Source organism: Gordonia hongkongensis (genome assembly GCF_023078355.1).
Lineage (GTDB): Bacteria > Actinomycetota > Actinomycetes > Mycobacteriales > Mycobacteriaceae > Gordonia > Gordonia hongkongensis.
In genome coordinates, this window is record NZ_CP095552.1 from 519,044 (window position 1) to 576,119 (window position 57,076).

Below are 57,076 nucleotides of genomic sequence, written 5' to 3' on the forward strand. Positions count from 1 at the left end.
GTCGTCGGCCTGCGGATGATCGGCAGCCGCGGCTACTCCTCGCCGCCGCCCGCCGACCCGATCATCCCGCCCGGCGTCGCGGCTGCGGTGATCGCCGAGGGTGGGCTGCCGACCGGCGATGCGGGCGGCACCGCCAGTGAGGGCACACGACGGCCGGACATGGGTGGCGAGGAGTCCGGGCCGCGCGACTCGCGAGGCACGTCCGGGCATACTCCGCGTACTTCGGAAGACACCCCCGGGATGGCCGATGACCTGGTCGGAACCGATGGCGAACCCGTCACCGAGACACCCGATCAGGGGCCCGCTGCACCAGTGTGAGGCACACTCATCGACTGTCACGGGTCGCCGGTAGTCTCGACGCGTGGCTCTGTATCGCACCTATCGCCCGGCTACCTTCGCCGACGTCGTGGGGCAGGAGCACGTCACCGATCCGTTGAGCCGTGCCCTGGATTCCGGTCGCATCAATCACGCGTATCTCTTCTCCGGTCCTCGCGGTTGTGGCAAGACGTCGTCGGCGCGGATCCTGGCTCGTTCGCTGAACTGTGTGCAGGGCCCCACCTCCACACCGTGCGGAACGTGCGTCTCCTGTGTGGCGCTCGCGCCGGGCGGCCCGGGCAACCTCGACGTCATCGAGCTCGACGCCGCGAGTCACGGCGGTGTCGACGACACCCGCGAGCTGCGCGACCGCGCCTTCTATGCGCCCGCCGAGTCGCGCTACCGCGTGTTCATCGTCGACGAGGCGCACATGGTGACGAACGCGGGATTCAACGCGCTCCTGAAGATCGTCGAAGAGCCGCCGGAGCATCTGATCTTCGTGTTCGCGACCACCGAACCCGAGAAGGTGCTGCCGACCATCCGGTCGCGCACCCACCACTACCCGTTCCGGCTGCTCGCGCCGCCGGTCATGCGCGGTCTCCTGGAGACGATCTGTGAGCGCGAGGGCGTGACCGTCGCGTCCGAGGTGTACCCGCTCGTCATACGGGCGGGTGGCGGTTCGCCTCGTGACTCGCTGTCGATCCTCGATCAGCTGCTGGCCGGCGCCGACGACCAGGGTGTCGCCTACGAACGCGCACTGGCGCTGCTCGGCGTCACCGACGTGGCGCTGATCGACACCGCGGTCGACGCTCTCGCCGACGCCGACGGTTCGGCATTGTTCGGCACGGTGGAGAAGGTGGTCGACGCCGGGCACGATCCTCGACGGTTCGCCGTCGACCTGCTGGAACGTCTTCGCGATCTGATTCTGCTGCAGGCTGTTCCGGACGCCGCGGACCGCGGACTCGTCGAGGCGCCGGGTGACCAGCTCGCCCGCATGCGCGCCCAGATCGAGACCCTCGGGCCCGCGTCGCTGACCAGGTTCGCCGAGATCGTGCACAACGCGCTCGGGGAGATGCGCGGCACGACGTCGCCGCGACTCCTGCTCGAGGTGATGTGCGCGCGGATGCTGCTGCCCGCGGTCTCCGCCGACGACGCAGCTCTGTTGCAGCGACTCGAACGACTCGAGTCGGGTATCGGCACGACGTCGATCCCGGTACCCGCGAAACCGGCTGAGCCGGAACCGGAACCGAAGTTCGTGCGGCCCTCGCAGCGCAAGGCGATGGAAGAGGCCAAGGCTGCCGAGGCGTCCGAGCGCGCAGCCGCGGAAGCCGTCGAGGCCGACGCCGCGCAACCCGACGCCGGCCGGGTGCCGGAACCGGTGGTGTCTGAGCCGGTTGCGCCGGCGACGGTGGTGGAGACTCCTGCGCCGGAACCCGTCGTTGCTGAAGCGGTCACGGCAGACGCGGCGCCCGAGGCGGTTGAACACGACTCGACCGACGTCGCAACGGGTTCGGGGGTCGAGGCCGAGGCGGTGCTGCCCGCGGAGGAGCCCGCCGACGACGAGTCGATGCTCGACGAACTGATCGCCGACCAACCGAGTGCCGAGGCGGCAGAGGTCGAACCGGCGCCGGCCGCTGACGCCTCATCGGACGACGAGACGGCATCTCTGATCGAGGTGCCCGCCCCGCCGACGCCGCCGACTCAGCCGCCGGCACGGTCCGACCGGACCCCGTCCGCACCCGAACCGCCGTCGCGCCATCGGGACGCGTCCTCGCCCGAACCGGAACCGATTGCCGAACCGGCGTCGACCGCGGCGTACGACGACATCCCGCTGCCCGATGAGCCCGTCGACGAGGACGACGTCCCGCCACCCGACGCGATGCCGGTCCGTGCCCGTCGGCCCGAGCCCGAGCCGGTGCCCGAACCGGAGCCCGAGCCCGAGGCGACCGCCGGGCTCGACGCCGACTCGGTTCGCAAGCGGTATCAGGACATCCGGGCCGCGGTGCGGGAACGGTCGAAGAGTCTCGAGCCGATGCTGTCGGCGGCGGTCATCGCCGACGTCGACGGGACGACCGTCGTGCTCTCGCATCCGGTCGAGGTGCTGGTCGGGCGGTTGTCCGCGCCGCACGCCGTGACGATCATCCGCGAGGCGCTCACCGAGGTCTTCGGCACCGAACTCGACGTGCGTACCGTGCACCAGGCGCCGGGCGCCGCCGCGCCCTCCGCCACGTCGACCGCGCCGCCGTCGAAGCAAGCGGCCAAGGCTCGGCAGTCGTACTCACGTCCGAGCCGCGCGCGTGACCAGTCGGCGGCGCCGGCCCCCACACCGGACCCGGTCGCCGAACCGGAGGAGCCCGAGCCGCCACGTGCCGACGAGGACATCCCGCACGACGAACGCGCGGAGATGGTGGCCGATGCACGCACCGGCAGCCCCGAGCAGCGGCTCGACCCCGACCAGGTGGCGCTGGAACTGCTCAAGTCGGAGCTGGGGGCACGGCCGCTCGAGTGACCGGGTGCGCTCGGGAAGCTTTGTCTGAAAACCGCCCCGCGCAACAGGTTCGACGACGATACGCCGCGTGTCCGATTTCTGAGGGCGGTTTTCAGAGGCGGGTCGGGCTCAGGCGTCCCACCACGGCCGGAGTGGCACCTGGTGGCCGCCGTCCTCGTCGAGTTTGGTGGCGAGCACGTGGTGAAGCTGGATGATGTTGCGGTCGAATCCGATTCGGCAACCGGCCATGTAGAGGCCCCACAGCCGCGCGGTGCCCTCGCCGACCTCGGCCACCGCTTCGTCCCAGTGCTCGACGAGGTTGATGTTCCAGTCGCGCAGCGTCATCGCGTAGTGCTCGCGGAAGTTCTCCTCGTGGATGACCTCCATGCCGCCGATGTCCTGCAGCTTGGAGATGATCTTGCCGGAGCCGGTGAGCTCGCCGTCGGGGAAGACGTAGCGGTCGATGAACGATCCCGCCTTGCTGCGGCTCGCGTTGTCGGGGCGCGTGATGCAGTGGTTCAGCAGCATGCCGCCGGGACGGAGCTTGTCGCGCATGAACCCGAAGTAGGACGGGTAGTTGTGGACACCGATGTGCTCGGTGAGCCCGATGGACGACACCGCGTCGAAGCCGCTCTCGGCGACGTCGCGGTAGTCGCTGTGCCGGACCTCGGCGAACTCGCCGAGCCCTTCGTCGGCGATCGCCTTCTGGGCCCACTGCGCCTGCTCGGCGGACAGCGTCGCCCCGATCGCGTGGACACCCCGACGCGCGGCATAGCGGACCATTCCGCCCCAGCCGCAACCGATGTCGAGGAGGCGGTCGCCGGGCTTGAGGCGGAGCTTCTCGAAGATGAGGCGGTACTTGTTCTCCTGCGCGGCTTCCAGCGATGCGTCGCGTTCCGGGTAGACGGCGCAGGTGTACGTCATCGACGGTCCGAGCACCCACTCGTAGAACGTGTTCGAGACGTCGTAGTGGTAGTGGATGACCTCGGCATCACGAGACTTGCTGTGCCGCAGTCCTTCCGCAAATCGACGCCAGCGCGGCACGGCCTCCTGCGGCGGCGGTGCGATCGGCTTGAAGTGATCGATGCCCAGCGACCGCGCGATGTGGGCGAGCGACAGGGGGGAGGGGCGGTGGAACTGCAGGTTGCTGGCCAGTGCCTTCAGCGCGGGGTACGGATCACCGGGGTGCGCGCCGATGAGTTCGAGATCGCCTGCGATGTAGGCGCGCGCGAGTCCGAGATCGCCGGGTGCGGTCACCAGATACGTCGTACCGCGCGGGGTCTTCAGATCGAGGCCGTACTGGGCGTCGACGGGTCCGGCGCTGCTGCCGTCGTAGGCGGTGATCCGGATCGACAGGTTTCCGCCGAGGAGTGTTTCGAAGATCTCGGCGAGGGTCATCTTGCCGGCGTGCGAGTCCACACTCGACGCCGAACTCTCCTTGAACGTGGTCATTGGCGTTTCACCGCTTTCGAGTAGAGGTCCAGCAGACGACCCCGCGGGTCGTACCGCTTCTTGAGGAGCCGATAACTCTCTCCGCCGTAGAGTTCGTCGAACTCCTCCGGCGTGTAGAAACTCTCTGAATACAGCGACTTGTGGCCGTCGAGTTCGGCGACCTTGCGTTCGATGATCTTGTTGGTGTGCCCGGGATCGCCCGGGGTGACCGGCACGGCCGACCAGAAGCCGACGTTGACGTACGTGCGTTGCGGGGCAAGGGGATACAGCGGCCAGGGGCGTACCGGATCGGCGCCGGGGAGGGCGGGCTCGCGAAGCCGGAGGGGGCACAGCCAGATCGGTTCGATGGGAATCTCGGAGAGGAACCACTCGACGTAGTCGGCGGTCCGGTCAATGGGAACCTCGATGTCCTGCACGACGCGTTCACCCGCCGGTAGTCCCTTGCGGGCGTTCAGCCGGTCGCCGATGTCGAACCGCTGGTCGAGCCCGATCAGCTGCCAGTAGAAACTGCTGCGGAGGTACCGCTTCGGCCACCAGCGCCGGATTCGCGGGTTCTGTGCGCCGAAGGCGCGCGAGCACCAGAACCAGTCGGTGTCCCAGCGCCAGAGATAATCGTGGATCGTCAACCGGTCGGTCGTCTTCTGTTGGATGGACCGATAGAAGATGTCCATCCCGGTGTAATCGCTGACCGGTCCGTCCTCGTCGGTCTGCCGGCCCAGCGTCAGATAGGACTCGTTGGCGGAGAACACGACTCCGTCGAGGTAGTCGACCGGTTCGCCGTCGTGCGACTTCGTGGTGACGATCGTGTCCATCGCCGACTGGAGGTCGACGATGCTCGTGAACCGAATATGGCGCAGCGCGACATACGGCTTCACCGGCTCCAGTTCGATGCGTAACCGCACCGAATAGCCGAGCGTGCCATAGGAATTAGGGAAACCGAAGAAGAGGTCGGCGTGTTCGTTGGTCGGCGTCGCGGTCAGGATCTCGCCGTCGCCGGTGAGGATGTCGATCTCGAGAACAGACTCATGGGGCAGTCCGGAGCGGAAGGACGTGCTCTCGATGCCGAGTCCGGTGACCGCGCCGCCGAGGGTGATCGTCTTGAGCTGTGGGACGACCAGCGGTGCGAGACCGTACGGCAGAGTGGCCGCGACGAGGTTCTCGTAGGTGCACATGCCGGCGACGTCGGCGGTGCGCGCCTCGGGATTCACCGAGATGACCCGATCGAGTCCGGAGACGTCCAGTCCCGGATGCGGATTGGCGGCGCGCTTACGAAAGAGGTTGGACGTCTTCTTCGCAAGACGCACGGTTGCCTGCGGCGGGATGGCACGATAGCTGGCCAGGAGGTCGGCAACCCCCTGGTCGAATGCCGCTCCCCCCATCTCGAGCCCGTTGGTCACCCGGTTAGCCTAGGACTTGATCAGTTCGCCCGCCAATCGTTTCGTAACTGAGGAGTGTCCAATCGTGGGTCAGGTTTCCGCATCGCAGTCGCTCGACATCGCCGCCGCCCCGGACGCCGTGGTCGGAGCTCTCGCCGACTATGAGGTCGTGCGGCCGGCCATCCTCCCGGAGCAGTACCGCGACTACAAGGTGATCAGCGGCGGCAAGGGCGACGGCACCGTCGTGCACTGGATTCTGCAGGCGACGTCGAAGCGGCAGCGCGACGTGCAGGCGACCGTCAGCGTCACCCCGGACACCGTCACCGAGCGCGACGCCAACTCGACGATGGTGACCACCTACTCCGTCGCGGCATCGGGCAGCGGTTCGCGCGTCACGACCACTACCACGTGGCAGGGGGCCGGCGGCATCGGTGGGTTCTTCGAGAAGACATTTGCGCCGAAGGGTCTCAACCGGATTCAGGCCGAGGTCCTCGGCAACCTGAAGAAGCGCCTCGAGAGCTGACGGCTCGGCATCTCCGACCGCGGCGCTCGATGACCTGCTCACCCGACAGCGTGCGATGACCGGCGCGGGATCGACCGATCCCGTCCGGCGCCGCCGTGGCCGGGCAAGGCCGTCGCCCTTGCCCATGCGCGACGGCGTCGACGCCACGCGCGTGGTGTTGCGTTCGGGGCCGGAGCTGACCGTCGGTCAGGCGCTGCTGGCCGCGCCCGTGCTGGCGGGGCTGACCGCCGACGATCTGGGTCGACGCGCCGCCGCGGGCGAGATCGTCGATGCCGACGGCCGACCCGCGGATCTGGCCGCGCCGTCGAGCCGCAATGTCTCGCTGTACCTCTACCGCGACCTCGACGACGAGATCGCGGTACCGTTCGACCTGCCGGTGATCCACCGTGACGAGAACATCGTCGTGGTGGACAAACCGCACTTCCTCGCCACGATGCCGCGGGGCCGTCACGTGACCGAGACCGCGCTGGTGCGGCTGCGTCGAGAACTGGGCTCCGACACCGTCTCGCCGGCGCACCGTCTGGACCGCCTCACCGCCGGGGTGCTGCTGTTCACGCTGCGGCCCGAGGTGCGCGCGGCCTACCAGGATCTGTTCGCGTCCCGGACCGCCCGCAAGGAGTACCTCGCGCTCGCCCCGGCCGACGAGGCGCTGGCGTCGACCGTGACCGTGCGGGACCGGATCGAGAAGACGGCGGGCGACCTGCGCGCCCTCGTGGTGGACGGGCCGGTCAACGCCGTCAGCGACATCACGCTGACCGAGGTCCTCGGCGGCCTCGGCGTCTACCGACTGGTGCCGCACACCGGCCGCACTCATCAGCTCCGGTTGCACATGGCGTCGCTCGGGGTGCCCATCGTCGACGACCCGCTCTACCCCGATGTGCGGCCGGGGCTCGCCGCTCTTCCCGATCACGGGGACTTCACCCGTCCGCTGCGGCTGGTGGCCCGGGCGCTGGAGTTCACCGACCCGCTGACCGGCGAGGAGCGCCGCTTCGAGAGTCGGCGACCGGTATCGGGGTAGGGGTCCACGATCTACCCTGGCGCCATGACCATCCGCGCGTCCTACGAACGGCATCCCGACCTGGGCTGCGAGGCCGTGGTCTTCATCGACGACGAGTCGCTGGCCTGTTTCCAGATCCAGCGCGATCTGGTCGGCGGGCCGCGCGCCGACGAATACTGCGTCACCACGGGAGCCAGTGCGCCCGTCTACGGCGGGATCACGCAGTGGCGTCGCATCGACGACCGATTCGAGTTCGCGCTCACCGCGCGCGCCGGTCGGCTGTTCGGCGACGAGGTCCTGTCCTTCGAGGTGGCCGCCGTCGAGGAGTCGACCGTCGACGACATCGCCGCGCATGTCGATCGGTTGCTGCGCTGACGCTGCGACTACCCTGGGCCGGGTGACGCAACCATTCGATCCCAGCGCGTTGTTCGGCGGCGGTCAGGGCGGGGAGAACCCGATGGCCGGACTGCTGGCCCAGGCGCAGCAGATGCAGGAGAAGCTCCTGTCGGCGCAGAACGAGATCGCGGCGGCGGAGGTGGTCGGCAGTGCGGGCAACGGGCTCGTCACCGTGACCGGCAACGGCACCGGTGAGGTGACCGCCGTGTCGATCGACCCTAAGGTCGTCGATCCTGACGACGTGGAGACCCTGCAGGACCTGTTGCTCGGTGCGTTGGCCGACCTGTCGGAGAAGCGCGAACAGCTCGCCAGCGAGAAGATGGGCCCGCTCGCCGGTGGTCTCGGCGGCGGCCTCCCCGGATTGGGCGGCTGAGTACGCCCACCCCGCGTACGACGCCGAACGACGAGTAGGAATCCCGGACACCGTGGACGCAGATCAGCATGTATGAGGGACCGATCCAGGACCTGATCGACGAGCTGGCCAAACAGCCGGGCCTCGGTCCGAAGGGCGCCCAGCGCATCGCGTTCCACCTGCTGGCCGGGGAGAAGTCCGACATCGATCGCCTCGTCGCCGCGCTGGGACGGGTCCGCGACGACGTCGTCTTCTGCGCGGAGTGCGGGAACGTCTCGGCCAATCGGCTGTGCCGGATCTGTTCGGACGCCCGCCGCGACGCCAGCAAGATCTGTGTCGTCGAGGAGCCGAAAGACGTGCACGCGATCGAACGGACCAAGGAGTTCACCGGGCGCTACCACGTACTCGGTGGTGCTCTCGACCCGTTGTCCGGGATAGGCCCGGACCAGTTGCGTATCCGTGAACTGCTGCGTCGGCTGGCCAATCAGGAAGACGGCGTCGACGTCTCCGAGGTGATTGTCGCGACCGACCCGAACACCGAGGGCGAGGCGACCGCGACCTACCTCCAGCGCATGCTGAAGGACTTTCCCGGCCTGTCGGTCACCCGGCTCGCGTCGGGGCTGCCGATGGGCGGCGACCTCGAGTTCGCCGACGAACTCACCTTGGGTCGTGCACTGTCGGGTCGTCGCATCCTGGCGTGAGGTCGGTGGCCGTCGTACCCGGCAAACCGGACGGCTAGGGTCATGTGGTGATCTCGCGTACTGGGTGGCGTCGTCGTGTCCGGGGTGTTGCAGCAGGCCTGACGGTGGTGGTCGCGGGCGGCCTGGTGGGTGCCGTACAAGGCGTGCAGCCGCCCGAAGCATCCGCTGCGCCGGCGCTCGATTGGCAGGCATGCCCCGCGGTGCACGGCGTACCGGCGACGGTCCGGTGCGCGACGGTCGAAGTTCCGCTCGACCACTCCGAGCCGAACGGCGAGACCATCGAGATCGGCGTGAGCCGTATGCAGGCGCGCGACCAATCCCGGCGTCGCGGTGTCGTGATGGGCAACCCGGGCGGCCCGGGCGGCGACGGCATCGCGATGTTCAGTCAGCTGCGCCCGCCGGCGGCCATGCTCGACGAATGGGATCTGGTGGCCGTGCAGCCGCGTGGTCTGGTGTCGGGCACACCGCTGCGCTGCGATCCGATCACCGGCGACGAGCCCGAACTGATGACGGCGCTGGGCAAGCTGAATCGCGATCGCTGCGAGGCGCGTACGCCGGGCCTCGGGGCGACGCTCACCACCGAGAACACCGCCCGCGACATGGAGGTCGTCCGGCGGCTGCTCGGCGAACCGAAGGTCAGCCTCTACGGCATCTCGTACGGCACCCTGCTGATGTCGACGTACGCGACACTGTTCCCGCAGCGCGTCGACCGGATGGTCCTCGACTCCGGCTTCGACCCGAGCGTGGTGTGGAACAGCCTTCTCTCCGTGCAGACACCCGGCTACAAGGCGCGGGTGCACGAGATGATGGCGTGGATCGCGCGCCACGACCGGATCTATCATCTCGGCACGACGCCACTCGCCGTGTACCGGAAGTGGAGCGACCGGGTCAGTGCCGAGGCCGGTGTGCCGCCATCGCTGCTGGCACCTCCCGCGCAGGTCGGGGACGTGCCGCCAGGCCTGCGGGCGGTCGCGCAGCAGTACATCGCGGGAACCGATCTGACCGCCGACGCGCGTGCCAGGTTCGAGAACCTGGTGTTCACCTTGCTCCGGCCCGGGTCGCTCCAGCTGACGTCGCAGCTACTGGTGCTCACCCGCGCGCTCGCGCCTGATCGCAACTCCTGGCCGACAGTGGCGCTGATGACCGCGAACCCCGGCCGGAAGCTGCCCACCCCGGGCCCCGCCGCGATCGAGGCCGCCCAGGTCTCGCAGGACATGCAGGCCGCGGTGCTGTGCAACGAGAACCAGGTCCCCGCCCAACCGTCGCTCGGCTTCCAGGCGTTCGTCGCGAACTACGTGACCGGGGATCCTTTCGAAGCGCCAGGTCTCGCCTACGAGTCCGGCCTCGCGTGTGCCGGAGCGCCGGCGCTCGCGCGGCCGGTCGAGATCCGCAACCGCGGGCTGGCGGTGGCGCCCCTGCAGATCCAGAGCGTCGGCGACCCGCAGACCCCGTATCGCGGGTCGCTGAAGATGCGTGAACTCATGCGCAGCCACCTCATCACGGTCGGTGGTGGCGACCACGCGCAGCTCGGTCGCGCCAACAAGCCGCTCGACGACGCCATCGTCGAGTACCTCCGCGACGGCCGGACCTCGGTGCAGCGTGTCCCCGAAGCACCGATCACGGCTCCGCTCACCCGGTTGCCCTCGGCGTTCGCGTCCGGGGCGGCCGGTCGGTGACCCATCCTGATCTGGTGAACCTGCAGACCCGCGCCCGTGTGACCGAACTGGCCGCTCGCCTCGACGCCGGGATCGTCGCGATCGACGGACCGTCCGGAGCGGGCAAGTCGACGATCGCCGATCTCCTGGTCGCGGACCTGCGCGCTCGGGGAGTCGGGGTGACTCTGGTCCGCACCGACGACTTCGCGACGTGGGACGATCCCGTCGCGTGGTGGCCGGAGCTGGAAACCGATGTGCTGCACCCGTTCACCCGACGACGCGACTACCGGTACCGGCCCCGCGTGTGGCAGAACGGCGTCCCGGCCCCCGGGCCCCGCGTGTGGATCGAGTGGCAGCCGCTGCTGATCATCGAAGGGGTGTCCTCGGCGCGGCGCCGGATCGCCGACCGCCTGTCCCACGCGCTGTGGCTCGACGGCGGGACCCCGGGCGAACGGCTCGAGCGGACGGTCGCCCGCGACGGCGAGGACGCGCGAGGTCATCTTCAGGCGTGGCAGGAGTTCGAGCGCGGCTGGTTCGGCGTGGATCGCACGCGAGAACGGTGCGTCGTACTGGACTGAGCGGTCTCGGACTGACGGTCCCGTCGGCCGGCCGGGATGCCGAGCGGACGCCGCGGTTAGTGTCGAGGGATGGCCACCCGACGACGCTTTTGTGATCTGGCGGAGCTCGACGCGCAGCTGATCGAGTGCCGTGCATGCCCGCGCCTCGTCGAATGGCGGGAGTTGGTCGCGCAGGAGAAGCGACGCGCGTACGCCGACGAAAAGTACTGGGGGAGGCCGGTGGCCGGTATCGGTCCGGCGGATGCGCGACTGCTGATCGTCGGCCTCGCCCCCGCGGCGCACGGTGGGAATCGGACCGGGCGCATGTTCACGGGTGACCGCAGCGGCGATGTCCTGTTCTCGGCGCTGTACCTCGCCGGCCTTGCGAGCCAGCCGCATTCGGTCGCGATCGGCGACGGGCTGGAACTCTTCGACACACGGATCACCGCGCCCGTGCACTGCGCCCCACCGCAGAACAAGCCGACGGTCGCCGAACGCGACACCTGTTCGTACTGGTTGCACGCCGAACTGGAACTGCTCGCGCCGACGGTCCGCTCGGTGGTCACGCTGGGCGGATTCGGTTGGCAGTCAACGCTTCGCACCTTCGCGAAACTCGGCTGGACGGTGCCGAAGCCGATGCCGAAATTCGGCCACGGTGTCTCCACGACCCTCGTCCGCGACGGTACCGAACTCGAGGTGTTCGGCTGCTACCACGTGAGCCAGCAGAACACCTTCACCGGACGGCTGACGGTCGAGATGGTCGTCGACGTGCTCACCGCCGCGGCACGGTCGGCGGGGATCGAGAGCGGGTGAGGCCCTTCGAGGCTCGTCGCTATCGCTCCTCGCACCTCAGGGAGCGGAGGGGTGCGTCGCCATCAGTGCGGTCCAAGTCCCTACCGACGCCGGCCGGCGGTGAGCCGCTCCCGGCGGAGCCGGTCTACCTCGGGAAGGTCAAGCGGTGCAAGCGTTTCGACGCCGAGCGCGGTGGCCAGGAGGTGATCGGCGAGTTCGGGGTTGCGGGCCAGTGCCGGACCGTGCATGTAGGTGCCGATGACGCTGCCCTGGACGACGCCCTCGGTGCCGTCGCCGACGCCGTTGCCCACGCCGTGCCGTACCCGACCCAGTGGGGCCGCGTCGGACCCGAGAGTCGTTCCGCCGCGGTGGTTCTCGAAACCGGTGAGGGACTGTGACAGTCCTGGGAGGGTCGGATCGACGAGCAATTCGCCGATACTCCGCTCCGCCTGGGGCGCCGTCGTGAGATCGAACAGGGAGATGCCGTCGACGCGTTCGCCCGCCGATGTCTCGTACCAGTGGCCGAGCACCTGGATGGCGGCGCAGATGGCCAGCACCGGCCGTCCGGCCGCCGCCGCCTGCTGCAGACCCGGGTAGCGCGTGAGGTGCCGGGTGGCGAGCCGCTGCGCGTAATCCTCGGCGCCACCGAGGGTGTAGACGTCGAGCGAGTCGGGGACCGGATCGTCGAGGGTGATGTGGATGACCTCGGCGTCGATGCCACGCATCAGTGCGCGGCGCTTCAGGACGAGGGCGTTCCCACCGTCCCCGTAGGTACCCATGACGTCGGGCAGGACGAGGCCGATCCGCAGGGTCGATTCGCTCACTGCTCCGCCTTCCGTGATCGTGCTGCGCGTTCCAGGGCGGTGCCGAGATCGCGGAACGCCGTGTAGTTCGCCAGGACCTCGACGCGTCCCGGCGGGCAGGATGCGATGGCGGCCATTGGGTCCGGGATGGTGGTGTGTTCGGCGCCCGCGTAGAGCAGCCGGACCGACAGGTCGGCGGCGCGCTCGCCGGCCGCGACGACCTGCATGGTCTCGAACGCCTCGAAGCGCACGTCCCACAACCAGGACAGGTCCTCGCCGTCGGGCACCTGGCCGTTGACCGCGATCACCAGCCCGTCGGCGTCCTGGTCGATCATCGACATCGCTTCTTGCCACCCGGCCGGGTTCTTCGCGAGAAGTGTTCGGACCGAGTGGTTTCCGACCTGGTGGATGCCGTACCGGCCGGCGACCTCGCCGACGGTGCCGACGGCGGCCACCGCGTTGCGCGGGTCGGCGCCCATCGCGACGGCCGCGGCCACCGCCTGCGTCGCGTTGCCGCGGTTGGCTCTGCCCGGCACCGCGAGCTCCAGGGGAGCGCTGAAACCGTCGGGGCCGTAGATGTTCTCGTCGTCGAACCACCAGTCGGGGGTGGGGCGGCGGAAGTTGTCGTCGCCGGTCGACCGCCACCCCTCCTCGGAACGGACGATCGGCTCGCCGGTACGGGGGCAGCTGACGGAATCGCCGACCCAGCTCGCGCCGGCCGCGACCCAGACCACGTCCGGGGCGTCGAAGGCGGCTGACGTCACCAGGACGTCGTCGCAGTTGGCGATCACCGTGGTCTCGGGATGACGTGCGATGCCTTCACGCAGCCGACGCTCGATCATGTTGATCTCCCCGACTCGGTCAAGCTGATCCCGGGAGAGGTTGAGCATCACGAGGACCTCGGGGTCGACGGCGTCGCTGACGTGCGGGACGTGCAGTTCGTCGACCTCGAGCGCGCAGAACGGCGCCGTCCGGCTCAGGGTCAGCGTCGCGATGATGCCGGCGTCCATGTTGGCGCCGTCGGCCTGGGTGGCGACCTCGCCGAGTTCGGCCATCGCGGCCGCGGTCATCCGCGTGGTCGTCGACTTCCCGTTGGTGCCGGTGACGATCGCGGTGCGTTTGCCCGCGGCGAGCCGACCCATGATCTGGGGGTCGATCTTCGCGGCGACCAGCCCGCCGATCATCGACCCCTTGCCCCGTCCCGCGGTGCGCGACGCCCACCGGGCCGCGGCCGCAGCACCCAGGGCGACGGCGGTACGGGCGGGAACACGGGTGTTCGTGCGGGTTGCGGAACCGGCGGAAGAGAGTCGGTCGGGCATGCGCACGAGTGTGTCACAGGCCGATCCGACGGGAGTGGTCGTGCCGTGCGCCGACGCCGCGTAGGCTCGGCGGCTGTGAGTCGCGACACCCATCTGCGCCTGTCCCTGCCCGCCCGAGTGCAACGCGGACTGTTGCTCGCCGTCGCACGAATCCCGGCCGGAGCGTTGGCCGTTCTGGGGCGACGGGCACCGGTCAACTCCGACGGTGAGCGGGTCGCCCCCGAGCTTGCCGCGATCGGCTGGGCCAACGACAACGTGCCCGGGCTGAATCCCTTCCAGGGCGAGGTGGCGCAGTCGCGTGCGCAGACCGACGAGGTCGGCGCCGCCATGGCCGAGGCGCTGCCTCCCATGGCGGTGGAAGAGGACCTCGTCATCGACGGACCCGCCGGCCCGATCCCGGCCACCCGGTATCGCTCCACCACCGACTCGGCCGGGCTGCTCGTCTACTTCCACGGCGGCGGCTTCGTCACCGGCAGCCGGATCAGCCACGACACCTTCGTCCGGCGTCTGGCACATGGCACCGGCCTCGACGTGCTCTCCGTCGACTACCGGTTGGCCCCCGACGCCCCGTTCCCCGCGGCCGTCGAGGACGCGGTGGCGGCGTGGCGCTTCGCCGTCGAGGTGGCGCCGCGGTGGGGTCTCGATCCGGCGCGGATCGTCGTCGCCGGTGACAGCGCGGGCGGAAATCTCGCGACCGTCGTCGCCCGGGAGGTCCGTGGCGAAGCGGTCACCCCGGCTTTCCAGCTGCTCATCTACCCGGTGACCGACCAGGCCGCCGACACACCCTCGCGCCGGGAGTTCGCGTCGGGGTACTTCCTCACCGCCGACGGCATCGGCTGGTTCACCGATCGCTACCTGCCCGACGCCGCGCAGCGGAGCGACCCGCGCTGCTCGCCACTGCTTGCCGACGATCTCAGCGGTCTCCCGCCCGCGCATGTCATGGTCGCCGGCTTCGACCCGCTGCGTGACGAGGGCCTCGCGTACGCGCGCAGGCTCGAGGAGGCCGGCGTGCCGGTCACGGTCCGGCGAGAGGGCGCGATGATCCACGGGTTCGTCAACATGACCTTGATCAGTCCGGGGGCCCGGGCCGCGGTCGACCGTCTGTGCGCGGTGGTGCGCGAGGCCCTTCCGCCGGCCGGGTCCAGCTCAGCCGCCTGAGCGCACCGGTGTTCCGGCGCCCTCCCGAGCGCCCGTCACCGCCGACACGGAATCGGCCGGCGTCTGCGTGGCACCTGGAACGGTCGGGCGCCTACGGGTTCGCGGCCGGGCCATCACCCCAGCAGCGCACCCCGCGACGACGATGACCGCACCGACGATCTCCCCGACGCTGGGGACTTCGCCGAGAACGAAGAATGCTGCCGAGATCCCAACCACGGGCACGAGCAGCGACATCGGCGACACCCGGCTTGCGTCGTTGCGTCCCAGCAGCGTGGTCCACAGACCCGCACCGATGACGGTGCCGAAGATCGCGAGGTAGGCGAGGCCACCCAGGGCACGGAGTCCACTCTCGGTACCGAGCGTGGCCAGCGCGTCGAAGCCGGCGGAGGGTCCCTCGACGATCAGGCTCACCGCATACAGCGGCGGAGTGGCGACGACGGCCATCCACAACGTCATCCGCAGGGAGTCGTCGGGACGGGCGAGTCTGCCCCCGATGTTGCCCGCTGCCCAGCTCAGACCACCGAGCACGGTGAGACCGATCGGGAGCAGAGCGGCCACGCCGAGGTCGCTGCCGCGCATCCGGTCGATCGCGATGACCGCCATGCCGAGAACCGCGACCGCCAGGCCGAGGATCTGTCCGGCCGTCATCCGTTCTCGGAGGAACAGCACGCCGAGGATGACCGTGAAGGGCGCCGAGGTCTGGAGAACCAGCGAGGCGAGCCCGGTCGGCATGCCCAGATCCATGGCCAGGAACAGCATGATGAACTGCACGCTGCCGAAGCCGGCGACGTACAGCAGGAACCACTTCAGGCGCACCTTCGGGAACCGCACGAACAGCATGACCGGTATCGCCATCACCGCGAATCGCATCGCGGCGAGGAAGAACGGTGGGAAGTGATCGAGCCCGACTCGGATCGCGATGAAGTTCAGTCCCCAGAGCAGGACGACGAACAACGCGAGGAGGCGATCACGAGTGGACATGGGCCCATCGTCGGTGTGGACGATGTGAAGGACAATCGAATTTAACCGGAATAACTAATCAGTTTTCCTGAAGGGTTATTCCTGTGCTGCGGCGACCTTCGCCCGCACGTCATCCATGTCGAGACCCTCGACGGCGCCGATCAGTTCTTCGAGCTGAGCCGCAGGCAGTGCACCGGGCTGGTTGAAGACCAGAATCCCGTCCCGGAATGCCATGAGCGTCGGGATGGAACGGATTCCGAGACTGCCGGCGAGTTGCTGCTCGGCCTCGGTGTCGATCTTGCCGAACACGATGTCGGAGTGTGCTTCGGAGGCCTTCTCGAAGACGGGCGCGAACTGCCGGCACGGGCCGCACCAGCCGGCCCAGAAGTCGAGGAGGACGATGCCGTCCGAGGCGATGGTGTCCTCGAAGGTTTCCAGGGTGATGTCTTGTGATGCCATGCCCCCACCAACGGATCGGACCGCTCGGACATTCCACCCCGGAGGTCATGCCGTGACCCACGGCACCGCCTGACGACGACGTGGGCCTGAGTACCGTTGTCGCATGGAAGTCCGGCGTCTGCGGCTGCTGCGGGAATTCGCCGACCGGGAGTCGATCGGCGCGGTCGCCGAGGCGATGCACATGACCCCGTCGGCGGTGTCGCAACAGCTGAAGGTCCTGGCCGAGGAGGCCGGTGTCGCGTTGTTCGAACCCGATGGCCGCCGAATCCGATTGACCGAGGCGGGGCGTGCGCTCGTGCTGCGCGCCGATGACGTGATCGCGGCGGTGGATCGGGCGCAGGAGGAGATGTCGTCGTATCGGTCGGGCAAGGCCCGGGTCCGACTGGCGATGTTCCCGTCCGGTGCGACCCTGCTGCTGCCGGCGGTCCTGGAGCGGGCCACCGCATCGGGCATCGACGTACACGCGGTCCATCTCGACGTCGGATACCACGACGCGGCACCGGCTCTCGCCGACCACGACATCGTGGTCACCCACCGCGACGAACGGACCCCGGCGATCAACGTCCCGCGGGTCCGGGTCACCGAGCTGATGCGTGAACCCGTCGACGTGATCGTCGCCGCCGGCAGCGAACTCGCCGTGCGCGACCAGGTCGCGGTCACGGAACTCGCCGATCACGACTGGATCAGCGTCGAAGGCGGCTTCCCGGTCGACGATGTGCTGCTGTCGATCTCGGCGGCGACCGGGGTGGCGCCGCGGGTGACCCAGCGGATGCTGGACTTCACGACGATCGAGGCACTGGTGGCCCATGGGCACGGCATCGCTCTGATGCCGCGGTTCGCCGTCCGCCACCCGGGGGTGAAACGGCTGGTGCTCAAGGGTGTTCGTGCCGCACGGGTCTACGAGGCGCTCGCCCGGCCACGTTCGCGAGCGGCCGTGCAGCAGGTCGTCGACCACCTGCGCGGCGTCGGCGCAGACCAGGGCTGACCGCCGCCGCGCCAGGATGACGCACACAGCCCGGGGCGTGGCCCCGGGCTGTGGACGATGTCGAGGACTCAGACGCCGAGGCTCTTGCCGACGATGTCCTTCATGATCTCGGTGGTGCCACCGAAGATCGTCTGGATACGCGCGTCGGTGTAGGCGCGGGCGACGCGGTACTCGTTCATGTAGCCGTAGCCGCCGTGCAGCTGCAGGCAGCTGTCGATGACGCGCTTGGCCAGTTCGGTACACCACCACTTGTTCTTCGAGGCGTCGACGGCGTTCAGCTCGCCGTCGAGAACGCCCTGCAGGCAGCGGTCGATGTAGACCTCGGCGATGTCGAGCTCGGTCGCCATCTCGGCGAGGCTGAAGCGGTTCGCCTGGAAGGTGCCGATCGGACGGCCGAAGGCCTTGCGGTCCTTGGTGTACTGCAGGGTCTCGTCGAAGATCGCACGCGCACCGGCGATGGCGCCGATGCCGATCGACAGCCGCTCCGACGGCAGGTTCTGCATGAGGTGGTAGAAGCCCATGCCCTCCTGGCCGAGCAAATTCTCGACCGGGACGCGCACGTCGTTGAAGTGCAGCTCGGCGGTGTCCTGGGCCTTGAGGCCCATCTTGTCGAGCTTGCGGCCGCGCTCGAAGCCCTCCATGCCGCGCTCGACGACGAGCAGCGAGAACGCCTTGTGGCCCGCCTCGGGATCGGGGTTGGTCCGGCAGACCACGACCACGAGGTCGGAGTTGATGCCCGACGAGATGAACGTCTTGTTGCCGTTCAGGACATAGTGATCGCCCTCGAGCTTGGCCGAGGTCTTGATGCCCGCCAGGTCGGAGCCCGCGCCCGGCTCGGTCATCGCGACGGCGAGGATCGTCTCGCCGGTGGCGATCCCGGGCATCCAGCGCTTCTTCTGCTCGTCGTTGGCGAGGTGCACGAAGTACGGTGCGACGACGTCGTTCTGCAGGCTGAGGCCGGGTGCCGCGCCGTCGAACTTCGCGAACTCCTCGACCACCACGGCGTTGAACCGGAAGTCGTCCATGGCACCGCCGCCGCCGTACTCCTCGGGGATGTTGAATCCGAGAAGACCTGCGTCACCGGCCTTCTTGAAGGCGATGCGATCGACCTGACCGGCTCGCGTCCACTCCTCGGTGTACGGGGCGCATTCGCGCTGCAGGAATTGCCGCGCGGTTTCCCGCAGGGCCTCGTGCTCGTCTTCGAAGATGGTGCGTTTCATGGCTTCTCCCTTTCGTGAGTGAGTCTGTACTCGGTGTCGTTCGGTGATCAGTCGTCGGTGTGCCCCTGCGCGCCCACGACGCGCAGCGAGATCAGGGCGTACGACGCCGCGACCTCGGCCGGTGTCCGGGCACCCGAGGGGCGATACCAGGTGGTGACCGCCTGGCACGCGCCGAAGAGGTAGCGCAGGACGTCTTTCACGTCCTCCTCGAACGAGAACTCGCCCGATTCGACACCGCGCGCGATGACATCGGCGAGCAGGTCCTCGGTCTCGGTGCGCATCGCGACGTAGGTCTCACGTCGCGGATCGTCGGAGTCCAGATGGCGGAACTCGTGAGCAACGCTGGCGAGTTCGAGATCGCTCGTCATGTGCAGGACGATCGACTCGATGGCATTGGACAGCTGCTCGCTCGGCGTCCGGCCGGACTGAATGGCCGCGCCGACCCACGCCAGCACCGAGGTCATCGCGGCCTCGAGCAGTTCGACGAGGATGCCGAGCTTGTTGTCGTGGTGGTAGTAGAGCGTCGGCAGCGAAACGCCTGCCCGCGAGGCGATGTCACGGATCGAGGTGCCGTGATAACCGCGCTCGTAGAAGGCGTGCTTGGCCGCGACGAGGGTGGCCGGCAGCGGCACCGGTTCGCGCTCCCGCCAGTCCAGGCCCTCGGTCTCGATCGTCAGCCTCCGGGTGGGAGCCGGCCGCGCCGCCTCAGACACGTTCGATGATGGTGGCGTTGGCCATGCCCGGGCCCTCGCACATGGTCTGCAGGCCGTACCGGCCGCCGGTGGCCTCGAGGTGGTTGACCATCGTCGACAGCAGTCGGGTGCCGGAGGAGCCGAGTGCGTGGCCGAGCGAGATCGCGCCACCGCGCGGATTCAGTTTCGCCGGGTCGGCGCCGAACTCGTGGGCCCAGGCCAGCGGCACCGGAGCGAAGGCCTCGTTGACCTCATAGGTGTCGATCTCGTCGATGGACAGGCCGGCCCGCTTGAGGACCTTGTGGGTGGCCGGGATCGGTGCGGTGAGCATGAAGATCGGGTCGTCGCCGGCGACCGAGAACGAGTGGAAACGCGCACGAGGGGTCAGGCCGAGCTTCGACGCCATGACATCGCTCATGATGAGCGCGCCGGAGGCCCCGTCGGTGAGCGGCGAGGAATTGCCCGGGGTGATGAGCCAGTTGATGTCGGGAAAGCGTGCGGCGGTGTCCTCGGTGTAGAAGGACGGGCGCAGGCCGGACAGTCCCTCGGCGGTGGTCGACGCGCGAACCGTTTCGTCGACGCGGTGGGTGACGATGTCGCCGTTGGCGTCGGCGACATCGATCGGCAGCACCTCGCGGTCGAAGAATCCCTCGGCGGCGGCTGCCGCAGCACGCTGATGCGACTGGGCGGCAAAGGCATCGAGGGTGTCACGATCGAACTTCCATTTGGCCGAGATCAGTTCGGCCGAGATGCCCTGGTTCACCAGGCCGTCGGGGTAGCGCGCGGCGATGCTCGGACCGTAGGGGCTTTTTCCGGCGGTGGTGAAGCCCATCGGGACGCGGCTCATGGACTCGACGCCGGCGGCGATCACCACGTCGTAGGCGCCGGCGATGATGCCCTGCGCGGCGAAGTGCGCGGCCTGCTGGCTCGACCCGCACTGACGGTCGACGGTCGTCGCGGGCACCGACTCGGGGAAGCCGGCGGACAGCAGGGCGGTCCGCGAGATGTTCAGGGCCTGCTCACCGGCCTGGCCGACGCAACCGCCGATCACATCGTCGACGAGGGCCGGGTCGAGATCGTTGCGCTCGACCAGCGAGCGCAGCACGTGTGCGAGCAACTCGACGGGCTTGGTCTCCGACAGCGCGCCCCCGGGCTTCCCCTTTCCGGACGCGAGGCGTACGACGTCGACGATGACGGCTTCGGGCATGAGGGTTCCTCTCGGGAGCGGGGACCAGCGCAGCAGTAAGCGCGGCTCACTTTATCTAACGATCGTTATACCGGTCTAGCACGCGCTCGGTGGCGGAATCAACAGCAAGCACCCGCAGAAATGGGTACCGCCCTCACCCGGGTGGACGGGTGAGGGCGGCGTCGTGACGTGTCAGATGGTGCCTTTGTCGGGCTGACCTGCGGGAACTGCGGTGAATGTCCGGACGTCCAGGGGGCCGGCCAGCAGTCCGCCGATGGCCTTGCCCAGCGTGGTGAGCGCCGGGGCGGCGCCGTGGGTCGCGAGGGCCTCCATCGATTCCCAGCGCTCGATCATCACCAGGTCGGTCGAGTCGCCGGTGGCCTCGTGCAACGCGTATTTCCCGCATCCCGGCTCGCCGTGCACCTCGGGGATCGCAGCCAGCACGGCCTCCCGCACCGCCTGTTCTTCTCCGGGCTTGGGGGAGATGGTGGCGACGACGATCACTTCGGACATGGGGGCTCTCCGTTCGCGTGGGGCTCGGCGTGTGTCTCGACAACTCGTCGGTGATGTCCCTCGGACACCGGACACCCCGGTGACGTTAGGTCAGCGAGTCGTCTCGATGTGGCGATTTCGGCACCCTGCGCAAGAACGCCGGCCCCGAACGGCTGCGCGCGGGAGGACCGGCGCGGCCGACGGGGCCGACGAGGTGTGCGTAACGCGGTGTCAGCGCCAGCCGAGAGCCGGCGCGACGTGCGTGAGGATCGACTCGAGGACGTGCGCGTTGTACTCGACACCGAGTTGGTTCGGCACGGTCAGCAGGAGAGTGTCGGCCGCGGCGATCGCCTCGTCCTCGCGCAACTGCTCGATCAGCTTGTCCGGCTCGTCCGCGTAACTGCGTCCGAAGCGGGCGACGCTGTTGTCGATGACGCCGACCTGATCGGATTCGGCGCCGCCGCGGCCGAAGTAGGCGCGGTCGCGGTCGTCGACAATGGCGAAGATGCTGCGGCTCACCGACACTCGCGGTTCGCGCGGATGTCCGGCATCGGCCCAGGCCTTGCGGAACCGCTGGATCTGCTCGGCCTGCAACTGGTGGAAGGGTACCCCCGTGTCCTCGGTGAGCAGCGTCGAACTCATCAGGTTCATACCCTGCTCAGCGGTCCATTCCGCGGTGGCGCGGGAGCCGGCGCCCCACCAGATCCGGTCGCGGAGACCGGGCGCCTGCGGCTCGATCGGCAGCAGACCCGGGGGATTCGGGAACATCGGGCGCGGGTTCGGCGTGGCGAATCCGCCGCCTTCGATCACCTTCAGGAACACCTCGGTGTGCTGGCGCGCCATGTCGGCGTCGGTCGACCCCTCGGGCGGGACGTACCCGAAGTACTTGTAGCCGTCGATGACCTGCTCGGGGGACCCACGACTGATCCCGAGCTGCAGCCGGCCGCCGGAGATGAGATCCGCGGCGCCGGCGTCCTCGGCCATGTACAGCGGGTTCTCGTAGCGCATGTCGATGACCCCGGTGCCGATCTCGATGCGACTGGTCTTCGCGCCGATCGCGGCGAGCAACGGGAACGGCGATGCGAGTTGCCGTGCGAAGTGATGGACGCGGAAGTACGCACCGTCGGCGCCGAGCTCCTCGGCGGCCACCGCGAGGTCGATGGACTGCAGCAGCGTGTCCGCGCCGGACCGCACCTGGGACCCGTGGGCGTCCGACCAGTGACCGAACGACAGGAAACCGATGTTCTTCATGCCCTCTAAATGAAACTCTGGTCCGTTTTGTTCCCGTCAGAACGATTCCGTCCCGCCGATCGGCGCGATCGACGGGACGGAATCGGGTCTTCGAAGGGGAGGGTCAGGGCGCCCAGGTGCCCGGGGCGGCCTCGCCGTCGGCGACCGGAACCGAGGTGACCCGGTAAGCGCGGTTCACCGCCGAGACGACCGCGCGCAGGCTGGCGGTGGTGATCGACGACGCGATGCCGACACCCCAGACCGTCTCGCCGTTGACCTCGGTCTCCACGTACGCCGCGGCGCTGGCGTCGCCGCCCGCGGTCAGAGCGTGCTCGCTGTAGTCGAGGACGCGGACGTCGTAGCCCACGGCGCCCAGCGCGTCGACGAAGGCAGCCAGCGGACCGTTGCCCGAACCGGAGATCTCGCGCTCGTTCCCCTCGACCTTGACCACCGCGGTGATGTGGTCGTCGCCACCGTCGACCTCGGCGGCGTCGACCTTCTGGCGCATCCGCTCCAGCGGCCACACCGGGTGAAGGTAGTTCTCCGCGAAGACATCCCACATCTCCTTGGGATTGACCTCACCGCCCTCGCCGTCGGTGATCTTCTGGATCTCGCGACTGAACTCGATCTGCAGGCGCCGCGGCAGGTTCATGCCGTGGTCGGCCTTCATGATGTAGGCGACGCCGCCCTTGCCGGACTGGCTGTTGACGCGGATGACCGCTTCGTAGTTGCGGCCGACGTCCTTGGGGTCGATCGGCAGATACGGTACGGCCCAGGTGATGTCGTCGACGTCGGAGTCGGCGTTGTCGGCGTCGACCTTCATCTGGTCGAGGCCCTTGTTGATCGCGTCCTGGTGGCTGCCCGAGAACGCGGTGTAGACCAGGTCGCCGCCGTAGGGATGACGCTCGGGGACGTTGAGCTGGTTGCAGTACTCGACCGTCCGGCGGATCTCGTCGATGTCGGAGAAGCTGATCTGCGGGTCGACGCCGCGGCTGAACATGTTCATGCCGAGGGTGACCAGACAGACGTTGCCGGTGCGCTCGCCGTTGCCGAACAGGCAGCCCTCGATACGGTCGGCGCCCGCCTGGTAGCCGAGTTCGGCTGCGGCGACGGCGGTTCCGCGGTCGTTGTGGGGGTGCAGGCTCAGGATGACCGAGTCGCGCCGGGCGAGATTGCGGTGCATCCACTCGATCGAGTCGGCGTAGACGTTGGGAGTGGCCATCTCGACGGTCGCCGGCAGATTGATGATCATCGGGCGCTCCGGGGTGGGGGCAATGATCTCGGTGACCGCGTCGCACACCTCCTTGGCGAAGCTCAGCTCGGTGCCCGTGTAGGACTCCGGCGAGTACTCGTACCGCCAGTTGGTGTCCGGGTAGTTCTGCTGTACCTCGAGGACCTTGTGTGCGGCGTCGGTCGCGATCTTGGTGATCGCCGCCTTGTCCGCGCGGAACACGACTCGACGCTGCAGGACCGACGTCGAGTTGTAGAAGTGGACGATCACGTTGGCCGCGCCGCGGCAGGCGTCGAAGGTGCGCTCGATCAGTTCGTCACGACACTGGGTCAGCACCTGGATCGTCACGTCGTCGGGGATGGCGCCGTCTTCGATGATCTCGCGGACGAAGTCGTAATCGGTCTGGCTGGCCGACGGGAAGCCGACCTCGATCTCCTTGTAACCCATCCGTACGAGGAGGTCGAACATGCGGCGCTTGCGTGCCGGGCTCATGGGGTCGATGAGTGCCTGGTTGCCGTCGCGGAGGTCGACCGCGCACCACATCGGGGCGGTGGTGATGACCTTGTCGGGCCAAGTGCGGTCGGGAACCGCCACTTTCTCGACCTCGTCGGCGAACTGTCGATAACGATGAACCGGCATCGCGGAGCTGCGCTGCGGGTTCCATGAGGGTTGTCCGGCGGGAATCGGGCCCGCGGGCTCGACGATTCGGCTGGCGCCGGAAGTGAAGCTGTCTGCTGGTGCCATGGTGGTCATTCTCCGTGTGTGGAAGGAAAGTGACCGGCGCGTCATGAGGCCCCGCGACGGAGGGCCGGTCGGTTCAGACCCCGCCGCGGCAACCGAGGAGGAGTGCGCGCTGCATGCGCTCGACTGTACTCCCCGGCGACGAGGTGGCCAAAGCTGCAGGTGAGGCCGGGTCATGACGTCCCCCTCTTCGGGGGGTGCCGCCTCACCGACACGGGCTCCAGACTATGACATGCCTCTCACCGCGCAGCCGGAGTGACCCAAATCATCCGAGCGGCGGACAGGGGCACCCGGACCGATGATGCCCGGGATCTCGAGCCGCCACCCCGACGCGGCCGTCTGCAGAAAGGGCTAACGCCAGTGACGACCATCCCCGCCGAACCGCCGGTGACCGAACCGCCGGAGGGTAAACGCACGAGCCTTCGACGCGTGGCCGCCGCGAGTTCCATCGGCACGACGATCGAGTTCTACGACTTCTTCATCTACGGCACCGCCGCCGCCCTGGTGTTCCCGACCGTGTTCTTCCCGGCCGCCGACGAGGTCACCGGGACCATCGCGTCCTTTGCCACCTTCGCCGTGGCCTTCTTCGCGCGGCCGGTCGGCGCGATGCTCTTCGGTCACTTCGGCGACCGGATCGGCCGTAAACGCACCCTGGTGTGGACCCTGCTCATCATGGGATTGGCGACGGTCGCGATCGGTCTTCTCCCCGGTTACGAGACCGGCGTGTTCGGCTTCGCCGAATCCGGGATCGGCATCGCGGCGCCCATCCTCCTCGTCTTCCTGCGGTTCCTGCAGGGCTTCGCCGTCGGCGGCGAATGGGCGGGCGCAACGCTTCTCACCGCCGAGTACGCCCCACCGGGCAAGCGGGGGCTGTACGCGATGTTCCCGCAACTCGGCCCGGCCTTCGCGTTCTTCCTGTCGAGCCTGACGTTCCTCATCGCGAGCCTGACGCTCGGCGAGACCAGTTCGGCCTTCCTCGACTACGGCTGGCGCATCCCGTTCATCCTGTCCTTCGCGCTCGTCGCCGTCGGGCTGTGGGTGCGGCTCGCGGTCGCGGAGACGCCGGTGTTCCGAGAAGCCCAGCAGCGCAGGGCAATCGACGGTCCCGTGGTCGACGGTCCGGCACTGCCGTTCCTCGACGCCTTCCGCCACCAGTGGCGCGAGATCCTCATCGCCGGCGGCGCGCTGGCGAGCCTGTTCTCGCTGTTCTACATGGGCACGGCGTTCCTCACGAACTACGGCACCAAGTCACTGGAACTGTCGCGGACCTTCGTGCTGACCGCGGGGATGGGCGCGGCCGTGGTGTTCGGACTGTCGACCGCGGCGTCGGCGGTGTGGTCGGACCGCGTGGGTCGTCGCCGGGTCATCCTCACCTCGTGCAGCGTCGCGATCCCCTGGGCGCTGGTGCTGTTCCCGATCCTGGAGATCGGCGGCGGCTTCGCGTTCGTGGTCGGACTCTTCGGGACGCTGCTGATCTTCGGCATCGCCTACGGTCCGGCCGGTGCGCTTCTGCCCGAACTGTTCGAGGCGCGGTACCGCTACACCGGTGCGGGGATGGGTTACAACCTGGCCGGCATCCTCGGTGGCGCCATCCCGCCGCTGATCGCCGCCCCGCTGATCGCGGGTCCCGGTGCGATCTGGGTGGGTGTCCTGCTCGCCGGTCTGTCGGCACTCAGCGTCGTGTGCACGATCAAGATCGTCGAGACCAAGGACAAGACGATGCGGGCGTCGGTCACCGACGACGAGCAGGTGCTGGTCGCGTAAGCTACTGTCCCGCAACCGTATACAAGAACTCCGCCCCGGGCCTGTCGGCTCGGGGCGGAGTTGTTGCCACCCCGTTCCCTGAGGAGCGCCCGGAGCTTGCGGAGGGCGCGTCACGAAGGGTCTTCGCAACTCGTCTCGCCAAGACCCTTCGTGACGCTCGCAAGCTCGCTCCTCAGCCTGGATCCGTGGAAGGAGTTCAGGTGGGGTGGGGTTGGGGCGCGTGATCGCCTGATTGTGTTGTGGGCGTGTGGTATTCGCTGACCTGTGTCAGCCTTTTCACTGGGGTTCCTTGGTCGTGGGTGGGCGGGTGGCGACGTCAGGTCAGGTGGTGTTGGCCGCGGCCCACAGGGTGGTGAAGGCGTGTTGGGTGGGCCAGTGTCGGGGTAGGTGCAGCACCGGTGTTCGTGCTGGTCGGGCTAGTCGGGCGGGTATCGCGATGAGGGTGCGGCGCAGCGTAGCGCCCCGCGCGGCACGCAGTCTGGGGGTGTTGGTGAATGCGGCGAGGGTACGCATCAGGTTGTGGCTGATCGCGGTCAGCGCCAGCCAGGCGGCGTTAGCACCGAACCGTCCGGAGGGCAGATGCGCCAGCGGTCCGTCGATGAGGTCGGCGAACACGGTTTCGATGATGGCGTGGCGGCGGTGGATGATGTCGGCGGTGACGGTGTCGTCGGTGGTGTTGGTGAAAAACGAGTGGTACCGCCAGGCGGGCATCAACGTGTCGGTGCCGGCGGGGTGGTGGGCTGTGACCCGCCGCACGATCAGTCGCGCGGTGACCGGCTGGGCGGAGTCCGGTTGCACGGTGTAGGTGGTTTCGGCGACTTCGGCGTCAGAGATCAGTTCGCCGGTGTCGGGGTCGGTGACCGCCCCGGGATAGTGCACCGGGGTCCAGGCGTCGTCGCCGATCGCGGTGATGGCGCGGGTGATCGCGGTATTGGTGCGTAGGACCAGCGAGAACGTCGCTGCGAGGCGTTGACAGGTACGCATCACCGCGGCGGTGCCATAGGCGGCGTCGCCGCGCACGGTGATCTCCCCGCTCGCCCCACAGCGGCGTGCGGTGGTCAGGGTTTCAGCGATCATTCTCGCTGCCCCGTTACCGGAAGCGGTGCGCCCGGCGCGTAGCCAGGCGTTGCCGATCACCGGTGGATGCCCGGCTGCGGACAGGGTGGCGATTAGTGGGGACAACCCTTTGCGCAGGAGTTCACGCCCGGCGATTTTGGCGTGCCCGTAGGAGCCGCCTTCTTTCTGGTAGCCGTAGACCGGGCGTAGTAGTGAGTCAATGTCGACAAATACCTGGGACCCGTCGGTGGGCAGCAGACCCGCCGTGGCGCACATCGCCGGCAATGTGTGGGTCATCACCGCGTTGAGTGCTCGGGCGTGTCCGGGGGTGAACTCGCGCAGCGTTTGCCCGATCGTGGCTGGGGCGTACACGCGGTACAACAGGCGGGGGTGCCCACCACTGCGGACCCTTCCGAGGTCGTCGATACTGTCAGCGCCGCAACACAATCCGGCGATCACGGTCAACAGTTTCGCCTCGAGGTTGGCCCCGGCGGAGGCGACCTGGGTGGTACCGAGATCGACCCGGTCGCCCAGCGATGCGGCCAACCCGGTCGACTCGGCCACTCTCATGACCGGTACCAGCCCGGCGTGCGACACCAGGTTGTCGTCGTCGAAGACCGCGGACTCGGCGGAGAACGTGTGCGATACTTTCACTGAAAATGCCTTTTGACTGGTTTGTTTTGTTGTCTCAACACCACCAATCATTCCAGCTCAGAGGGCATTTTCTTGTCATCGACACCCCGCACCCATCCACGGATCCAGGCTCAGGGAGCGGAGGGGGCCACGGCTTCCGCAAGCTCCGGGCGCTCCTCAGCTCAGGGCGCGGGGGTGGACGGCGTGTAGCGCAACCAGTCGACCGTCATGGTTGCCGGGCTCGGAGTCGTCGACGACGGGGGCCCGGGCCAGATGCCGCCGACCGCGACGTTGAGCAGCGCGTACATCGGCTTGTCGAAGACCCACCGTTCGTCGCCGGTGAGCGAGGAGCGGTTGATCGTGTAGACCGCGTTCCCGTCGATGGTGAAACGGATCTGCGACGACGACTTGGTCACCGCGTAGACGTGGAAGTCGCCCGGATCGATGCCGGTGAGGTCGTGGCCCCGCTCCCAGCGGCCGGCGAGCGGTCCCGGCAGCGGCAGTCCGGGGAGGAGATCGGCGAGCGAGAGATCGAGTGATCCCATCGCGGTGCCCAGCGTCGTCGGGCCGTGCACGCCCACGTGGACCCAGTCGGAGGTGTTGATCGTCTCGGCGATGTCGACCTCGCCGGCCGCCGGGTACCCGACGGAGTCGATGTCGCTCCCCAGCAGCCAGAACGCCGGGTGCAACCCGCGACCCTGCGGCAGGGAGATGCGCGCGGAGATCGTCCCGTAGGTGAACTCGAAGCTGTCCTTGGTGGTGAGCCGGGCCGACGTCCAGCCGCCGGTCGCCGCGCGGCGCGCCTCGATGAGCAGGTTGCCGTTGCCGTCGAGTCGCGAGTTCAGCCGATCGGCGGTGTAGTTCTGCACCTCGTTGTTGCCCCAGCCGCCGGCGCCGGTCTCGTGCTGCAGCGCCGACGGGAGAGTGCCGGCGGCGCCATCGAATTCGAGGCTGAACGGCTCGTCGGCGTGGGCGGCCGCCGGCACGGACAGTGCTGCCGCGGCTGTCAGTGCGGTGACGGCGGCGACGGGCGCGAGGTGCGCTCCCAGTCGGCGGAGGAGTCCTCGAGGTTGAGGTGTGACAGTCATGGAGAACAAGTACCACACGTCACTTCTGTCTCATATGCCTCGTTCGTCACATTCGCCGGTCAGGCGCCTGCGGAGTCCGGGAACGCGGGACGTCCCCAGCGGCCCGCGAACGCGACCTCGGACAGCGGGAGCCGGGTGCGGGGTTTCTCGTCGCGGGCGCGGATCTCCTCGGGAAGGGACGCCGGGTCGGCGAGCGCGCCGACTCCGAGCAGCACCAGCGGTCGTTTGTCGGCGGGGATCCCGAAGATGTCCCGGGCTGCCTCGGCGTCGAAACCGGCCATCGGATGGGCATTGAAGCCGAGGGCCTCGGACTGCAGGATCATCTGCGCCACCGCCAGTCCACAGTCGACGGCCCCGTACGTGTGGGCCTTCGCGTCGTCGGGGTCATCGGTGGTACAGACCAGGATCAGGGCTGCCGAGCGCGGCGCCCACCCCGAGTTCCCCCGGGTCACGACGCCGGCGAGGGCGTCGAACGTCGGGTCGCCGCGCAGTCCCGCGATGAAGCGCACCGGCTGCACCCGGCCCCAGGTGGGAGCCCAGCGCCCGGCGTCGACGATCGTGGTGACGTCGTCGAGCGAGATGGTCGAGGACGGATCGTAGCCGCGGGCGCTGCGGCGGCCCGAGATGAGTTCGTGCATCCGCCCGAGGGTAGTGGCGCGGCGATCGCCGGGCTCGCTGTCAGGAGTCGGTGCGTGCGACGCCGACGGGACCGGTCGCCGGGAGCGAAGCGAGCGGGACCGAATCAGCACCGTCGGGAAGTTGCACCTCGGCGACCTCGGCCTGCGGATCGGTGGGCTCGTCGCGCATCACGAACAGCAGGACCGTGCCGAGTGCAAGGAGCGCGAGACCGCTCGCCAGCGACGCCGCGTGCATGCCGTCGACGAAGGCCTGCTTCGCGGCGGTGGCCAACCCCTCTCCGGCCGAACCCATGTCGGTCGCCCGGTGCAGGGTCTCGCCCAGGGTGTCGCCGAACGACCAACCCCGGTCGCCGTGTCGGAACACGAGGGTGGCCAGCGATCCGAGAAGGGCCAGGCCCATCGCGGTCCCGAGCTCGAAGCTCGTCTCCGAGATGCCCGACGCGGCGCCCGACCGCTCCGGCGGCACCGAGCCGACGACCACGACCGACACCAGGCTGAACTGGATGCCGTAGCCGACGCCCGCGATCGTCGTGCACAGCACGTACACCCAGACCGGGGTCGAGGTGCCGAGGCTCAGCATGCCGAGATTGCCTGCGGCGGCCAGGCCGACAGAACCCACGAAGGCCAGCCGGGTGCCCAGGAACGCGGCGACCCGGGTCGCGCCGATGGAGAACACCGCCACCGCGACGGCCATCGGGAGGCCGGCGATGGCCGCGGCCAGGACATCGTGGCCCATGACCGACTGGAGGTAGACGCCGGTCAGGTACGACATGCCGCCGAGGGCCATCATGCCGATCAGCGCAACGGCGACCGCTCCGCTGAACTGCGCATTGCCGAACAGCTTGAGGTCCAGGAGCGGTGACGTGACCCGGCGCTGGTGCAGCAGGAATGTGACGAGCAGCGCGGCACCCACCACTCCGGCGACCACCACGCCGGTCGTGGCGCCTTCGCTCGCGACCGTCTTGACGGCATAGACGAGCGGGAGGATTCCGGCCATCGAGAGCACGACGCCGACGACATCGAACGGGTCGTTCGTCGCGGCCCGGTACTCGGGGATCAGGCGCGGCCCGAAGACGAACAGTGCGGCGAGCACCGGGACGTTGATGAGGAAGACCACGCCCCACCAGAAGTGGTGCAGCAGAACGCCTCCGATGACCGGACCGACCGCGCTGCCGCCGGCGAACGCCGCGGTCCACACGCCGATCGCGCGCCCGCGCTCGCGGGCGTCGGGGAACATGTTGGCGATGAGCGACAGGCTCGAGGGCAGCAGGGTGGCACCGCCGATGCCCATGAGGGCGCGCGCCGCGATCAGGATCTCGGGCGAGGGTGCGAAAGCAGCGATGACCGACGCGATGCCGAACAGGGCGGCGCCGGCGAGGAGGATGCGTCGACGGCCGACGCGGTCACCGACATTGCCCATCGTGATGAGCAGCCCGGCGATGAGGAAGCCGTAGATGTCGAGAATCCACAGCTGCTGGGCTGCGGACGGCGCGAGTGCATCGGTGATCGACGGGATGGCGAGGTACAGCACCGAGACGTCCATCGAGACCAGGAACACCGGCAGGGTCAGCACGGCCAGTCCCAGCCACGTTCGCCGGTCGGCGGTACCCGAGGTGGTCGGGCGGAGCCGGTTCGACGGGTCGAGCTGGGCGGACATCATTCCTCCTTCGCGGCAGACGGCAGCTACCTACGCGTACGGTGTACGCGGGTCAGCGTACGGGGATGAGTACGCTGTACGCAATCGAATTATTCCCGCCCTGAGCAGGAGGAACGAGAACGTGACGGCCGACACCTCAAAACTGTCGACGGCGACGATCGTCGATGCCGCCATCGCCGTGGCCGACGATGCCGGGATCGGCTCGCTGTCGATGCGGCGGGTCGCCGAGAAGCTCGGGGTCGGGGCCATGTCGTTGTATCGCCACGTCGAGGACAAGGACGCGCTGCTGCAGGCGATGTCGACCGAGGTCGGCCGGCGGTTCCCGTACCCGGTGGACACCCAGCCCGGGTGGCGTGCCCGGGTCACCGTCGCCGTCGACGTCGACTGGGACCTCTACACCCGGCATCCGTGGGTGGTCCTGGCCTACTCGTCGCCCCGACACAGTTACGGCGAGGATTCCCTGGCGTGCCTCGACTGGCTGGCGGCCGGATTCCTCGAGCTCGGCGTCGGCATCGAACGCGCCACCGACATGGCGCTGTCGGTCTGGAGCTTCGTCCACGGCGTCGCCCTTGTCGCGGTGAGCGATCAGTTGCTCCACGACGACGCCCTGCTGCCGTCCGCGGGACTGGCCGAGGTGATCTCGGGGGAGTCCGAGGTCGAAGTCCCGTCGCATCTCGCCCGCCTAGCCGGCCGCCGCGATGCCGGCCGGCTGCTCGATCCCCGTGCGCGCCTCGACGCCGGAATCGATTACCTCTGCCTGGGATTCGCGGCGTCGGCGGTGTGACAACCTTCGGCTCCCTGAGAGGCGAGCGAAGAGGGTTTTTCTGCTCCCTGAGGTGCGAGCGTAGCGGGTCGTCTCCTGCTCCCTGAGGTGCGAGCGTAGCGGGTCGTCTCCTGCTCCCTGAGGTGCGAGCGTAGCGAGCCTCGAAGGGTCTCGCACGGCATCTCACCAGGCCCTTCGAGGCTCGTCGCTATCGCTCCTCGCACCTCAGGGAGCAGAGGGGGTCCGCTCGTCGCGCTTTGGGGTAGAGGGGTCGCGCTCCTCGGGGAGCAGGGCAAGCGGTTGTCACATGGCGTGGGGGAACACGGTGAGCATGTGCGCGCCGAACCACGAGCTGCCGACCACGATCGGCACGACGATCAGTCCCGCGACCACCGGCCGCATCCGCGCCAGCGCCATCGCCAGCGGGATCAGCAGGACGAAGGCGGGCAGCAGCAACCGGGGCCGGCTCATCATCAGTCCGCTCGACAGCACGATCTGCGCGACCAGCAGCGAACCGTAGAGCAGGACTGGCCACGGCACCCGTGACCAGACGGCGACGCCCAGCATCACCAGCGTGCTCAGCACGATCCACGACGTGGCCACGGGGGCGATCTCGGCCGAATGGACGAGCATTTCGTTGATGAACTCGAAAGCGGCCACGCCCCAGTCGAACTGGGTGTCCCAGCCCTCGGTCTGGATGCGGAACCACCCGGTCGGCGACCCGGTGTGCGCCCACACCACGCAGAGATAGGCGAGGTAACCGAGCGGGCTGATGACGATGGCGACGACCGCGCGAACGCGTGCCGCTCTCGGGACGTCGGTGCCGCGCGCCTGCCACAGGAACACGAGGGCGGCGAGCATCACGACCCCGATCAGGACCGCCGCCGTCGGCCGGCACAGCCCGCAGAGCCCCGCGACGACGCCGGCGAGGAGCCAGCGCTTCTCGAGGACCCCCACCAGCGCCCACACCGCGAGCGCGCAGAACAGCGCCTCGGTGTAGGCCATGTTCAGCACGATCGACATCGGCGTCGCCGCGAAGAGCACCACCAGGAACAGTCCGGTTCCGCGTTCGGGTGCCGGGCCGATCGGGGACCGTCGTGCCATGAGTCGGGCGCACACCATTCCGAGACGTGCTGCACCGATCGCCGCCACGCATCCCAGGATCAGGTTCACCGTGATCGCCGCACCGAAGGGACTCAGGCCCGGCAGCTTCGCGATCAAGCCCACCAGGTACGGGTAACCGGGAAAGAAGGCGTACGCGGTGTCGACGGTGTGCAGACCCCGGGCGTCGGTGAGCGTGTAGGGCACGCCGTCGTAGCCGTGGGTCGCGATCGCGATCATCCACTGCCCGTCCCAGACCGCCAGGGAGTCGCCCAGCGTGGTGCCGCGGAGATCGGCGAAGCGGGCCAGGACGAGGATGCCGACGGCCCGGATGACGAGGAAGACGAGGAGAGCGTCGAGCCACCAGCGATGACCACGGACCGCGGCGGGCGACGAACCGAGCGGACCGAAATAGCCGCGGGTCATCGACGCCAGTCGACGGCCGTAGCTGTTCGTACCGACGGGACCGGTTCCGGTGTCACCGACGTCGGTTGGGGAGGCCACGCGAGCGATCCTAGGGCGGATCACCTCGGTCCGGTCCCGTCGGGTGGGGCGGAGACCAGGTCAGAGCGGTCGCGGCGGTCCCGGTAAGGTTGTCCCGGCAAGTTGACGTCTATCGACCGGCACACTGGCCGGCGGGAGGTAACTCGACGTGGCCCTCGTGGTGCAGAAGTACGGCGGATCCTCGGTCGCAACGGCCGAACGCATCCGTCGCGTCGCCGAGCGGATCGTCGAGACCAAGAAGCAGGGCAACGACGTCGTCGTGGTCGTGTCGGCGATGGGCGACACCACCGATGAGCTCCTCGACCTCGCCCAGCAGGTCAACCCGGCGCCGCCGGCCCGTGAGATGGACATGCTGCTGACCTCGGGTGAGCGGATCTCCAACTCGCTCGTCGCGATGGCGATCAGCTCGATGGGCGCGCAGGCGCAGTCGTTCACCGGATCGCAGGCCGGTGTCATCACGACGAGCAGCCACGGCAAGGCCAAGATCATCGACGTCACGCCCGGGCGCGTTCGCAGCGCACTCGACGAGGGCAAGATCGTGCTGGTCGCCGGCTTCCAGGGCGTCTCGCAGGACACCAAGGACGTGACCACACTGGGACGCGGCGGCTCCGACACCACCGCGGTCGCGCTGGCGGCCGCGCTCGAAGCCGACGTCTGCGAGATCTACACCGACGTCGACGGCGTCTACTCGGCCGATCCGCGGATCGTGCCCGACGCCCGCCGTCTCGACACCGTCTGCTTCGAGGAGATGCTCGAGCTGGCTGCCTGTGGCGCCAAGGTGCTGATGCTGCGGTGCGTCGAATACGCGCGCCGATACAACGTTCCCGTTCACGTGCGCTCGTCGTACTCGACCAAACCCGGCACCATTGTGACCGGATCGATGGAGGACATCCCCGTGGAAGAAGCCATTCTCACCGGCGTCGCACATGACCGCAGCGAGGCCAAGATCACCGTCGTCGGCCTCGACGACAAGCCCGGTTACGCCGCGCGGGTGTTCCGCGCCGTGGCCGACGCCGAGATCAACATCGACATGGTGTTGCAGAACGTCTCGAAGGTCGACACCGGCAAGACCGACATCACCTTCACCCTGCCGCGCGAGCTCGGGCCGCTCGGCGTCGAGAAGCTCACCAAGCTGCAGACCGAGATCGGGTTCACCGATCTGCTCTACGACGATCACATCGGCAAGGTGTCGCTCGTGGGCGCGGGCATGAAGTCGCACCCCGGCGTCACGGCCACCTTCTGTGAGGCCCTCAGCGACGCCGGCGTGAACATCGAGCTGATCTCCACCTCGGAGATCCGGATCTCGGTGCTGTGCCGGGACACCGAACTCGACGACGCGGTGCGCGCTCTGCACGCCGCCTTCGATCTCGGCGGCGAAGAAGAAGCCGTCGTCTACGCCGGAACGGGGCGATAGCAGTGGGCGTACGTATCGGAGTCGTGGGCGCGACCGGTCAGGTCGGCGCCGTCATGCGAACCCTGTTGGCGGAGCGCAACTTCCCGGCCGACGAGGTGCGCTTCTTCGCGTCCTCGCGCTCGGCGGGCAAGAAGCTGCCGTGGGGCGACGGCGAGATCGTCGTCGAGGACACGGCCACCGCCGACCCGTCCGGACTCGACATCGCGCTGTTCTCGGCGGGTGCCACCATGTCGCGCGAACAGGCGCCGCGGTTCGCCGAGGCCGGCGTGACCGTCATCGACAACTCGTCGGCCTGGCGCAAGGATCCCGATGTGCCGCTGGTGGTCTCGGAGGTCAACGGCGAACTGGCCAAGAACCCGCCCAAGGGCATCATCGCCAACCCGAACTGCACCACGATGGCCGCCATGCCGGTCCTCAAGCCGCTCCACGATGAGGCGGGCCTGCAGCGACTGATCATCTCGAGCTACCAGGCGGTCTCGGGTAGCGGTCTGGCCGGTGTCGACGAATTGGCCACCCAGGTGCGTGCGGTCGCCGGCGACGCGGAGAAGCTCGTGCACGACGGTTCCGCCGTGGACTTCCCCGCCCCGAACAAATACGTCGCGCCGATCGCGTTCAACGTCGTGGCGCTCGCCGGTTCGCTCGTCGACGACGGTTCGGGTGAGACCGACGAGGACCAGAAGCTGCGCAACGAGTCGCGCAAGATCCTCGGGCTGCCCGGATTGCTCGTGAGCGGAACCTGCGTACGCGTGCCGGTGTTCACCGGCCACTCGCTGTCGATCAACGCGGAGTTCGCGAACCCGCTGTCGGCGGCACGTGCACAGGAGATCCTCGGTGGCGCAGCGGGTGTGGAGCTCGCGGACGTGCCGACGCCACTGGCCGCCGCCGGCAAGGATGCCTCGCTGGTCGGCCGGATCCGGCAGGACCCGGGTGTTCCGGACGGCCGCGGTCTCGCGCTGTTCGTCTCAGGGGACAACCTCCGGAAGGGCGCTGCCCTCAACACGATTCAGATCGCCGAGCTGCTCGTCTAGAGCACCTCAGGTGGCGGGGGCGATACAGCAGCCGCCGCTTCGGTGATGATCGCGCGCATCGACGCCTCCGCGACCTCCGGGTCGCGGAGGCGTATTGCTCTGGCGACGTCGTCGTGCAGTGCGATGGCCACCGGATTCGGTGTCGCGGGCATCATTCCGTGGTGGGTGCGGCCGGCGAGGACCTCGTTCACCACCCCGGTGAGCGACCGGAACATCTCGTTGCCGCTGGCCTCCAAGAGCGTTCGATGAAAGACCTTGTCGGCCAGCAGGTACGACTCGAGGTCGCCGTTGCGCCCGTGTACCGACATGTCCGACACGGCTGCCGCCAGGATGCGGCACTGGTGCTCGTTCGCGCGCTCGGCGGCGAGGGCCGCCGCCACCGGCTCGAAGCCGCGTCGTAGCTCCGAGAGGGTGGCGAGGAACTCGGCGCGGTCGGCGCCGTCGAGGCGCCAGCGGATCAGCCGGGCGTCGAACACGCTCCATCGGGTCCGCGGCTGGATCGTGATGCCGACGCGGCGCCGGGATTCGACGAGGCCCATCGACTCGAGAACCCGGATCACCTCGCGGGATACCGTCCGCGACACCCCGTGGTCGGCGCTGATGGCGTCGAGGGTCAGCACGCTGCCGGCCGGCTGCGCTCCCGAGACGATGCGTCGGCCGATGGCCGCGAGGATCTCGTCGTGCCGCTCGCCTGTGCTCCGTGTGCCCTGACTCACCGTTTCATCTTCTCATTCATCGAGGTACGGACAAATGTGCGTACTTAATGGTCGCGAGGGCTTGCAAAAGTATTACTATTGAGGCAGCCTACGTGATCAGCAGCACAGCGTGGTGAGGAGTGAACATGCGATCGCCGATCGTCGTCATGGGGGTGTCGGGGTCCGGGAAGTCGACCGTCGGGGCGGCGTTGGCACAGCGCCTGCGGGTGCCGTTCGCCGACGCCGACGACTTCCACCCCGCCGAGAACATCGCCAAGATGTCGGCGGGAGAACCGCTCGACGACGACGACCGCCGACCCTGGCTCGAGTCGATCGGCGTCTGGCTCGCCGAACACGCCGACGGCGGTGTCATGAGCTGCTCCGCGCTCAAACGGCATTACCGCGACCTTCTTCGTGATCACGCACCGACGACGCTGTTCGCGCATCTGGCCGGGTCGGTCGAGGTCATCTCGCGACGGCAGGCATCACGCCCGGGGCATTTCATGCCACCGGCCCTGCTCGCCTCGCAGTTCGAGACCCTTGAACAGCTGACCCCCGACGAACGCGGCCTGACCGTCGACGTGGACCAGAGCGTGGACGCCATCATCGACGAACTGGTCGAGGCCCTCTCGAACAGTTCCGATCTCGACGCCGAGGAGAACTGATGTCGCCGACCACCACGATTCTCGCCGCGAGCACAGATCTGCCGCAGCCGGTCGCGCCCGGCTGGCAACTCATCGTCGCGGCGCTGGCGGGTATCGCCGTCATCGTCGTGGCGATCACGATCGCCAAGGTCCATCCCTTCCTCGCGTTGGTGGGCGGCGGCGCGACCGTCGGCATCGTCGCGGGTGAGTCGATCCCGACGGTCCTCGAGTCGTTCACCGCCGGATTCGGCACCACCGCAGCGGGAGTCGGCATCCTGATCGCACTCGGCGCCATGTTCGCCAAGCTGCTGGCCGACTCCGGTGGTGCCGACGAGATCGTGGACACGATCGTCGGTCACGCCTCACCGCGGATGCTGCCGTGGGCGATGGCGCTCGTCGGCGCCATCATCGGTCTGCCGATGTTCTTCGAGATCGGTCTCGTTCTCTTGATGCCGGTGATCTACCTGGTGGCCCGACGCTCGGGTCTCGGCCTGATACCGATCGGCATCCCCGCACTGGCCGGGTTGTCGGCGATGCACGGGTTCGTCCCGCCGCATCCCGGCCCGCTCGTGGCGATCGACGCCCTCGGCGCGGATCTCGGCATGACACTCGGACTCGGTGTGCTGGTTGCCATCCCGACCATCATCGTGTCGGGGCCGCTCTTCGGCGTGCTCGCCGGGCGATGGGTGACGGTCGAGGCCCCGACGACCTTCGACGTCGATCCGTCCGACGGCCCGACCACCAAGCGACCGTCCTTCGCGATCACCATGTTCAGCGTCCTGCTGCCCGTCGTGCTGATGCTCGGCAAGGCACTCGCCGAGATCTTCATCGCCGACGAGGACCAGCCCGTGCGCAAGGTCCTCGACATCCTCGGCACGCCCCTCATCGCGCTGCTCATCGCGGTGATCGTCGCGATGTTCACCCTCGGCCGTGGTTCCGGGATGGACCGCGAGACGATCTCCAAATGCACGGGCGCGGCCCTGCCCGCGATCGCGGGCATCCTGCTGATCGTCTCCGCGGGTGGCGGATTCAAGGAAGTTCTCGTCGACACCGGCATCGGCACCCTGCTCGCCGACTGGGCGACCGGCGCGAACGTCTCGGTGCTCCTGCTGGCCTGGACGCTCGCGGCACTGATCCGCCTGGCGACCGGATCGGCGACCGTTGCCACGATCACCGCGTCGTCGCTGATCTTGGGCCTGGTCGACGGGATGGGTTCGGGAGAACTCTCGCTGGTCGTCCTGGCGATCGGTGCCGGGTCGGTGTTCCTGTCCCACGTCAACGACGCCGGTTTCTGGCTGGTCAAGGAGTACTTCGGGATGACCGTCGGACAGACCTTCAAGACCTGGTCGATGATGGAGACGGTCCTCTCGGTGACCGGATTGATCGTGGTACTCGCACTCGGCTTGGTCATCTGAGCCGGCCCTCTGTGCGGTAGTTTGACCACTCATGACACGGAAGATGCGGGTCCGGGCGGCGGTGGTCACCGGGGTTCTGGCGTTGGCGGCGACGCTCGCGTACCCCGCAGCGGCACAACCCGATTCGCCGAGCACCGGACTCGGACCGAGCGACACCTCGCTCATGCACGGCGACCTCGCCTCCACGGACTCCACGGCGCATCGAGGCCCCGGCCGCGGGGCTCGACTGGCCGGCTCCTCGATACCGGGCGGCGCCTGCGCGGCAACGTTCGTGGGACGCGACGGGATGCCCGTCGCGTTGTGTACGCAATTCGTCGGATCGTCGCCCCCGGCATTCGCGGTGCCGTCGGTCGTCCTCTTCGATCCCCGGACCGCGCAACCACTGGCGTCGACGCAGCTGACGAAGGGCGGACTGCTCGGCGGCGTGTACGGCTATCTCGACGACCGCGACCGGGTGGTCGTCGCCGACGGGTCCGGGTCGATTCTCCGTGTCGCGCATGCGAAGACGGCCAGCGGCTGGCGAGTGTTCGTCGACGATCGGGTCGACGTCGACCACGCGATACCGGCGGGTGACGCGATCACCGGCCTGGCGCCCGGCTTCGACGGCCGCGTGTGGTTCGCGACGACGCGCGGGGTGGTCGGGACAGTCGACCGGCACGGCGCTGTGCGGTCCACCCGGCTGCCCGCGGGAGAGGAACTCGGCAACGGCCTGTCGATCCGGCGGACGGGGGCGTCGATCCTGACGACGCACGCGCTCTACGAGATGCGTGCCGATCCGGGTGCGGCACCGGAGGTCGTCTGGCGTCGCGCCTATGACCGGGGGTCGGCACGCAAACCCGGACAGCTCACCTGGGGTTCGGGGACGACGCCGACGTACTTCGGTCCCGGTGGCGATGGTTGGGTCGCCATCGTCGACAACGCGGAACCGCCGGATCTCCGCGTGCTGCGCAGCGATGACGGCTCCGAGGTCTGCCGCATGCGGGCCTTTTCGACGTCCGGGCCGGGCACCGAGAACTCGCCGATGGCCTGGGGCAACTCGCTGGTCATCCCGAGCACCTACGGCTACCAGTACCCGCCGATGGCGGTGCAGGGGCCGTCGGACCCGGCCGATGCACCGTTCGTCGGCGGCGCCACCCGCATCGATGTCGGGGAAGGCGGCTGTCGTCGCGTGTGGGAGAACGGCGACCGGATCGCGACACTCCCCAAGTTGTCTCGCGCGGACGGTCTGATCCACGCGATCGGGTATGGCCCGATCCGGCCGAACCTCCCACAGCAGATCGGTGAAGTCGACTATGTGGCAACCGACTTCGCGACCGGCCGGCGGGTGGCGACGGTGCCGGTCGGGACGGCGCCGTTCGACGAACCACTCGAGCTGACCGGGACGATCACGGCCGACGGATCGCTGTGGCAGGCAACTCTCAGCCGCGTGCTCAAGGTGACGCCGGGCCGCTAGGAGCCTGCTGAATTAGGGTCCAGCCTGGGTTGAGGTTCCTGCTGCGGGGATGTGTCGGTTCCGGGGTGTGGTCGTGGTGATCGATCTAGGTGGGGCGGCGGTGCCGCGGTTCAGGCGGTGGCCAGTGTCCAGGTGCCGTTGGTGATAGTCAGTCCGAGGGTGATCAGGCGGCGTAGGTTGATCGCGGCGGCGCGGTGGTGCAGCCAGTTGTTGTTGCGTTCGATTCCACGGTAGGGCACCCGCCGGTTACCGCGGGTGAGCCAGGCAATCGTCCGTTCGACCATGGGTCGATGCTGGCGGTAGGTGTCGGCAATAGTCTTGTCAGAGAAGTGTTGTCGGTGTTCGCGCTGGAGTTGGTGGTGTTCGCCGAATCTGATTTTGCGTCCACGAACCGCGGTGGTGCACCGTGCCCGAAGTGGGCAGTCGTGGCAGGCCGCACCGTAGGTGACGTGGCCTTTCGCGCTGACCGGTCGGGTCAGGTTGTTGGGGCAGGTCAATGTGTTCGCGTCGGCGTCGAAGGTGAAATCGTCGATGACGAAACCACCAGCAACCGCCGGCATGTGTGGCTTGGGTTTGATCACCGCGTTCCATCGTGTCCGCGCCAGCGTGGCCAGCATGTCACCGGAGGCATACGCTGAATCACCCAGCACCTCACGATCGTCGGCGTCGTCGGCGACGGTCGGATCGCTCAGCAACAACCGTGCCCCGACTGCTCCGTCGGAAGTGTCCGGACCAGCGGCTTTGGTCATCTCGATCGCGGTGACCAACCCGGTCTCCGGTTCATTGACGATGTGGCCCTTGAACCCGTCCTGCTGGCGTGCCCGGGTTTTGTGGGCGTGGCGGGTGTCGGTATCGACGGTGGAGATCACCCGGTCCGGGGCGGTCCGGGGCGCGATGCGCCAGCGTCCGTCGGTGCCATCAGAACCTGGTGCCGGTTCCACATCCTGGCCGGTCACCAATGCCAGCAATGCCACCGCCTGCGCCTGGGCCTGGTTACTCGGTTCCTTGTCGATGGCCTCGAGGTCCAGACCGTCGAGCACGGCCAACCCATCTTCGACAAGGGCGCTGATCAGGTCCTGTTGAGCACACTCATCATCCCAGGCGATCCGCGGCTTGCCGGGCCGGTCATAGCCGCCGCCGGTCAACGCGGCCAGACGAGTCGCGCGCTGCTCGACCACCACCGCACCACCGTCGACCTCTCGGGCGACCCGCCGGATCGCCGCGATCACCTGGGTGATGGCGTCCTGGCGGGCCACCGCGTCATCGAAGATCGTCGAATCCAGCGCTCGACGACTCTTACCGGCGAGCACCCCGGTGGTGGTGATGACCTCGCGTACCACCTCGAAAATGCGGTGCGGCCGGTCGCTGGCTGCCAGTCGCCGACGCCAGTACGTCAGAGTCGACGGATGAAAACCTTTGTTACCCAACACGAATCCACACGCCGCTTTCCACCGCAGATCAAAAGTGACCGCATCAGCGGCTTCGCGATCGGACAAACCCTGCAGCGTTTGCAGCACGATCACCGACGCCATCGTGGCCGGCGGGATCGACGGACGGCCCCGGCCGCTGGGAAACAGGTCCGCGAACATCTCCGCAGGAAACAACTGCTCGCGATGAGCAGCCAAAAACGCGAACACACTGCCCTCGGCCAGCAAATGCCCGACGACCGAGTTCACATCCAGAAACTCACCCTGACGATCCGGCTCACCCTGCATACCCACCAGGATCCCAGCCCACCAGGCAAACCCGCTCACCCCACACCGAAACGACACCGACTATTTCAGCAGTCTCCTAGGCCGTCGATCGGCGACACCCCTGTGGCCCTCTGCGAGGCGTCGCGCGCCCGGAAGCGACACCAGTCACCTGACTCAAGTTACTGTGCGGTAGGTTACACAGCCATGAACTGGAAGTCGGGGAGAACCATGACCCATCGCAGGACATCGAGACGGACGCTCGGGATCGCCGCGCTGGTGGCAGCGTGCGTCGCGTCGCTGGCCCCCGCAGCGGTCGGTACTGCAGCGGCGGCGGATTTCTACACCCCGCCGGCCCGGTTCGCGTCCGAGCCGGGATCGGTGATCCGCAGTCAGCCGAGTCCGCTGCTGCTCCAGATCCCCGGCATGGCGGGTCAGTGGCCGGGGACCGCCCGCAAGGTCATGTACACCTCGCGTTACCAGGACGGAAAACCCGCCGCGGTCACCGGAACCGTCATCGAACCCACCGCGCCATGGCGCGGCAAGGGACCGCGACCGACCGTCGTCGTCGGCTCCGGGACCATCGGTCAGGGCGACCAGTGTGCGCCATCGAAGCTGATGACCATTCCGTTCGCGGTGGATCTGATGAAGCCGGGCATCTCGGTGAACTACACCGCCCCGGAGATGTACTACATGCTGGTCAACGGCGTACGGGTGTTCCTCACCGATTACATCGGGATGGGCACGCCCGGTGTCCACACCTACGTCAACCGCGCGGAGACCGGTCAGGCGATGCTCGACGGCGCCCGGGCCGCACTCGCGATCTCGGGCGCCCCGAAGGACGCCCCCGTAGGTTTCGCCGGTTACTCGCAGGGCGGCGGCGCAGCCGCGTCGGCCGCGGAACTCGCCGAGACCTACGCACCGGAACTCGACGTGCGCGCGACCTACGCCGGCGCGCCCCCGGCCGACCTCGAGAAGGTCATCCCCGCGATCGACGGCACCACCATCGCGGGGGCGATCGGCTTCGCTGTCAACGGGCTGACCGAGCGGTATCCGAACGTCGCCGAAGTGGTGCGACGAGAGACCAACCCCACCGGCAAAGCCGCGCTGAAACAGCTCTCGACCAGCTGCATCGGGGACATCATCCCGGCCTTCGGTTTCCGCCGCGTCGAGACATGGACCCGAACCGGCGAGACACTGTCGTCCCTCATCGCACGATCCCCCGGACTGCAAGAGGCTGTCCGCCAGCAGCGGATCGGTCGCCTGAAGCCGAACGCGCCCGTCTTCGTCGAAGGCGGACTGCACGACGACGTGATCCCGTACGGCCAGGTCGCGCAACTCGTGGCGGACTGGCGCGCCCAGGGCGCCGACGTCACCTTCGTCACCGACCCCACCCCGCCCATCTTGACGAAGTCGATCGTGAACCATGTCGTCCCCATGCTCGGCACATTCGTCCCCGGGATGGAGTTCGTCCTCGCCGAGTTCCGGAAGTGAGCCGCTCGCGGCCGAACCTCCTCGACGCTGGAGGCCCGCCGGGGTGAGTGGCAGGATCGGGACATGACGGATCCGAAGGACCCGGCCGGGGGCGCGTCCGGCGATTCTGCCGCGGATGACCCCGATCGCGTCCCGAGCCAGGCCGAGCTGGACGCCGAGGATCTGGCGGCCATCGAGCGGTCCTCGCGCGATCGGGACCAGTCCGCGCTCTATCCGACGCGGCCGGGCGATGCGGGACCGCCGCCGGAGGCGCTGGCGGTGCACGCACGCATCGTGTGGTGGGGCGCGGCCGTGATCGGTCTCGTGCTGACGATCTACGGCTTCTTCAACCTCGGCACCATCACCGACGATCTGCGCAACCGACTGCTCGAAGGCGTGGTCTCGGACCCGGCGAACTCTGCACCCGAGAGTGAGGTCGAGACCCTCGCCGGCTTCTTCCCGCCGTTCATGCTGGTGATGATCGTCGTCGTGCTCGCCATCGAGTACGCGTGCCTGGTGACCGCTGCGTCGCAACACAGCCGCCATCTCCGCAACTTCTTCCTGGCCGCCGTCGTCGTGCATCTGCTGTGTATCCCCGTCGGCGTCGACCTGCTGTTCCGATACCCGGACGTGTCGTCCGTCATGGTCGTCCTGAGCTACCTCCAGTTCGGTCTCCTGGTGGTCGCCGCCCTCTGCACCCTCCGGCGACCGGTCAACCAGTGGCTGCCGGAGTCGACCCGGATGAAGCCCACGCGGATGATGCGCGGACGGTGAACCGGACTCCGACGCCGGTGTCGTGACCATCACGTCGCCGTCGCCGGTGTCGTCGGAATGTTCCGCGAGCGGGGTGGGTTGAACCGACCGTTGGCCCGGACCCGCACTGAGCATCCAGGAGGAATTCGAATGGCAATCGAACCGGTGTACACCATCTCGTCCAAGGCGTCCGGCGGCGGACGCGACGGCGAAGTCGTCTCGGCGAGCGGCCAGATCGATCTGGACCTGCGGCCGCCGAAGGAACTGGGTGGCAGCGGTGAGGGGACCAATCCCGAGGAATTGTTCTCGGCGGGTTACGCGGCCTGCTTCCTGAGCGCGCTGCGCGCCACCGCCAAGCAGGCCGACACCCCGGTGCCCGACGGGGCGACCGTGGACGTGGCCGTGGGGATCGGAAAAGACCCGGCGGACAACGGGTTCGGTCTCACCGTCGCCATCGAGGTCTCGCTGCCCGGCCTCGACGAGGCCAAGGCCAAGGAACTCGCCGACCTCGCCTACACATTCTGTCCGTACTCGAAGGCGACCAAGGGCAACATCGACTCGTCGGTCACCGTACGCGTCTGATCGTTGAGCCGTGCGGGGTGTCGGTGTCGGCGCCCTTCGTGGCTCGTCGCTATCGCTCCTCGCACCTCAGGGAGCAGAGGTAATCCATAGGACAAGAAGGGAGTTCTTGATCATGACCAACCCGATCACCAGCACGCTCACCGACGAGCAGCAGTCCGTCGCCGGAAAGGCGTTGCAGGACACCCTCGTCGACCTCATCGACCTGTCGCTCATCGCGAAGCAGGCGCACTGGAACGTCGTCGGCAAGCAGTTCCGGTCGGTGCATCTCGACCTCGATGAACTGGTCACGGTGTCCAGGGAATTCACCGACGCGGCCGCCGAGCGGGCCACCGCGATCGGCGTGAGCCCGGACGGCCGTGCCGAGACCGTCGCCAAGACCGCCCACACCAAGGGATTCGGTGAGGGTTGGACCAAGGACAGCGACGTCGTCGAGTCGATCGTCGACAATCTCAAGGCAGTGGTCGCGGGTCTCCGCGAGCGAATCGGGGTCACCGAGGAGGCCGATCCGGTCACTCAGGACCTGCTGATCTCGTTCGCGTCGAAACTCGAGCAGCTGCACTGGATGTGGCAGGCGCAGATCGCGTGAGCGAGTACGCCTGACCCTCTCACAGCAACGAACCCCCGTCGACTCGCGACGGGGGTTCGTTGTGTCCGGGGGCCTGTTCAGTCGACGGACCGAGCAGATCCGGGGATGCCGGGATCGGGGGCGTCGACGGCGGGATCGGCGTCATCGTCGGCATAGGAGTCGCTGAAGGAGACCCGAGGCGTGGTCGCCGAGTGGTACAGCGCGATGCCGACGTACACCAGGGCGGCCACCGCGAACACCGCGGACACGAGGATCGCCGCGATGTGTGCGACGGTCGCGAACACCCCGTCGAGCGGTCCGGTCGCGAGCGCTCCCGCACCGGCCAGCGCCGCGCCGAGCAGAGCCCACGCGGCACTCCGTATCCACGGGGCCACCACCGAGACGTAGAAGAGCCGTTGATAGATGGTCAGCGAGAACTCGTCGACCGCGGCCAGCCGGACCTCGTCGCCGCCGGCGAGGTCACGCAGTTCGCGCGCCAGCTGGGTCTGACGCTGCAGACTCGTCGATTCCCGCTCGCGGTACCGCACGAACCCGATGACGCCGAGCGCCGTCGCCACGAGCCCCAACCCGACCATCACACCCCAGTAATCCACGACGTTCACGCTACAACTAGAACCTGTTGCAGTCGTGAAGCGGGTCACACGCCCTGGGCGGCGGTCGGCAGATCCCGGTGGACCCGACGAGGACGCAACCGGGGGAACGTGGCGCAGATTGATCACCGATCCATCGGCGGAACTGCCGACGGGCTGGAAGAATTCTCCCTCGGAGGACTTCGTTTTCGGCGGCGTTCACCCGCGGGTTCCGACCGGGCCCGGACACACGGACCTCTGCCTGTGGCGGGGCCGCATCGACGTGAAGGAGCACTCCGTGTCGACACTTCTGTCCACTCCGCCCACCGCTGTCGAACTCGCCGCGTGCCCGACGCCGACGGAGCGGGCCGACCCGCTGCGCATCCTGGAAGCGCAGGCGCAGACCCGGGTCGCCGATCTCGTCCCGGTCCGGCACGCGCGGATGTCGGCGACGCCGTTCACCTTCTATCGTGGTGCGGCCGCGGTGATGTCCGACGACCTGTCGAGAACGCCGGACACCGGGATCATCACCCAGCTGTGCGGCGATGCGCACCTGAGCAATCTGGGCCTCTTCTTCAGCCCGGAGCGTCGAATGGTGTTCGACCTGAACGACTTCGACGAGACGCACATCGGACCGTTCGAGTGGGACGTCAAGCGTCTCGCCGCGAGCTTCGCGATCGCGGGACGTAACAACGGACTCGACGACGCGACCAATCGTAGGGTCGCCAAGACCGTTGCCAAGGCGTACCGGCGGGCGGTCGTGCGCAGCGCGTCGAAGACGACTCTGGAGAACTGGTACGCCGGGATCGACGTCGACCATTTCCTGGCGGAGTTCGGGCCCAAGCTGGACACGTCGATGAGCGAGCGGACGCAGAAGGCGCTGAAGAAGGCGCGGCACCGCGACAGTGCGCAGGCCCTCGCGAAGCTCTGTGTGATCGGCGCCGACGGCTCCGCGCACATCCGCAGCGACCCGCCGCTGCTGGTGCCGCTGCACGAGCGGTTCCCGGCCGAGACCGCCGAGATCGTGGCCGAACGGGTCCGCGAGCGGGTCAGCGCCTACCGCGACACCGTGCCCTTGCACGTGCAGGCGCTCCTCGACCAGTTCGCGATCGTCGACATCGCGTTCAAGGTGGTCGGCGTCGGCAGTGTCGGCACGCGGGCGTGGATCATCCTGCTCACCGGAAAGGAGCTGGGTGATCCGTTGTTCTTGCAGGTCAAAGAAGCGCAGCGATCGGTGCTCGCCGACCATGTGCCGGCATCGGGCTTCGACAACCAAGGGCAGCGGGTGGTCGAGGGTCAACGCCTGCTCCAGGCGACGAGCGACCTCTTCCTCGGCTGGTCGACCGGGATCGACGAGAACGGTGAGCGACGCGACTTCTATGTGCGGCAGCTCCGCGACGGAAAGGGCTCGGTCGTCGTCGAGGCCCTGAGCGCGGAGGGGATGAAGTTGTACGCACAGCTGTGCGGGCTGGTTCTCGGTCAGGCGCACGCCCGGACCGCGAGCCGGTTCCGGATCGCCGAGTACCTCGGGACCACCAAGGGTTTCAGTGACGCCATCGCCGAGTTCTCGCTCGCGTACGCGGATCTCAACGACTCCGACCACACCCGGATGATGGAGGCCATCGGCCGAGGCGAGCTCGAGGTGTACGACCTGGCGGCCGAGGGTAAGAGTTGAGTCCGACAGGGAAGGTCGCCGGTGGAACCGACTGCGCGCGAGGATGAGACGTCGTTGCGGGAGCAGGTCGCCGCGCTGATGCCGCAGGCGAGATCGGATCTCGCGGAGATGGTCCGGTTCCGGTCGGTGCACGACCCGCAGCAGTTTCCCGTCGAGGAGTGCGACGGGATGGTCGACTGGCTGCTGGCGGCCTTCGGTGCCGTCGGCGTCGACGACGCCGCCGCGCATGTCACCAGCGACGGCAGCAAGGCGATCACCGGGTCCATTCCCGGCCCGGAGGGTGCTCCGACCGTCCTGCTCTACTTCCACCACGACGTGCAACCGCCGCTCGGTGACGACGAATGGGACTCTCCCGTCTGGGAACTGACCGAGCGGGACGGGCGGTGGTACGGCCGCGGAGCTGCCGACTGCAAGGGCAACATCGCCGTGCACCTCACCGCGCTGCGCGCACTCGCCGGCCGGGCCGGGGTGACGGTGAAGATCATCGGCGAGGGGTCGGAGGAGCAGGGGACGGGAGGCCTCGAGGACTTCGCGGTCCGCAATCCGGACTTGCTTGCCGCCGACGCGATCCTGATCGCGGACTCCGGCAACTTCGCGGTCGGGAAACCGAGTCTGACGACGACGCTGCGCGGCATCGCGAACGTCGTCGTGTCCGTGGAGACGCTGGGGTCGGCGATGCACTCCGGAATGTTCGGCGGGGCCGCCCCGGATGCACTCGCGGCGCTCATCTCGATGCTCGCGACCCTGCGTGACGAGCACGGCAACACCACCGTCGCCGGACTCGACGCCGACGCCCGGTGGCCGGGTGTGTCCTACCCGCCCGACCGATTCCGCAGCGATGCAACGGTTCTCGACGGAGTCGACCTGGTCGGATCGGGATCGGTGTCCGACATGGTGTGGGCGCGCCCGGCCGCGACAGTGCTCGGCATCGACTGCCCGCCGGTGGTCGGATCGTCGGCGGCGGTGCAGCCGCGGGCGCGGGCGCGCATCAACCTCCGCGTGCCACCGGGGATGGACCCGATGGTTGCGCAGGACGCGCTCGTCGAGCACCTCCGTCGCGTCGCGCCCTGGAACTCACGGGTCTCCTTCGAGCGCGAGGCGGTGGGCGCGCCCTTCGTCGGATCCACCAGCGGTCCGGCGTACGACACGCTCACCGGCGCCCTGTCGACCGCCTACGACAGCGAGGTGCTGATCCAGGGGCAGGGTGGATCGATCCCGTTGTGCAACGTTCTCCAATCGCTGTACCCCGACGCCGAGATCATGCTGTTCGGCGTCGAGGAACCGCGGTGCCTGATCCACGCACCCAACGAGAGCGTCGACCCCTCCGAGATCGAGCGGATCGCCCTGGCCGAGGCACTCTTCCTGCGCGACTTCAGGTACCGCTGAAGCGGTGTAGCAGAGCTGTTTTGAGTTCCGGGCGGCTCGCGGCCACCAGGACGAACGCGGCTTCGCGGAACAACCGTTCGGAATCGCTCCCGCGCACGACGCCGCGGCCGCCGTCCGCGGACACCAACGCGGCCGCGGCATCGAGCGCCAGAGCCGCGGCGTCGGCCCGGGCCGCCAGCAGTGCGGTGGCATCCGCCATCCCGGCGTCGAGCGCGGTTCGGACGACGTCGGCGCGCTCGCGCAGCGCCCGCCCCTCCCGGTGATGGCCGCCGACATCGAGCAGTCCCGCACAGCGCCGCACCAGACCAAAGGGCAGGGTGCCGTTCAATCGGACGCCGACGTTCTGGGTCGCGAAGAATTCCGCGAGGCCCACGCGCGTGACCTCGCGATCGAACGGGACCATCAGACCGTCGACCCGTAGGGACACCGTGGTCGTCGCGGCGGCGGCGGACAGATCCACGGGCGTTGCCCGGACCGCTGCGGACGACCTGCCGCCGACCAGGTCGGGCATGCGCAGGATCGCGGAGATGACGTCATCGGTCGCGGCGTCGCGCGCCGAGATCTGGAGCAGGTCGACGACACCCCAGCCGCTGACGAACGGTGCGTGCCCGTTCAGGAGCCAACCGTCGTCGGTGCGCGTCGCGACCATCCGTGGTGGCGTGGGGACGACTCCGGCGTAGGCGACGCCCGCGTGTAGACGTCCGCTCACGGTCGCGTCGAGGAGTTCACCACGTAGCTCGTCGTTGGTGGTCCGGGAGAGGGACAGGACGACGCCGTGGTGCTGGATCCAGGTGAAAGCGGTGGCGAGGCACCCACTGGTGAGCACCTCGAGGATCTCGGTGACCTCACCGAATTCGAGTCCCGGCCCGCCGGCCTCGACCGGCGCCGCGATGCCGTACAGGCCGGCGTCGGCCAGCGCTCGCCAGTGGGATTCGGGGACCGCTCCGGTGCGGTCCACCTCGCCGGCCGCCGGGAACAGGACCTCGTCGGCCACCCTGAGCGCTGCTGTTCGCAACTCCGCTCGTCGCTCGGCTCCGGCGTCCTGGGTGGTCACGACTCTCACAGTACGACGAGTGTCCGGGCCGGCAGGAAGTTGGACGACTGACCGACTCCGCCATCGCGGCCGCTCACGGAAGTTCGCGTCGCGCAGCACAATCGCGGGACCGGGATCCTTGAAAGTGGGACCAAAGGCCCAAGACCGCAGGTGTGACCGTCGATAAACTCGTGTATCGGGTGGGAGCATTCTCTCGCGTGGAAGGAACCCAGGTGACCGCAGTCCTCAATGGTCGTGACGTTCAGTCGATACGTGTTGTGCCGGAATCGGTTTCGAGTGTAGTACGGTCGGACGTCCGGACGAGTGAGCGGTACCTGCGTGCCGCGGTCGCCGACCTCATCGAACAGAATTTTCGTGATCCCGACTTCAGTGTGGAGGTCGTCGCCCGGCACCTGCACGTGAGCCGCCGGCACCTGTACCGGGTGCTCGCCGGTGGCACCACGTCGCTCGCCGAGATGATCGCCGATCGACGTCTGGAGTGGGCGGAGGGGCTGCTCATGGGTCCGGGCAACCTGAAACTCGAGGCCATCGCCCACGCGTCGGGATTCGCCTCGACGGCGACGATGCGCAACCGCTTCCGGTCGAAGTTCGGCTGCACCCCCGACGAGTTCCGCCGGATGGCGCCGGCGTCGGGACCGGACGCCGAAGCCGGCTGAAACTACTCCGGCGCAGACCTTTTCATGTCTGCGCCGGAGTCGCGTCATCGTATGGCGTTGACCGTCACACCGTGCAGAGCGGTGAATAGTCGCTGCGACCACCGGTGGTCGGCGAGACGAGGAACGTGCACGGGTTGTACCCGACCTTCTCGATCTCCTTGGTCAGGCGACGCAACTCCGAGTTGGGGACCACCTTGTCGCGCGACAGCAGGAATCCCGATCCGCGCGAGGGGTCCCCGACGACCGCGTACCGGTACGGCCCGGCGGGATCCGGCCCGTCTTCGAGGTAGGCGACGATGTAGTTCGGTGCGCCGCCCGGGTTGATGCTGCCCGGTGTCTGTGGGAACCGGACGCTCAGTTGGGCATTGGTCTGCGGGTCGACGACCGTCGCACGGCCGACGACGCCACCACGCATGCCGGTGGGGCCGGTGCACTGGTTGTCGACGCCGATCGTCTTGGCGTCGATGTAGGTGTAGGTCGCGCTGGTGTCCCGGGCGCAGGTGACCCCGAAGAAGGACGGCACGGTGGCGAGCTGCCACCACTTGCCGAGGTAGCGATCCACCTCGACCTTCGCCACGGGGGCCAGCGGTGCGGCTTGCGCCGGACCCGTCCCGGCGGCGAAGCCGACGCTGAGGAGGACGCCGGCGACAAGGGCTGCGAGGGACCGGGTGATGCGCATGGTGTTCCTTTCGGGCGGTTCGTCGTCGCGCCGCCCAAGTGGAGCAGCGTCACCAGACGATTCGGACCGGATGCGCGTCGTGGATTGGTTACCCCGCAGCCCTCGTCTCAGCGAACTGTCGTCACTGCGTCAGAGCGGTCGGTCACAGGTTGTATTCGTTGTTGGGGTTCCAGGTGGAGACAGCCCAGATCACGATCAGGTCCAGCACGATGATCAGGATGGCCCACGCCGGGTAGTAGGGGAGCCACAGGAACTGGGCGATGATCGACAGCGAGGCGATGATGATCGCGGAGATCCGCGCCCAGTCGGCGCCCACCGCGAGACCGCCGGCGACGAGGACCCCGACGATGCCCAGGATCAGGTGGATCCAGCCCCAGGTGGTGAGGTCGAACTCGAAGATGTAGTTCTGGCCGGCGACGAACAGGTCGTCGTTCGCGATCGCCGAGATGCCCTGGAAGATCGAGACCAAGCCGGCTACGAAGAGCAGCGCGGCGGCCACGATCGCGATACCGAAGGCGAAACCCTGCTTGGCCGACGAGTTGGCCTGCTGATCGGGGAAGCGCTCATTGTCTGGCGTGTCCTTTCAGTGGTTGTGCGCCGACTCCTTGGTCCCGACCGACGGCGCGGCGGCACTGGTACGGATGGACCACATCAAGGATGGGATGTGCGACGCTACTTCGCACGGGTTTCAGCCACACCGGGCACATCTTTGACCAGGCGATTTAGTAGTCGGCGGGGGCGGGGTATAAGCTATCGCAGGCTACACACGGGGTGTGGCGCAGCTTGGTAGCGCGCTTCGTTCGGGACGAAGAGGTCGTGGGTTCGAATCCCGCCACCCCGACGCAAGGTTGAGATTGCAGAAGAGACCCTGACCTGGAGAAATCCGGTCGGGGTCTCCTCGTTTCTGGAGGTCCCGGCTGGGATCGCGTTGCGATTTCTTCCGGTTACCGGGACAAACCGCAACGTGAACCCGAAGGTCACTCCGGTTCCTCGGCCGACGACGACCGGCCACCGATGTGGGCCAGGATGATCGGATCGTCGGTGACGACGCGGTCCACCTCCTCGCCACCGTCGCAGCGCAGCAGACCCAGGGTGATTCCATCCGGTCCGTGATGGACCACCCGCCACGACGCCCCCGAATCTTCCCAGCGCAGCAGGTCGTCGAGTGTCATCGGGACGGGCCGGTCACCGACGGGCTCAGCTGCCGCGCGAGGTCGAGGAGATCCGTCGCGTGGAAGTCGTTGTCCGGCGAGCCGGAATCGTCCTTCTCGTCCCCGCCCCACTCGTCCGGCCGCTCGACGAAGGCCGTCCGCAGGCCGAAGGAGCGCGCGGCGTCGAGATCGCTCTGGTGGGTGGCCACCATCATCACCTCGGCGGGCTCCACCTCGAGCAGATCCGCCAGCCCGCAGTAGGTCTCGCGCGCAGGTTTGTAGTGCCGCCAGAGGTCGGACCCGCCGATCACGTCCCAGGGGAACGCGTTGTACCGGGCCATGTCGGTGAGCAGTGCGACAGTGCCGTTGCTCAGTGCGCAGACGATGTGATCGCGTTTGAGGAGTTGCAGACCCTCGACCGCGTCCGGCCAGGCCGGAATCGTCCGCCACGCACGGACGAGGGTGCGGGCCTGATCGTCGTCGAGTGTCAGTGCAAACAGCGAGGCGACGTCGTGCAGCGTCTCGGTCTGCAGGTCGTCGAGGCGACGCCACGGCAGTTCGCCGGATTCCACGCGAGCCAGGATCGGCGAGTACCGGCGTCGCCACTTCTTGGCGAACGCCGCTGCGTCGACCTCCGGTGCGATCGCGCCGACGGCGCCGGAGATCCCGGTGAACCAGTCGGTGACCGTCCCGAAGGTGTCGAACGCCAGGACCTTCACGCGGGGATGAAGGTCAACGCTCACATGGTCTCCCGGGCCAGCTGCGGGAGCGACTGGTCGGCGTCGTAGTCGGCATCACCGTGCGACACAGGTGTGAGGGTGAGCAGGCTGGCCTCGGGGCGGCAGCAGAAGCGTGCCGGGGCATACGGGGACGTGCCCAGACCCGCGCTCACGTGGAGCTTCATCGACGACCCCCAGCTCGACGGACCCTTGACCCGGGAGCGATCCAACTGGCAGTTCGTCACCAGCGCGCCGAAGAACGGCAGGCAGAGCTGGCCGCCGTGCGTGTGTCCGGCCATCACGAGGTCGTAGCCGTCCGCGGCGAACCGGTCGAGGACCCGCGGTTCGGGGGAGTGGGTGAGTCCGAGCCGCAAGTGTGCCAGGGGGTTCGGGCGGCCCGCGATCGTCTCGTAGCGGTCTCGCTCGATGTGGGGATCGTCGACGCCGGCCGCGACGACCCGCACGCCGCTGACCTCCAGCTCGCGGACCGTGTGCGTCGCGTCGAGCCATCCACGCTCGGTGAACGCCGCACGCAGATCCTGCCACGGCAGGGGCTCGCCGTGCGTGCGCTGATGGTCCTTCTTGAAGTACTTGAACGGATTCTTCGGCTTGGGGCCGAAATAGTCGTTGGACCCGAAGACGAACAGGCCGGGCCGCGACAACAACCCACCGAGCGACTGGATGACCGACGGCACGGCCTGCGGGTGCGCGAGGTTGTCCCCGGTGTTGACGACAAGGTCGGGTTCGAGCGCCTCGAGCTCGGCGATCCACGCCTGCTTGAGGCGTTGGTTGGGCATCATGTGCAGGTCGCTGATGTGCAGGACACGTAACGGCGAGGCGCCCGGTTCGAGAACGGACAGCGTCGTGTGTCGCAACGCAAAGGCGTTGCGCTCGATCACCGTCGAGTAGAGCAGTCCGGCGGCGGCGAGCCCCGCCGCGCCGGCCAGAGCGCGCGCGGGTACCCCGGAACCGGACGGACCGAGGCGAGAGATGCCGAGGCGTGCGATGTCGAGTTCGGAGTGCTGCATCACCCCAGAATACGCATCCCCCACGACGATCCCGCCCCGGTTTCGTGAGCAGCGCGGGCGGGGCGTCGATTGTCTGATCGCGGGTCAGCCGGGTAGCTGGATCACCACCGGGCCGACACCGGGTACCACGACGGTGGTCTCGGTGGGGCCGCCCTCGTCCCCGCCGGCGCGGCGGCCGTTGCTGACGTAGATCGTCACGGTGCTGCCGGGCATGGCCGAGTCGGACGGTGCGGTGAAGACCACGGTGCCCTGCGGGCGTCCGCTGTCCACGTCGAGCTCGCTGACCTTGAACCCGGCACCCTGCAGGCGCGATGTGGCCTCGCTGGCGGGCAGGCCGCTGACCTGCGGGATACGGCCCCGGTCGCTGCCGTTCCAGTACTCGCGGTCGATCGGGGGCAGGCTGACGGGGCCGAACTTCGTCGCCACCGGTTTGACGGCCTGGAACCAGGTGCGCGCCGGTTCCATGCCGCCGTAGAGGTCGCCGTCGTAGCAGGAGCGCAGCGGACTGCTGCAGACGCCCTGCGGGTTCGGGCCGTCGCTGTAGACGTACGCGGCGCCGGCGATCTGGTTGGTGAACCCGACGAATGCCGAGGAGCGGTGCGCTTCCGTCGTGCCGGTCTTACCCGACATCGGCAGCGTCCAGCCCGCGGAGCCCGCGGCACCGGCCGCGGTGCCGGCGCCCACGTCGTCCTTGCTCATGGCGTTGGCCAGCGAGTGCGCCAGGCCTTCGTCCACGACCTGCTCGCACGGCGGTGGCGTGAACGGCACCGCGGTCAGGGCGCGCCGGCCGTCCGGTCCCATGACCGGGTTGCCGTACTGGTCCCGCTTGATCTGGCTGATCGACTTGATCGGGTTGGGCGGGCACCAGGTGCCACCCGACGCGATGGTGGCGGCGACGTTGGCGAGCTCGAGGCCGTTGAGCGGCAGCGGGCCGAGGGTGAAGGAGCCGAAGTTCCCGTCCTTGACGTACTGGGCCATGCTCTTCTCGCCGTAACCCGACGACCCGGGGATGGTGTACGAACGCAGGCCCAGGCGGACCGCCATGTCGACCGCCGGTTTGACGCCGACCTGCTGCAGCAGCTTCACGAACGCGGTGTTCGGCGACTGTGCCAGGGCGTTCGTCACCGACATCGACGCCGGGTAGCGGCCGTCGTTCTTGACGCAGTACGCATTGGCGGGACACCCGTTGGCCCCGCCGCTGTTGCCCATGCCCTCGACGGCGATGGACCCGGGGACGGGGATGGTGGAACCGGCGCCGAGACCCTTCTCCATCGCGGCGGCGACGGTGAAGATCTTGAACACCGAGCCGGCACCGTCGCCGACCATCGAGAAGGGTTGCGGCTGCATCGTCTCGCCGCGGTTGAGATCGAGACCGTAGTCGCGGCTCGACGCCATCGAGAGCACGTCGTGCGATTTCTTGCCCGGACGCAGGGTGCTCATCACGTCGGCGACGCCGTCGGCGGTCGGGCTGGCCTGACTCTTCACCGCCCGCACCGTGGACCGCTGGACCTCGGGGTCGAGCGTGGTCTGGATGATGTAGCCGCCGCGCAGGACCGAGTTGCGGGACATGCCGTTCTCGGCCAGGAACTGAAGGGCGTAGTCGCAGAAGAAGCCGTTGTTGTCGGCCGCGATGCAGCCCTGGGTCGGGGTCCGCGGACTCGGGAGCACGCCCACGGGTGCCTCCTTGGCCGCGACGAGCTCGGCGCGCCGTTCCGGGAAGTTGTCGATCATCGTGTCCAGCACGACGTTCCGGCGCGCGAGGGAGGCTTCGGGGTTCGAGTACGGATTCAGCGCAGAGCTGGACTGCACCATGCCGGCCAGCAACGCGGCCTGCTCGACCCGCAGGTCCTTGGCGGGGATGCCGAAATAGGTCTGCGCGGCGGCCTCGATGCCGTAGGCGTTGTTCCCGAACGGCACGACGTTCAGGTACCGGGTGACGATCTGCTTCTTGGCCTCCTGCTTGGCGGCGGCGTCGTCGAGCCCCTTGTCGCGCTTGGCCTGATCGATGAGGGTCTGCTCGAGGGTGAGCGCCATGCGCACCTCGCGGAGCTTGCGCGCGGGTGTGGTCTCGATCGCGGCCTGGCGGTCGGCCTCGGTCCGTGCGAGGACCAGGAGTTGATAGTTCTTGATGTACTGCTGGTCGAGCGTCGACGCACCCTGCTGGACCTCGCCCGACGACGAGTTCTTCAAAGCGGCACGGATGGTGCCCTTCCAGTCGACGCCGTCGTGTTCCAGGAACCGCCGGTCCTCGACGGAGATGATCGCTCGGATCATGTCGGGGGAGATGTCGTTGTAGCCCACCTGATACCGGTACTGGTCGAACAGCACCGCGATCGGCTTCCCGTCGACGTCGGTCATCGTGGTGACCTCCGGCAACGTGCCGTTGAGCAGTTCGGAGGACACGTTCTCGACAGCGGCCGCCGCCCGGTTGGAGACGACGCCGATTCCGCTGGCCACGGGGTACAGCAGGCCGGCGACGAGAACTCCGGCCAGCAGGCTCGCCCACGCCAGCGACCACAGTTTCTTCGACATCACCCCGACAGGATACGTGCGTTCGTTCCGAACATCGTCCTGCCTCGCCCGCGGCATCGGCGCAGCGTGGTCCCGAGCCGACGGTCGGGGTGCCCGCGGGTCGCCGGGCGGATGCGCCGGAGGCCACCGTCCGCGGGCCGTCTGTTCGGATGAGTTTGCACGGTTGTCCCACTTTGTTCGCTCCAGGGGTTGCGCCCCCAAGCACAGATCCCTAGATTGAGTGCAGAATGTGACTCACTTAACAGTTCGTTACAAATGTGGCTTGAGCAGCGAGGTCGAGACGTTCTCGCAGCTACGCAGACACGACAGGTAGGGGTGGCGGATGGCGACAGCGGCAGTTTCCAACGAAGAGGATCGCTTGGCGTGGGTTGCTCAGGCGCGTTGTCGAGGGGGAGACCCCGATGATCTGTTCGTGCGGGGCGCGGCCCAGCGCAAAGCCGCCACGATCTGCCGCCACTGCCCGGTGCAGCTCGAATGCGGTGCCGATGCACTCGACAACCGCGTCGAGTTCGGCGTCTGGGGCGGACTGACCGAACGTCAGCGTCGCGCACTCCTCCGCCAGCACCCCGAGGTCACGTCCTGGTCGGCGTTCTTCGCCGCGCAGCGCCG

Annotated in this window: 54 protein-coding genes and 1 tRNA gene (2 of these 55 cut by a window edge); 28 read left to right on the top strand and 27 right to left on the bottom strand. The window is 68.3% G+C overall.

The features are described from left to right. Window positions 1-318: the end of a glycosyltransferase 87 family protein gene (locus MVF96_RS02280; RefSeq protein WP_247451070.1), read on the top strand. Its footprint begins 1,191 nt before the window's first position; the window shows 318 of its 1,509 coding nt (coding positions 1,192-1,509); the start codon falls outside the window, past its left edge; it ends in the stop codon at window positions 316-318. 43 nt (window positions 319-361) lie between these two features. Then, complete coding sequence (locus MVF96_RS02285) at window positions 362-2,824, top strand: DNA polymerase III subunit gamma and tau (RefSeq protein WP_247451072.1); 2,463 nt, start codon at window positions 362-364, stop codon at window positions 2,822-2,824. A gap of 108 nt (window positions 2,825-2,932) precedes the next feature. Here MVF96_RS02285 and MVF96_RS02290 read toward each other — a convergent pair whose 3' ends face one another. Further along, window positions 2,933-4,255, bottom strand: a complete 1,323-nt coding sequence (locus tag MVF96_RS02290; protein WP_247451074.1) for a class I SAM-dependent methyltransferase — start codon at window positions 4,253-4,255, stop codon at window positions 2,933-2,935. Next, on the bottom strand, window positions 4,252-5,634 hold the full coding sequence (locus MVF96_RS02295; protein ID WP_247452041.1) for an FAD-binding oxidoreductase: 1,383 nt from the start codon (window positions 5,632-5,634) through the stop codon (window positions 4,252-4,254). Before MVF96_RS02295 ends, MVF96_RS02290 begins: the two co-directional genes overlap by 4 nt. A gap of 82 nt (window positions 5,635-5,716) precedes the next feature. On the opposite strand from MVF96_RS02295, the gene MVF96_RS02300 reads away from it, so the two are divergent. The 8 genes from MVF96_RS02300 (at window position 5,717) to MVF96_RS02335 (ending at window position 11,625) form a co-directional block, all read left to right on the top strand. Next, the gene (locus MVF96_RS02300) at window positions 5,717-6,154 is read left to right on the top strand and encodes an SRPBCC family protein (RefSeq protein WP_058251042.1); all 438 of its coding nucleotides are present in this window, start codon (window positions 5,717-5,719) and stop codon (window positions 6,152-6,154) included. A gap of 124 nt (window positions 6,155-6,278) precedes the next feature. Beyond that, on the top strand, window positions 6,279-7,172 hold the full coding sequence (locus MVF96_RS02305) for a pseudouridine synthase (protein ID WP_203235920.1): 894 nt from the start codon (window positions 6,279-6,281) through the stop codon (window positions 7,170-7,172). A 24-nt stretch (window positions 7,173-7,196) separates the two neighbouring features. Continuing rightward, entirely contained in the window at window positions 7,197-7,526 is a 330-nt protein-coding gene (locus MVF96_RS02310; protein WP_058251043.1) for a hypothetical protein, read from the top strand. Further along, complete coding sequence (locus tag MVF96_RS02315) at window positions 7,504-7,920, top strand: YbaB/EbfC family nucleoid-associated protein (protein WP_004021588.1); 417 nt, start codon at window positions 7,504-7,506, stop codon at window positions 7,918-7,920. The genes MVF96_RS02310 and MVF96_RS02315 overlap by 23 nt, the downstream gene beginning before the upstream one ends. A 68-nt stretch (window positions 7,921-7,988) precedes the next feature. Continuing rightward, window positions 7,989-8,600: a recombination mediator RecR gene (gene recR / locus MVF96_RS02320; protein WP_058251045.1), complete on the top strand. Its 612-nt coding sequence runs from the start codon at window positions 7,989-7,991 to the stop codon at window positions 8,598-8,600. Window positions 8,601-8,644: 44 nt separating this feature from the next. Then, a complete protein-coding gene (locus MVF96_RS02325) occupies window positions 8,645-10,276 on the top strand; it encodes an alpha/beta fold hydrolase (protein ID WP_068972274.1) in 1,632 nt (543 codons plus the stop codon). A 14-nt stretch (window positions 10,277-10,290) separates the two neighbouring features. After that, window positions 10,291-10,833 carry a uridine kinase family protein gene (locus tag MVF96_RS02330; RefSeq protein ID WP_137808671.1) on the top strand — a complete coding sequence of 181 codons (543 nt, stop codon included), beginning with the start codon at window positions 10,291-10,293 and terminating at the stop codon, window positions 10,831-10,833. A 69-nt stretch (window positions 10,834-10,902) separates the two neighbouring features. Continuing rightward, a complete protein-coding gene (locus tag MVF96_RS02335) occupies window positions 10,903-11,625 on the top strand; it encodes a uracil-DNA glycosylase (RefSeq protein ID WP_247451076.1) in 723 nt (240 codons plus the stop codon). Between the two features lie 80 nt (window positions 11,626-11,705). On the opposite strand, the gene MVF96_RS02340 is transcribed toward MVF96_RS02335, so the two are convergent. Beyond that, window positions 11,706-12,428 carry a type 1 glutamine amidotransferase gene (locus MVF96_RS02340; RefSeq protein WP_247451078.1) on the bottom strand — a complete coding sequence of 241 codons (723 nt, stop codon included), beginning with the start codon at window positions 12,426-12,428 and terminating at the stop codon, window positions 11,706-11,708. Continuing rightward, window positions 12,425-13,726 carry a Mur ligase family protein gene (locus MVF96_RS02345; protein ID WP_065632082.1) on the bottom strand — a complete coding sequence of 434 codons (1,302 nt, stop codon included), beginning with the start codon at window positions 13,724-13,726 and terminating at the stop codon, window positions 12,425-12,427. Before MVF96_RS02345 ends, MVF96_RS02340 begins: the two co-directional genes overlap by 4 nt. A gap of 75 nt (window positions 13,727-13,801) precedes the next feature. Between MVF96_RS02345 and MVF96_RS02350 the strand changes: the two genes are divergently transcribed. Continuing rightward, on the top strand, window positions 13,802-14,884 hold the full coding sequence (locus MVF96_RS02350) for an alpha/beta hydrolase (RefSeq protein ID WP_058251051.1): 1,083 nt from the start codon (window positions 13,802-13,804) through the stop codon (window positions 14,882-14,884). On the opposite strand, the gene MVF96_RS02355 is transcribed toward MVF96_RS02350, so the two are convergent. Together MVF96_RS02355 and trxA are read right to left on the bottom strand one after the other, a co-directional pair. Beyond that, window positions 14,873-15,865: an EamA family transporter gene (locus MVF96_RS02355; protein WP_247451080.1), complete on the bottom strand. Its 993-nt coding sequence runs from the start codon at window positions 15,863-15,865 to the stop codon at window positions 14,873-14,875. The two genes, MVF96_RS02350 and MVF96_RS02355, sit on opposite strands and share 12 nt — an antisense overlap. 75 nt (window positions 15,866-15,940) lie before the next feature. Continuing rightward, the gene (trxA, locus tag MVF96_RS02360) at window positions 15,941-16,303 is read right to left on the bottom strand and encodes a thioredoxin (RefSeq protein WP_058251053.1); all 363 of its coding nucleotides are present in this window, start codon (window positions 16,301-16,303) and stop codon (window positions 15,941-15,943) included. Window positions 16,304-16,406: 103 nt separating this feature from the next. Here trxA and MVF96_RS02365 point away from each other — a divergent pair, with 103 nt between their 5' ends. Next, the gene (locus MVF96_RS02365) at window positions 16,407-17,288 is read left to right on the top strand and encodes a LysR family transcriptional regulator (protein WP_065632079.1); all 882 of its coding nucleotides are present in this window, start codon (window positions 16,407-16,409) and stop codon (window positions 17,286-17,288) included. 68 nt (window positions 17,289-17,356) lie between these two features. Here MVF96_RS02365 and MVF96_RS02370 read toward each other — a convergent pair whose 3' ends face one another. The 6 genes from MVF96_RS02370 to leuA form a co-directional block, all read right to left on the bottom strand. After that, window positions 17,357-18,508 carry an acyl-CoA dehydrogenase family protein gene (locus MVF96_RS02370; protein ID WP_058251055.1) on the bottom strand — a complete coding sequence of 384 codons (1,152 nt, stop codon included), beginning with the start codon at window positions 18,506-18,508 and terminating at the stop codon, window positions 17,357-17,359. Window positions 18,509-18,555: 47 nt separating this feature from the next. Beyond that, window positions 18,556-19,221: a TetR/AcrR family transcriptional regulator gene (locus MVF96_RS02375; RefSeq protein WP_247451082.1), complete on the bottom strand. Its 666-nt coding sequence runs from the start codon at window positions 19,219-19,221 to the stop codon at window positions 18,556-18,558. Next, on the bottom strand, window positions 19,214-20,407 hold the full coding sequence (locus MVF96_RS02380; protein ID WP_247451084.1) for a thiolase family protein: 1,194 nt from the start codon (window positions 20,405-20,407) through the stop codon (window positions 19,214-19,216). The genes MVF96_RS02375 and MVF96_RS02380 overlap by 8 nt, the downstream gene beginning before the upstream one ends. A 171-nt stretch (window positions 20,408-20,578) precedes the next feature. After that, window positions 20,579-20,899, bottom strand: a complete 321-nt coding sequence (locus MVF96_RS02385; protein WP_065632076.1) for a putative quinol monooxygenase — start codon at window positions 20,897-20,899, stop codon at window positions 20,579-20,581. 210 nt (window positions 20,900-21,109) lie between these two features. Continuing rightward, window positions 21,110-22,129, bottom strand: a complete 1,020-nt coding sequence (locus MVF96_RS02390; RefSeq protein WP_159369912.1) for an LLM class flavin-dependent oxidoreductase — start codon at window positions 22,127-22,129, stop codon at window positions 21,110-21,112. A gap of 103 nt (window positions 22,130-22,232) precedes the next feature. Further along, on the bottom strand, window positions 22,233-24,083 hold the full coding sequence (leuA, locus tag MVF96_RS02395) for a 2-isopropylmalate synthase (protein ID WP_137808662.1): 1,851 nt from the start codon (window positions 24,081-24,083) through the stop codon (window positions 22,233-22,235). 357 nt (window positions 24,084-24,440) lie between these two features. On the opposite strand from leuA, the gene MVF96_RS02400 reads away from it, so the two are divergent. After that, complete coding sequence (locus MVF96_RS02400) at window positions 24,441-25,844, top strand: MFS transporter (protein ID WP_065632074.1); 1,404 nt, start codon at window positions 24,441-24,443, stop codon at window positions 25,842-25,844. 321 nt (window positions 25,845-26,165) lie between these two features. On the opposite strand, the gene MVF96_RS02405 is transcribed toward MVF96_RS02400, so the two are convergent. The 4 genes from MVF96_RS02405 to MVF96_RS02420 form a co-directional block, all read right to left on the bottom strand. Further along, on the bottom strand, window positions 26,166-27,554 hold the full coding sequence (locus MVF96_RS02405) for an IS1380 family transposase (protein WP_247451086.1): 1,389 nt from the start codon (window positions 27,552-27,554) through the stop codon (window positions 26,166-26,168). Between the two features lie 161 nt (window positions 27,555-27,715). Next, on the bottom strand, window positions 27,716-28,621 hold the full coding sequence (locus MVF96_RS02410; protein WP_247451088.1) for a glycoside hydrolase family 16 protein: 906 nt from the start codon (window positions 28,619-28,621) through the stop codon (window positions 27,716-27,718). A gap of 59 nt (window positions 28,622-28,680) precedes the next feature. Further along, complete coding sequence (locus tag MVF96_RS02415) at window positions 28,681-29,259, bottom strand: nitroreductase family protein (protein ID WP_247451090.1); 579 nt, start codon at window positions 29,257-29,259, stop codon at window positions 28,681-28,683. A gap of 40 nt (window positions 29,260-29,299) precedes the next feature. Further along, on the bottom strand, window positions 29,300-30,916 hold the full coding sequence (locus MVF96_RS02420; protein WP_247452042.1) for an MFS transporter: 1,617 nt from the start codon (window positions 30,914-30,916) through the stop codon (window positions 29,300-29,302). A 121-nt stretch (window positions 30,917-31,037) separates the two neighbouring features. On the opposite strand from MVF96_RS02420, the gene MVF96_RS02425 reads away from it, so the two are divergent. Beyond that, window positions 31,038-31,700 (top strand): TetR/AcrR family transcriptional regulator, encoded by a 663-nt coding sequence (locus MVF96_RS02425; RefSeq protein WP_211538697.1) that lies wholly within the window; start codon window positions 31,038-31,040, stop codon window positions 31,698-31,700. Between the two features lie 282 nt (window positions 31,701-31,982). Here MVF96_RS02425 and MVF96_RS02430 read toward each other — a convergent pair whose 3' ends face one another. Next, window positions 31,983-33,284 (bottom strand): mannosyltransferase family protein, encoded by a 1,302-nt coding sequence (locus MVF96_RS02430; RefSeq protein WP_137808658.1) that lies wholly within the window; start codon window positions 33,282-33,284, stop codon window positions 31,983-31,985. A 148-nt stretch (window positions 33,285-33,432) separates the two neighbouring features. Here MVF96_RS02430 and MVF96_RS02435 point away from each other — a divergent pair, with 148 nt between their 5' ends. Both MVF96_RS02435 and MVF96_RS02440 read left to right on the top strand, forming a co-directional pair. Next, window positions 33,433-34,698 (top strand): aspartate kinase, encoded by a 1,266-nt coding sequence (locus tag MVF96_RS02435; protein WP_247451092.1) that lies wholly within the window; start codon window positions 33,433-33,435, stop codon window positions 34,696-34,698. A 2-nt stretch (window positions 34,699-34,700) separates the two neighbouring features. Beyond that, window positions 34,701-35,726, top strand: a complete 1,026-nt coding sequence (locus tag MVF96_RS02440) for an aspartate-semialdehyde dehydrogenase (RefSeq protein ID WP_247451094.1) — start codon at window positions 34,701-34,703, stop codon at window positions 35,724-35,726. Here MVF96_RS02440 and MVF96_RS02445 read toward each other — a convergent pair. Further along, window positions 35,723-36,442, bottom strand: coding sequence for a FadR/GntR family transcriptional regulator (locus MVF96_RS02445; protein ID WP_137808656.1), 720 nt, complete (start codon window positions 36,440-36,442; stop codon window positions 35,723-35,725). The genes MVF96_RS02440 and MVF96_RS02445 overlap by 4 nt on opposite strands. A gap of 125 nt (window positions 36,443-36,567) precedes the next feature. Between MVF96_RS02445 and MVF96_RS02450 the strand changes: the two genes are divergently transcribed. The 3 genes from MVF96_RS02450 to MVF96_RS02460 are packed head-to-tail and all read left to right on the top strand — an operon-like array spanning window position 36,568 to window position 39,933. Next, window positions 36,568-37,086, top strand: a complete 519-nt coding sequence (locus tag MVF96_RS02450; protein WP_137808655.1) for a gluconokinase — start codon at window positions 36,568-36,570, stop codon at window positions 37,084-37,086. Continuing rightward, a complete protein-coding gene (locus MVF96_RS02455) occupies window positions 37,086-38,480 on the top strand; it encodes a GntP family permease (protein WP_068969847.1) in 1,395 nt (464 codons plus the stop codon). The genes MVF96_RS02450 and MVF96_RS02455 overlap by 1 nt, the downstream gene beginning before the upstream one ends. Window positions 38,481-38,523: 43 nt before the next feature. After that, the gene (locus tag MVF96_RS02460) at window positions 38,524-39,933 is read left to right on the top strand and encodes a hypothetical protein (protein WP_418930434.1); all 1,410 of its coding nucleotides are present in this window, start codon (window positions 38,524-38,526) and stop codon (window positions 39,931-39,933) included. A 110-nt stretch (window positions 39,934-40,043) separates the two neighbouring features. Here MVF96_RS02460 and MVF96_RS02465 read toward each other — a convergent pair whose 3' ends face one another. Beyond that, window positions 40,044-41,648, bottom strand: a complete 1,605-nt coding sequence (locus tag MVF96_RS02465) for an IS1182 family transposase (protein WP_247452043.1) — start codon at window positions 41,646-41,648, stop codon at window positions 40,044-40,046. Between the two features lie 207 nt (window positions 41,649-41,855). Between MVF96_RS02465 and MVF96_RS02470 the strand changes: the two genes are divergently transcribed. The 4 genes from MVF96_RS02470 to MVF96_RS02485 all read left to right on the top strand — a co-directional run bounded on the left by MVF96_RS02470 (window position 41,856) and on the right by MVF96_RS02485 (window position 45,018). Further along, on the top strand, window positions 41,856-43,118 hold the full coding sequence (locus MVF96_RS02470; protein ID WP_247451098.1) for a lipase family protein: 1,263 nt from the start codon (window positions 41,856-41,858) through the stop codon (window positions 43,116-43,118). Window positions 43,119-43,181: 63 nt separating this feature from the next. Next, complete coding sequence (locus MVF96_RS02475) at window positions 43,182-43,871, top strand: hypothetical protein (RefSeq protein ID WP_058251070.1); 690 nt, start codon at window positions 43,182-43,184, stop codon at window positions 43,869-43,871. A gap of 129 nt (window positions 43,872-44,000) precedes the next feature. Then, window positions 44,001-44,432, top strand: coding sequence for an organic hydroperoxide resistance protein (locus MVF96_RS02480; RefSeq protein ID WP_065630665.1), 432 nt, complete (start codon window positions 44,001-44,003; stop codon window positions 44,430-44,432). A gap of 112 nt (window positions 44,433-44,544) precedes the next feature. Continuing rightward, on the top strand, window positions 44,545-45,018 hold the full coding sequence (locus MVF96_RS02485) for a Dps family protein (RefSeq protein ID WP_068969841.1): 474 nt from the start codon (window positions 44,545-44,547) through the stop codon (window positions 45,016-45,018). A 77-nt stretch (window positions 45,019-45,095) separates the two neighbouring features. Here the strand turns inward: MVF96_RS02485 and MVF96_RS02490 are convergent, their stop codons facing one another. Further along, window positions 45,096-45,620, bottom strand: coding sequence for a hypothetical protein (locus MVF96_RS02490; RefSeq protein WP_137808653.1), 525 nt, complete (start codon window positions 45,618-45,620; stop codon window positions 45,096-45,098). Between the two features lie 265 nt (window positions 45,621-45,885). Between MVF96_RS02490 and MVF96_RS02495 the strand changes: the two genes are divergently transcribed. Together MVF96_RS02495 and MVF96_RS02500 are read left to right on the top strand one after the other, a co-directional pair. Beyond that, on the top strand, window positions 45,886-47,262 hold the full coding sequence (locus MVF96_RS02495) for a DUF2252 domain-containing protein (protein ID WP_137808652.1): 1,377 nt from the start codon (window positions 45,886-45,888) through the stop codon (window positions 47,260-47,262). 21 nt (window positions 47,263-47,283) lie between these two features. Next, window positions 47,284-48,648: a dipeptidase gene (locus MVF96_RS02500; RefSeq protein ID WP_165630710.1), complete on the top strand. Its 1,365-nt coding sequence runs from the start codon at window positions 47,284-47,286 to the stop codon at window positions 48,646-48,648. Here the strand turns inward: MVF96_RS02500 and MVF96_RS02505 are convergent. Then, complete coding sequence (locus MVF96_RS02505; RefSeq protein WP_137808651.1) at window positions 48,635-49,702, bottom strand: acyl-CoA dehydrogenase family protein; 1,068 nt, start codon at window positions 49,700-49,702, stop codon at window positions 48,635-48,637. The genes MVF96_RS02500 and MVF96_RS02505 overlap by 14 nt on opposite strands. A 212-nt stretch (window positions 49,703-49,914) precedes the next feature. Between MVF96_RS02505 and MVF96_RS02510 the strand changes: the two genes are divergently transcribed. Continuing rightward, complete coding sequence (locus MVF96_RS02510) at window positions 49,915-50,358, top strand: helix-turn-helix transcriptional regulator (protein ID WP_165630708.1); 444 nt, start codon at window positions 49,915-49,917, stop codon at window positions 50,356-50,358. Between the two features lie 64 nt (window positions 50,359-50,422). On the opposite strand, the gene MVF96_RS02515 is transcribed toward MVF96_RS02510, so the two are convergent. Together MVF96_RS02515 and MVF96_RS02520 are read right to left on the bottom strand one after the other, a co-directional pair. After that, complete coding sequence (locus tag MVF96_RS02515; protein WP_068969838.1) at window positions 50,423-51,037, bottom strand: lipocalin family protein; 615 nt, start codon at window positions 51,035-51,037, stop codon at window positions 50,423-50,425. 142 nt (window positions 51,038-51,179) lie between these two features. Next, the gene (locus tag MVF96_RS02520; RefSeq protein ID WP_247452044.1) at window positions 51,180-51,545 is read right to left on the bottom strand and encodes a DUF7144 family membrane protein; all 366 of its coding nucleotides are present in this window, start codon (window positions 51,543-51,545) and stop codon (window positions 51,180-51,182) included. Between the two features lie 259 nt (window positions 51,546-51,804). Between MVF96_RS02520 and MVF96_RS02525 the strand changes: the two genes are divergently transcribed. Next, window positions 51,805-51,878: transfer RNA gene (locus MVF96_RS02525), tRNA-Pro, on the top strand. A gap of 136 nt (window positions 51,879-52,014) precedes the next feature. On the opposite strand, the gene MVF96_RS02530 is transcribed toward MVF96_RS02525, so the two are convergent. From MVF96_RS02530 to MVF96_RS02545, 4 genes are all read right to left on the bottom strand, one after another. Then, window positions 52,015-52,209, bottom strand: coding sequence for a hypothetical protein (locus MVF96_RS02530; protein WP_058251077.1), 195 nt, complete (start codon window positions 52,207-52,209; stop codon window positions 52,015-52,017). Then, entirely contained in the window at window positions 52,206-52,931 is a 726-nt protein-coding gene (locus tag MVF96_RS02535) for a haloacid dehalogenase type II (protein ID WP_247451100.1), read from the bottom strand. Before MVF96_RS02535 ends, MVF96_RS02530 begins: the two co-directional genes overlap by 4 nt. Next, window positions 52,928-53,935 (bottom strand): metallophosphoesterase, encoded by a 1,008-nt coding sequence (locus MVF96_RS02540; protein WP_058251079.1) that lies wholly within the window; start codon window positions 53,933-53,935, stop codon window positions 52,928-52,930. The genes MVF96_RS02535 and MVF96_RS02540 overlap by 4 nt, the downstream gene beginning before the upstream one ends. Window positions 53,936-54,019: 84 nt before the next feature. Then, complete coding sequence (locus tag MVF96_RS02545) at window positions 54,020-56,467, bottom strand: penicillin-binding protein (RefSeq protein WP_159371798.1); 2,448 nt, start codon at window positions 56,465-56,467, stop codon at window positions 54,020-54,022. Between the two features lie 322 nt (window positions 56,468-56,789). Here MVF96_RS02545 and MVF96_RS02550 point away from each other — a divergent pair, with 322 nt between their 5' ends. After that, on the top strand, window positions 56,790-57,076 hold the 5' portion of the coding sequence (locus tag MVF96_RS02550; protein WP_004022078.1) for a WhiB family transcriptional regulator. The gene runs 22 nt beyond the window's last position; 287 of the gene's 309 nt are visible here — the first part of the coding sequence; the start codon lies at window positions 56,790-56,792; its stop codon lies beyond the right edge, outside the window.

Excerpts from the sequence above, each read along its gene's own strand:
- MVF96_RS02295 (WP_247452041.1), bottom strand. The coding sequence starts at position 5,634 with ATGGGGGGAGCGGCATTCGACCAGGGGGTTGCCGACCTCCTGGCCAGC.
- MVF96_RS02355 (WP_247451080.1), bottom strand. The coding sequence starts at position 15,865 with ATGTCCACTCGTGATCGCCTCCTCGCGTTGTTCGTCGTCCTGCTCTGG.
- MVF96_RS02310 (WP_058251043.1), top strand. The coding sequence starts at position 7,197 with ATGACCATCCGCGCGTCCTACGAACGGCATCCCGACCTGGGCTGCGAG.
- MVF96_RS02335 (WP_247451076.1), top strand. The coding sequence starts at position 10,903 with ATGGCCACCCGACGACGCTTTTGTGATCTGGCGGAGCTCGACGCGCAG.
- MVF96_RS02465 (WP_247452043.1), bottom strand. The coding sequence starts at position 41,648 with ATGCAGGGTGAGCCGGATCGTCAGGGTGAGTTTCTGGATGTGAACTCG.
- MVF96_RS02455 (WP_068969847.1), top strand. The coding sequence starts at position 37,086 with ATGTCGCCGACCACCACGATTCTCGCCGCGAGCACAGATCTGCCGCAG.
- MVF96_RS02380 (WP_247451084.1), bottom strand. The coding sequence starts at position 20,407 with ATGCCCGAAGCCGTCATCGTCGACGTCGTACGCCTCGCGTCCGGAAAG.
- MVF96_RS02370 (WP_058251055.1), bottom strand. The coding sequence starts at position 18,508 with ATGAAACGCACCATCTTCGAAGACGAGCACGAGGCCCTGCGGGAAACC.
- MVF96_RS02485 (WP_068969841.1), top strand. The coding sequence starts at position 44,545 with ATGACCAACCCGATCACCAGCACGCTCACCGACGAGCAGCAGTCCGTC.
- MVF96_RS02415 (WP_247451090.1), bottom strand. The coding sequence starts at position 29,259 with ATGCACGAACTCATCTCGGGCCGCCGCAGCGCCCGCGGCTACGATCCG.
- MVF96_RS02315 (WP_004021588.1), top strand. The coding sequence starts at position 7,504 with ATGTCGATCGGTTGCTGCGCTGACGCTGCGACTACCCTGGGCCGGGTG.
- MVF96_RS02305 (WP_203235920.1), top strand. The coding sequence starts at position 6,279 with ATGCGCGACGGCGTCGACGCCACGCGCGTGGTGTTGCGTTCGGGGCCG.
- recR (WP_058251045.1), top strand. The coding sequence starts at position 7,989 with ATGTATGAGGGACCGATCCAGGACCTGATCGACGAGCTGGCCAAACAG.
- MVF96_RS02450 (WP_137808655.1), top strand. The coding sequence starts at position 36,568 with ATGCGATCGCCGATCGTCGTCATGGGGGTGTCGGGGTCCGGGAAGTCG.
- MVF96_RS02475 (WP_058251070.1), top strand. The coding sequence starts at position 43,182 with ATGACGGATCCGAAGGACCCGGCCGGGGGCGCGTCCGGCGATTCTGCC.
- MVF96_RS02530 (WP_058251077.1), bottom strand. The coding sequence starts at position 52,209 with ATGACACTCGACGACCTGCTGCGCTGGGAAGATTCGGGGGCGTCGTGG.
- MVF96_RS02480 (WP_065630665.1), top strand. The coding sequence starts at position 44,001 with ATGGCAATCGAACCGGTGTACACCATCTCGTCCAAGGCGTCCGGCGGC.
- MVF96_RS02460 (WP_418930434.1), top strand. The coding sequence starts at position 38,524 with ATGCGGGTCCGGGCGGCGGTGGTCACCGGGGTTCTGGCGTTGGCGGCG.
- MVF96_RS02515 (WP_068969838.1), bottom strand. The coding sequence starts at position 51,037 with ATGCGCATCACCCGGTCCCTCGCAGCCCTTGTCGCCGGCGTCCTCCTC.
- MVF96_RS02385 (WP_065632076.1), bottom strand. The coding sequence starts at position 20,899 with ATGTCCGAAGTGATCGTCGTCGCCACCATCTCCCCCAAGCCCGGAGAA.
- MVF96_RS02390 (WP_159369912.1), bottom strand. The coding sequence starts at position 22,129 with ATGAAGAACATCGGTTTCCTGTCGTTCGGTCACTGGTCGGACGCCCAC.
- leuA (WP_137808662.1), bottom strand. The coding sequence starts at position 24,083 with ATGGCACCAGCAGACAGCTTCACTTCCGGCGCCAGCCGAATCGTCGAG.
- MVF96_RS02540 (WP_058251079.1), bottom strand. The coding sequence starts at position 53,935 with ATGCAGCACTCCGAACTCGACATCGCACGCCTCGGCATCTCTCGCCTC.
- MVF96_RS02345 (WP_065632082.1), bottom strand. The coding sequence starts at position 13,726 with ATGCCCGACCGACTCTCTTCCGCCGGTTCCGCAACCCGCACGAACACC.
- MVF96_RS02410 (WP_247451088.1), bottom strand. The coding sequence starts at position 28,621 with ATGACTGTCACACCTCAACCTCGAGGACTCCTCCGCCGACTGGGAGCG.
- MVF96_RS02365 (WP_065632079.1), top strand. The coding sequence starts at position 16,407 with ATGGAAGTCCGGCGTCTGCGGCTGCTGCGGGAATTCGCCGACCGGGAG.
- MVF96_RS02545 (WP_159371798.1), bottom strand. The coding sequence starts at position 56,467 with ATGTCGAAGAAACTGTGGTCGCTGGCGTGGGCGAGCCTGCTGGCCGGA.
- MVF96_RS02290 (WP_247451074.1), bottom strand. The coding sequence starts at position 4,255 with ATGACCACGTTCAAGGAGAGTTCGGCGTCGAGTGTGGACTCGCACGCC.
- trxA (WP_058251053.1), bottom strand. The coding sequence starts at position 16,303 with ATGGCATCACAAGACATCACCCTGGAAACCTTCGAGGACACCATCGCC.
- MVF96_RS02420 (WP_247452042.1), bottom strand. The coding sequence starts at position 30,916 with ATGTCCGCCCAGCTCGACCCGTCGAACCGGCTCCGCCCGACCACCTCG.
- MVF96_RS02470 (WP_247451098.1), top strand. The coding sequence starts at position 41,856 with ATGACCCATCGCAGGACATCGAGACGGACGCTCGGGATCGCCGCGCTG.